At 59.7% G+C, this 55,603-nt stretch carries 58 protein-coding genes and 1 pseudogene (1 of these 59 cut by a window edge); 36 read left to right on the forward strand and 23 right to left on the reverse strand.

The genetic code is table 11. The features are described 5' to 3' along the window. From N6G83_RS54895 to rpiB, 3 genes are all read right to left on the reverse strand, one after another. Positions 1-84 (reverse strand): hypothetical protein (locus N6G83_RS54895; RefSeq protein ID WP_134267863.1); only part of this gene is annotated, 84 nt, incomplete at its 3' end. An 18-nt stretch (positions 85-102) separates the two neighbouring features. Continuing rightward, positions 103-1,053: a transaldolase gene (gene tal / locus N6G83_RS00005; RefSeq protein ID WP_016926754.1), complete on the reverse strand. Its 951-nt coding sequence runs from the start codon at positions 1,051-1,053 to the stop codon at positions 103-105. Between the two features lie 193 nt (positions 1,054-1,246). After that, complete coding sequence (gene rpiB, locus N6G83_RS00010; protein WP_197791250.1) at positions 1,247-1,705, reverse strand: ribose 5-phosphate isomerase B; 459 nt, start codon at positions 1,703-1,705, stop codon at positions 1,247-1,249. A gap of 318 nt (positions 1,706-2,023) precedes the next feature. On the opposite strand from rpiB, the gene N6G83_RS00015 reads away from it, so the two are divergent. From N6G83_RS00015 to N6G83_RS00040, 6 genes are all read left to right on the forward strand, one after another. Further along, a complete protein-coding gene (locus N6G83_RS00015) occupies positions 2,024-3,136 on the forward strand; it encodes an MDR/zinc-dependent alcohol dehydrogenase-like family protein (protein WP_025303811.1) in 1,113 nt (370 codons plus the stop codon). 66 nt (positions 3,137-3,202) lie between these two features. Next, on the forward strand, positions 3,203-4,471 hold the full coding sequence (locus N6G83_RS00020; protein WP_167324503.1) for an MFS transporter: 1,269 nt from the start codon (positions 3,203-3,205) through the stop codon (positions 4,469-4,471). Positions 4,472-4,506: 35 nt separating this feature from the next. Further along, complete coding sequence (locus tag N6G83_RS00025) at positions 4,507-5,277, forward strand: SDR family oxidoreductase (protein ID WP_025303809.1); 771 nt, start codon at positions 4,507-4,509, stop codon at positions 5,275-5,277. Positions 5,278-5,306: 29 nt separating this feature from the next. Further along, positions 5,307-6,308 (forward strand): dihydroxyacetone kinase subunit DhaK, encoded by a 1,002-nt coding sequence (locus N6G83_RS00030; protein ID WP_015378693.1) that lies wholly within the window; start codon positions 5,307-5,309, stop codon positions 6,306-6,308. 3 nt (positions 6,309-6,311) lie between these two features. After that, positions 6,312-6,968, forward strand: coding sequence for a dihydroxyacetone kinase subunit DhaL (gene dhaL / locus N6G83_RS00035; RefSeq protein ID WP_043140390.1), 657 nt, complete (start codon positions 6,312-6,314; stop codon positions 6,966-6,968). 95 nt (positions 6,969-7,063) lie between these two features. Then, on the forward strand, positions 7,064-8,026 hold the full coding sequence (locus N6G83_RS00040; protein WP_025303807.1) for a sugar-binding transcriptional regulator: 963 nt from the start codon (positions 7,064-7,066) through the stop codon (positions 8,024-8,026). Positions 8,027-8,092: 66 nt separating this feature from the next. Here the strand turns inward: N6G83_RS00040 and N6G83_RS00045 are convergent, their stop codons facing one another. Then, positions 8,093-8,686 (reverse strand): lytic polysaccharide monooxygenase, encoded by a 594-nt coding sequence (locus N6G83_RS00045; RefSeq protein WP_004936574.1) that lies wholly within the window; start codon positions 8,684-8,686, stop codon positions 8,093-8,095. A 404-nt stretch (positions 8,687-9,090) separates the two neighbouring features. Between N6G83_RS00045 and N6G83_RS00050 the strand changes: the two genes are divergently transcribed. Then, positions 9,091-10,032, forward strand: a complete 942-nt coding sequence (locus N6G83_RS00050; protein ID WP_025303805.1) for a LysR family transcriptional regulator — start codon at positions 9,091-9,093, stop codon at positions 10,030-10,032. A gap of 85 nt (positions 10,033-10,117) precedes the next feature. Here the strand turns inward: N6G83_RS00050 and N6G83_RS00055 are convergent, their stop codons facing one another. Next, complete coding sequence (locus N6G83_RS00055) at positions 10,118-11,617, reverse strand: glycosyl hydrolase family 18 protein (RefSeq protein ID WP_260516227.1); 1,500 nt, start codon at positions 11,615-11,617, stop codon at positions 10,118-10,120. A gap of 293 nt (positions 11,618-11,910) precedes the next feature. Between N6G83_RS00055 and N6G83_RS00060 the strand changes: the two genes are divergently transcribed. The 7 genes from N6G83_RS00060 to N6G83_RS00090 all read left to right on the forward strand — a co-directional run bounded on the left by N6G83_RS00060 (position 11,911) and on the right by N6G83_RS00090 (position 16,325). Beyond that, positions 11,911-12,237, forward strand: a complete 327-nt coding sequence (locus tag N6G83_RS00060; protein WP_033643982.1) for a phage holin, lambda family — start codon at positions 11,911-11,913, stop codon at positions 12,235-12,237. After that, positions 12,227-12,628 (forward strand): M15 family metallopeptidase, encoded by a 402-nt coding sequence (locus tag N6G83_RS00065; RefSeq protein ID WP_025303803.1) that lies wholly within the window; start codon positions 12,227-12,229, stop codon positions 12,626-12,628. The genes N6G83_RS00060 and N6G83_RS00065 overlap by 11 nt, the downstream gene beginning before the upstream one ends. Then, on the forward strand, positions 12,625-13,005 hold the full coding sequence (locus tag N6G83_RS00070; RefSeq protein WP_049209349.1) for a DUF2570 family protein: 381 nt from the start codon (positions 12,625-12,627) through the stop codon (positions 13,003-13,005). Before N6G83_RS00065 ends, N6G83_RS00070 begins: the two co-directional genes overlap by 4 nt. Continuing rightward, the gene (locus N6G83_RS00075; protein ID WP_049205380.1) at positions 12,986-13,159 is read left to right on the forward strand and encodes a hypothetical protein; all 174 of its coding nucleotides are present in this window, start codon (positions 12,986-12,988) and stop codon (positions 13,157-13,159) included. Before N6G83_RS00070 ends, N6G83_RS00075 begins: the two co-directional genes overlap by 20 nt. A 214-nt stretch (positions 13,160-13,373) precedes the next feature. Further along, on the forward strand, positions 13,374-15,653 hold the full coding sequence (gene maeB, locus N6G83_RS00080) for an NADP-dependent oxaloacetate-decarboxylating malate dehydrogenase (protein WP_016926766.1): 2,280 nt from the start codon (positions 13,374-13,376) through the stop codon (positions 15,651-15,653). A 109-nt stretch (positions 15,654-15,762) separates the two neighbouring features. Further along, the gene (locus N6G83_RS00085) at positions 15,763-15,972 is read left to right on the forward strand and encodes a type II toxin-antitoxin system Phd/YefM family antitoxin (protein WP_004936539.1); all 210 of its coding nucleotides are present in this window, start codon (positions 15,763-15,765) and stop codon (positions 15,970-15,972) included. Continuing rightward, positions 15,969-16,325: a type II toxin-antitoxin system death-on-curing family toxin gene (locus N6G83_RS00090; RefSeq protein WP_025303801.1), complete on the forward strand. Its 357-nt coding sequence runs from the start codon at positions 15,969-15,971 to the stop codon at positions 16,323-16,325. Before N6G83_RS00085 ends, N6G83_RS00090 begins: the two co-directional genes overlap by 4 nt. Before the next feature lie 9 nt (positions 16,326-16,334). On the opposite strand, the gene mmuM is transcribed toward N6G83_RS00090, so the two are convergent. Further along, complete coding sequence (mmuM, locus tag N6G83_RS00095) at positions 16,335-17,273, reverse strand: homocysteine S-methyltransferase (protein ID WP_260516228.1); 939 nt, start codon at positions 17,271-17,273, stop codon at positions 16,335-16,337. Beyond that, a complete protein-coding gene (gene mmuP / locus N6G83_RS00100; RefSeq protein ID WP_025303799.1) occupies positions 17,263-18,672 on the reverse strand; it encodes an S-methylmethionine permease in 1,410 nt (469 codons plus the stop codon). Before mmuP ends, mmuM begins: the two co-directional genes overlap by 11 nt. Before the next feature lie 177 nt (positions 18,673-18,849). Here mmuP and N6G83_RS00105 point away from each other — a divergent pair, with 177 nt between their 5' ends. From N6G83_RS00105 to N6G83_RS00120, 4 genes are all read left to right on the forward strand, one after another. Continuing rightward, on the forward strand, positions 18,850-19,689 hold the full coding sequence (locus N6G83_RS00105) for a ChaN family lipoprotein (protein WP_025303798.1): 840 nt from the start codon (positions 18,850-18,852) through the stop codon (positions 19,687-19,689). 102 nt (positions 19,690-19,791) lie between these two features. Further along, on the forward strand, positions 19,792-20,589 hold the full coding sequence (locus N6G83_RS00110; protein ID WP_025303797.1) for an energy transducer TonB: 798 nt from the start codon (positions 19,792-19,794) through the stop codon (positions 20,587-20,589). A 54-nt stretch (positions 20,590-20,643) separates the two neighbouring features. Beyond that, positions 20,644-22,770: a S9 family peptidase gene (locus N6G83_RS00115; protein WP_260516229.1), complete on the forward strand. Its 2,127-nt coding sequence runs from the start codon at positions 20,644-20,646 to the stop codon at positions 22,768-22,770. A 121-nt stretch (positions 22,771-22,891) separates the two neighbouring features. Then, positions 22,892-25,153 (forward strand): TonB-dependent receptor domain-containing protein, encoded by a 2,262-nt coding sequence (locus N6G83_RS00120; protein WP_089196141.1) that lies wholly within the window; start codon positions 22,892-22,894, stop codon positions 25,151-25,153. Positions 25,154-25,385: 232 nt separating this feature from the next. Here the strand turns inward: N6G83_RS00120 and N6G83_RS00125 are convergent. The 6 genes and pseudogenes from N6G83_RS00125 to amiA all read right to left on the reverse strand — a co-directional run bounded on the left by N6G83_RS00125 (position 25,386) and on the right by amiA (position 29,295). Beyond that, positions 25,386-25,796, reverse strand: a pseudogene (locus N6G83_RS00125) (hypothetical protein). A 252-nt stretch (positions 25,797-26,048) separates the two neighbouring features. Beyond that, complete coding sequence (locus N6G83_RS00130) at positions 26,049-26,345, reverse strand: colicin Z C-terminal domain-related protein (protein WP_072271551.1); 297 nt, start codon at positions 26,343-26,345, stop codon at positions 26,049-26,051. A 64-nt stretch (positions 26,346-26,409) separates the two neighbouring features. Then, positions 26,410-26,613, reverse strand: a complete 204-nt coding sequence (locus N6G83_RS00135; RefSeq protein ID WP_072271550.1) for a hypothetical protein — start codon at positions 26,611-26,613, stop codon at positions 26,410-26,412. Between the two features lie 359 nt (positions 26,614-26,972). Beyond that, positions 26,973-27,428: a YaiI/YqxD family protein gene (locus N6G83_RS00140; protein WP_025303794.1), complete on the reverse strand. Its 456-nt coding sequence runs from the start codon at positions 27,426-27,428 to the stop codon at positions 26,973-26,975. Next, the gene (hemF, locus tag N6G83_RS00145) at positions 27,428-28,348 is read right to left on the reverse strand and encodes an oxygen-dependent coproporphyrinogen oxidase (RefSeq protein ID WP_107227559.1); all 921 of its coding nucleotides are present in this window, start codon (positions 28,346-28,348) and stop codon (positions 27,428-27,430) included. The genes N6G83_RS00140 and hemF overlap by 1 nt, the downstream gene beginning before the upstream one ends. A 65-nt stretch (positions 28,349-28,413) precedes the next feature. After that, on the reverse strand, positions 28,414-29,295 hold the full coding sequence (gene amiA, locus N6G83_RS00150) for an N-acetylmuramoyl-L-alanine amidase AmiA (RefSeq protein WP_016926775.1): 882 nt from the start codon (positions 29,293-29,295) through the stop codon (positions 28,414-28,416). Positions 29,296-29,499: 204 nt separating this feature from the next. Between amiA and N6G83_RS00155 the strand changes: the two genes are divergently transcribed. Then, entirely contained in the window at positions 29,500-29,925 is a 426-nt protein-coding gene (locus tag N6G83_RS00155) for a GNAT family acetyltransferase (protein ID WP_004936504.1), read from the forward strand. 42 nt (positions 29,926-29,967) lie between these two features. On the opposite strand, the gene N6G83_RS00160 is transcribed toward N6G83_RS00155, so the two are convergent. After that, a complete protein-coding gene (locus tag N6G83_RS00160; protein WP_025303791.1) occupies positions 29,968-30,366 on the reverse strand; it encodes a YgiW/YdeI family stress tolerance OB fold protein in 399 nt (132 codons plus the stop codon). A gap of 175 nt (positions 30,367-30,541) precedes the next feature. Between N6G83_RS00160 and N6G83_RS00165 the strand changes: the two genes are divergently transcribed. The 10 genes from N6G83_RS00165 to N6G83_RS00210 all read left to right on the forward strand — a co-directional run bounded on the left by N6G83_RS00165 (position 30,542) and on the right by N6G83_RS00210 (position 40,077). Continuing rightward, positions 30,542-31,006, forward strand: coding sequence for a DUF2919 domain-containing protein (locus N6G83_RS00165; protein ID WP_049294916.1), 465 nt, complete (start codon positions 30,542-30,544; stop codon positions 31,004-31,006). A 156-nt stretch (positions 31,007-31,162) separates the two neighbouring features. After that, entirely contained in the window at positions 31,163-31,750 is a 588-nt protein-coding gene (locus N6G83_RS00170) for an RpoE-regulated lipoprotein (RefSeq protein WP_004936494.1), read from the forward strand. Positions 31,751-31,932: 182 nt separating this feature from the next. Beyond that, entirely contained in the window at positions 31,933-32,832 is a 900-nt protein-coding gene (locus N6G83_RS00175) for a Dyp-type peroxidase (RefSeq protein WP_004936493.1), read from the forward strand. 201 nt (positions 32,833-33,033) lie between these two features. Beyond that, the gene (locus tag N6G83_RS00180; protein ID WP_049205389.1) at positions 33,034-34,056 is read left to right on the forward strand and encodes a sulfate ABC transporter substrate-binding protein; all 1,023 of its coding nucleotides are present in this window, start codon (positions 33,034-33,036) and stop codon (positions 34,054-34,056) included. Next, a complete protein-coding gene (gene cysT, locus N6G83_RS00185; protein WP_025303788.1) occupies positions 34,057-34,896 on the forward strand; it encodes a sulfate/thiosulfate ABC transporter permease CysT in 840 nt (279 codons plus the stop codon). Next, entirely contained in the window at positions 34,896-35,771 is an 876-nt protein-coding gene (cysW, locus tag N6G83_RS00190; protein WP_025303787.1) for a sulfate/thiosulfate ABC transporter permease CysW, read from the forward strand. Before cysT ends, cysW begins: the two co-directional genes overlap by 1 nt. Next, positions 35,761-36,849, forward strand: a complete 1,089-nt coding sequence (gene cysA, locus N6G83_RS00195) for a sulfate/thiosulfate ABC transporter ATP-binding protein CysA (RefSeq protein ID WP_025303786.1) — start codon at positions 35,761-35,763, stop codon at positions 36,847-36,849. Before cysW ends, cysA begins: the two co-directional genes overlap by 11 nt. A gap of 81 nt (positions 36,850-36,930) precedes the next feature. Then, positions 36,931-37,812: a cysteine synthase CysM gene (gene cysM, locus N6G83_RS00200; RefSeq protein ID WP_025303785.1), complete on the forward strand. Its 882-nt coding sequence runs from the start codon at positions 36,931-36,933 to the stop codon at positions 37,810-37,812. Between the two features lie 252 nt (positions 37,813-38,064). Next, positions 38,065-38,745 carry a response regulator transcription factor gene (locus N6G83_RS00205; RefSeq protein WP_025303784.1) on the forward strand — a complete coding sequence of 227 codons (681 nt, stop codon included), beginning with the start codon at positions 38,065-38,067 and terminating at the stop codon, positions 38,743-38,745. Positions 38,746-38,751: 6 nt separating this feature from the next. Further along, complete coding sequence (locus N6G83_RS00210) at positions 38,752-40,077, forward strand: ATP-binding protein (RefSeq protein ID WP_025303783.1); 1,326 nt, start codon at positions 38,752-38,754, stop codon at positions 40,075-40,077. A 75-nt stretch (positions 40,078-40,152) separates the two neighbouring features. Here the strand turns inward: N6G83_RS00210 and crr are convergent, their stop codons facing one another. From crr to cysZ, 5 genes are all read right to left on the reverse strand, one after another. After that, positions 40,153-40,662 carry a PTS glucose transporter subunit IIA gene (gene crr, locus N6G83_RS00215; protein ID WP_004936467.1) on the reverse strand — a complete coding sequence of 170 codons (510 nt, stop codon included), beginning with the start codon at positions 40,660-40,662 and terminating at the stop codon, positions 40,153-40,155. Positions 40,663-40,711: 49 nt separating this feature from the next. Further along, positions 40,712-42,439: a phosphoenolpyruvate-protein phosphotransferase PtsI gene (ptsI, locus tag N6G83_RS00220; RefSeq protein WP_025303782.1), complete on the reverse strand. Its 1,728-nt coding sequence runs from the start codon at positions 42,437-42,439 to the stop codon at positions 40,712-40,714. A 46-nt stretch (positions 42,440-42,485) separates the two neighbouring features. Next, the gene (ptsH, locus tag N6G83_RS00225) at positions 42,486-42,743 is read right to left on the reverse strand and encodes a phosphocarrier protein Hpr (protein ID WP_004936458.1); all 258 of its coding nucleotides are present in this window, start codon (positions 42,741-42,743) and stop codon (positions 42,486-42,488) included. 399 nt (positions 42,744-43,142) lie between these two features. Continuing rightward, positions 43,143-44,111 carry a cysteine synthase A gene (cysK, locus tag N6G83_RS00230; RefSeq protein WP_004936453.1) on the reverse strand — a complete coding sequence of 323 codons (969 nt, stop codon included), beginning with the start codon at positions 44,109-44,111 and terminating at the stop codon, positions 43,143-43,145. Positions 44,112-44,296: 185 nt separating this feature from the next. Continuing rightward, positions 44,297-45,055 carry a sulfate transporter CysZ gene (gene cysZ / locus N6G83_RS00235; RefSeq protein WP_025303781.1) on the reverse strand — a complete coding sequence of 253 codons (759 nt, stop codon included), beginning with the start codon at positions 45,053-45,055 and terminating at the stop codon, positions 44,297-44,299. 221 nt (positions 45,056-45,276) lie between these two features. On the opposite strand from cysZ, the gene zipA reads away from it, so the two are divergent. The 3 genes from zipA (at position 45,277) to N6G83_RS00250 (ending at position 48,609) form a co-directional block, all read left to right on the forward strand. Next, a complete protein-coding gene (zipA, locus tag N6G83_RS00240) occupies positions 45,277-46,293 on the forward strand; it encodes a cell division protein ZipA (protein WP_043140339.1) in 1,017 nt (338 codons plus the stop codon). A gap of 79 nt (positions 46,294-46,372) precedes the next feature. Further along, positions 46,373-48,394 (forward strand): NAD-dependent DNA ligase LigA, encoded by a 2,022-nt coding sequence (ligA, locus tag N6G83_RS00245; protein ID WP_049209341.1) that lies wholly within the window; start codon positions 46,373-46,375, stop codon positions 48,392-48,394. Beyond that, positions 48,394-48,609, forward strand: a complete 216-nt coding sequence (locus N6G83_RS00250) for a DUF3820 family protein (protein WP_004936441.1) — start codon at positions 48,394-48,396, stop codon at positions 48,607-48,609. The genes ligA and N6G83_RS00250 overlap by 1 nt, the downstream gene beginning before the upstream one ends. Positions 48,610-48,636: 27 nt before the next feature. Here N6G83_RS00250 and N6G83_RS00255 read toward each other — a convergent pair whose 3' ends face one another. Next, positions 48,637-49,629: a bile acid:sodium symporter family protein gene (locus N6G83_RS00255; RefSeq protein WP_047574159.1), complete on the reverse strand. Its 993-nt coding sequence runs from the start codon at positions 49,627-49,629 to the stop codon at positions 48,637-48,639. 96 nt (positions 49,630-49,725) lie between these two features. Here N6G83_RS00255 and N6G83_RS00260 point away from each other — a divergent pair, with 96 nt between their 5' ends. Further along, on the forward strand, positions 49,726-50,646 hold the full coding sequence (locus N6G83_RS00260; RefSeq protein WP_049209340.1) for a LysR family transcriptional regulator: 921 nt from the start codon (positions 49,726-49,728) through the stop codon (positions 50,644-50,646). A 1-nt stretch (position 50,647) separates the two neighbouring features. Here N6G83_RS00260 and N6G83_RS00265 read toward each other — a convergent pair whose 3' ends face one another. Together N6G83_RS00265 and N6G83_RS00270 are read right to left on the reverse strand one after the other, a co-directional pair. Beyond that, positions 50,648-51,115, reverse strand: a complete 468-nt coding sequence (locus tag N6G83_RS00265) for a FlxA-like family protein (RefSeq protein ID WP_043140327.1) — start codon at positions 51,113-51,115, stop codon at positions 50,648-50,650. Between the two features lie 52 nt (positions 51,116-51,167). After that, on the reverse strand, positions 51,168-51,716 hold the full coding sequence (locus N6G83_RS00270; RefSeq protein ID WP_043140323.1) for a nucleotidyltransferase family protein: 549 nt from the start codon (positions 51,714-51,716) through the stop codon (positions 51,168-51,170). Between the two features lie 159 nt (positions 51,717-51,875). Here N6G83_RS00270 and N6G83_RS00275 point away from each other — a divergent pair, with 159 nt between their 5' ends. Together N6G83_RS00275 and eutC are read left to right on the forward strand one after the other, a co-directional pair. Then, positions 51,876-53,261, forward strand: coding sequence for an ethanolamine ammonia-lyase subunit EutB (locus N6G83_RS00275; protein ID WP_043140320.1), 1,386 nt, complete (start codon positions 51,876-51,878; stop codon positions 53,259-53,261). Continuing rightward, positions 53,258-54,049, forward strand: coding sequence for an ethanolamine ammonia-lyase subunit EutC (eutC, locus tag N6G83_RS00280; RefSeq protein WP_043140316.1), 792 nt, complete (start codon positions 53,258-53,260; stop codon positions 54,047-54,049). Before N6G83_RS00275 ends, eutC begins: the two co-directional genes overlap by 4 nt. Here the strand turns inward: eutC and N6G83_RS00285 are convergent. Then, positions 54,028-54,930 carry a LysR family transcriptional regulator gene (locus tag N6G83_RS00285; protein ID WP_060447978.1) on the reverse strand — a complete coding sequence of 301 codons (903 nt, stop codon included), beginning with the start codon at positions 54,928-54,930 and terminating at the stop codon, positions 54,028-54,030. The two genes, eutC and N6G83_RS00285, sit on opposite strands and share 22 nt — an antisense overlap. 450 nt (positions 54,931-55,380) lie before the next feature. On the opposite strand from N6G83_RS00285, the gene budA reads away from it, so the two are divergent. After that, positions 55,381-55,603 carry the 5' portion of an acetolactate decarboxylase gene (gene budA / locus N6G83_RS00290; protein WP_060448000.1) on the forward strand. Its footprint extends 557 nt past the window's final position, so only the first 223 of its 780 coding nucleotides appear in the window; the start codon lies at positions 55,381-55,383; its stop codon lies off the right edge, out of view.

The raw sequence follows: 55,603 nt of genomic DNA on the forward strand, positions 1-55,603 counted from the left end.
CCCCGGGTGGCCGGAATTTGCTTTTTGTACGGCGTCCATGCTGAGTGCGCGGATGGCGTTGGCAAGCTCTTTACGAGAAGACATAACGAAACTCCAGTGCGGTTACAGTTGAGCGGCCAACATGTCTTCCAGCTTCTGCTGGTCGACGGCGAACAGGCGGATGCCTTCGGCGAGTTTTTCTACCGCCATGGCGTCCTGATTGTGCAGCCAGCGGAATTCCGCTTCGGCCAGCGGAGCGGGTTGGTGGAAGCCCTCGGTCGACGGGGTCAGCTTGCGCTCGACCGGCTGTTCGCTGTTTTTCAGCTGCTCCAGCAGGTTCGGCGCGATGGTCAGGCGATCGCAGCCGGCCAGCGCCAGGATCTGCTCAACTTTGCGGAAGCTGGCGCCCATGATCACCGTCTGGTAACGATGACGCTTGTAGTATTCATAGATGGTGCGCACCGATTTCACGCCCGGATCCTGATCGGCGTCATAGTCGGCGGCAGGCTGTTTGGCCTGGTACCAGTCATAGATGCGGCCGACGAACGGCGAGATCAGATACACGCCGGCTTCGGCGCAGGCGCGGGCCTGTGCGAAGGAGAACAGCAGCGTCAGGTTGGTGTTGATGCCTTCTTTTTCCAGCTCTTCGGCGGCTTTGATGCCTTCCCAGGTGGAAGCCAGCTTGATCAGGATGCGCGATTTGTCGATGCCCTGTTCCTGATACATGCCGATCAGTTTGCGCGCTTTGGCGACGCACATGCCGCGGTCGAACGACAGGCGGGCGTCCACTTCGGTGGAGATGCGGCCCGGCACGCTTTTGAGGATCTCGACGCCGATGTTGACCGCCAGTTTATCGCTGGCGTTGATCAGCTGGGTTTCCTTGCTGCCGCCCTGGCGGCGGGCATACTCCAGCGCTTCGGTGATCAGCGCTTTGTACTGCGGCAGCGCGGCGGCTTTCAGGATCAGCGAAGGGTTGGTGGTGGCGTCCTGGGGTTCGAACTGGCGGATGGATTCGATATCGCCGCTGTCGGCGACCACCGTGGTCAGCTGCTTGAGTGCGTCTAATTGATTCATTGATAAGCTCCTTGACCAAGCTCAACGTAGGGAAATGAGAACCTTTTTCATCATAGGGGGAACACACTGCATCATCGGGTCGAGAATGAAAATGCGCTTTTTCTGATTGTTGCGATGGATAATAACAATGAATGCCGAGTAAACCCAGGCGGAGCGCGGCTTATGCACGACCGCCATCATGGCTGCAGGCGATTTAACGCCGTCCGACCGCGTTTTCGTAATAGCCGATTCGCTCGACTTTCGGCGCCGAACCTCCCCCTTCAAACTCCGACTCCAGCCAGGCATTGACGATGGTTTTCGCCAGCTCGGCACCGATGACCCGCGCGCCCAGCGTGATGATCTGAGCATCATTGCTTTTGCGCGCCCGTTGGGCGGAGTAGGTATCGTGACATTGCGCCGCGCGAATGCCGGGCACTTTATTGGCCACGATGCTCATACCGATGCCGGTGCCGCACAGCAGGATGCCCCGCCGATGTTTTTCCTCCCGTATCGCCTGTGCGACGCGATAGGCGATATCGGGATAGATCCCCGTTTCTGCGGTGCGATCCGTCGTGTAGTCAATGACGGGAATGTCCCGTTGTTGCAGGTGGGCGACGATCAGATCCTTCAATTCAATGGCGGCATCGTCGGCGCCGATGGCGATAGGCAGCATAGCGGTCTCCTGATTGGTAACGAAAAGGGCGGCGATCCTCGGTGGCGCCACGTTCATTACCGTATCTCTGTTTAATCAAATGTTCAATCTGTGTTCTTTTGTTTTTTCGTCGTGTTTTCTGTTTGCGCCTGTAAAAGGTGACTTTCGTCACTAAAAAAGAGGTTTTAATCGTTATTCATCCTCATGTAGACGGGTTTTTGAGCGATATCACACTTTGATAAGTTCACTGTGGGCAAATTGAACGCGTGGCGTTAGTGTTCATTTGTTCTTTGTGTGTGTTAATGATCAAAATAAGTTCCCCTACCAGAGGAGAGTGCTATGTGTCAGACCTGCATGACAGAGGCGAAAATGGCGGCCGGTATCCCCGAGATCATGAAGGCGGTTGTGGCGTACGCCCCGAAAGATTACCGCCTGGAACAGGTGCCGGTACCGAAGATTGGCCCGAAAGAGATCCTGGTGAAGATCGAGGCCTGCGGCATCTGCGCCGGCGATGTTAAAGCGTTCGAAGGGGCGCCCAGCTTCTGGGGCGATGAAAAACAACCGGCATACATCAAGGCGCCGATGATCCCCGGCCATGAATTTATCGGCCACGTGGTGGGATACGGCGAAGGCGTCGAGGGCTTCAATCTCGGCGATCGCGTGATATCAGAACAAATCGTTCCCTGCTGGCAATGCCGCTTCTGCAACCGCGGTCAGTATTGGATGTGCGAAAAGCATGACCTGTACGGTTTCCAGAAAAACGTCAATGGCGGCATGGCCGAGTACATGAAGTTCACCAAAGAGGCGATTAACTATCACGTGCCGGCCGACTTGCCGATCGAAAAAGCCATTCTGATCGAACCCTATGCTTGCTCCTTCCATGCGGTGCAACGCGCCAATATCAAACTGGGCGATGTCGTGGTGCTGGCCGGCGCCGGCACCCTGGGGCTGGGCATGATCGGGGCGATCAAAAAGTCCGGGCCCTCGAAGCTGGTGGTGCTGGATCTGTCCGACGAGCGTCTGGCGCTGGCGAAGCGCTTCGGCGCGGATGTGACGCTGAACCCGACCCGTGACGACGTGCCCGCGGCGGTTAAAGCGATGACCGACGGCTACGGCTGCGACATCTACATAGAGGCGACCGGCGCCCAAAAGTCCGTGGAACAGGGCCTGACGTTGATCCGCAAACTCGGCACCTTCGTCGAATTTTCCGTGTTCAAGGATCCGGTGACCGTCGACTGGAGCATCATCAGCGACCGCAAGGAGCTGGACGTGCTCGGTTCGCACCTCGGCCCTTACTGCTACCCGCTGGTTATAGAAGGCATCGCCAATGGCGATCTGCCGACCGAAGGCGTGGTGACGCATACGCTGCCGCTGGAACAGTTCGCCGAGGGCTTCGAGCTGATGAAGCGCGGCATCGGTTCAATCAAAGTGGTGCTTAATCCAAACCTCTGAAACCTGCATCGTTCTTCGGGTGCGGGCGAGCCTGCGCCTCCATAATCACATGTGCTGGGGTGTTCTATGTTGCATGGACTGATTCATCGCATTGGTCTGTCACCGAAACTGCTGCTGGGCTATGCCGGCGTGTTGGTGTTCATGATGGGCGAAGGGCTGGAACAAGGATGGCTGTCGCCTTATTTGATTGGCAAAGGGCTGAGCATTCAGGAATCGGCGCTGCTGTTCAGCGTTTATGGCTTTGCGGCCGCGATCGCCGCCTGGTTTTCCGGCGTGCTGGCGGAAATCTTTACCGCCCGGCGGGTGATGTTGGCCGGCCTGCTGCTGTTCTTGTTCGGTTCGGTGTGCTTTTTGACGTTTGGCCTGCCGAGCAACAACCTGGCGATCATGGTGCCGACCTATGCGCTGCGCGGCTTGGGCTATCCGCTATTTGCCTACGGTTTTCTGGTGTGGGTGGCGTATGAGGCGCCGCCGGAAAGGCTGGGGTCGGCGGTGGGGATTTTCTGGTTCGTCTACAGCGGCGGGCTCAGCGTGCTGGGCGTGCTGTATTCCAGCATCATGCTGCCTTATCTCGGCGAGATCCACACGCTGTGGAGCGCGCTGATTTTCGTCGTGCTGGGCGCGGTGATTGCGCTGATGCTCAATCGCGACGACGGCGCGGCACAGAGCGGCAACCGGGAAAAAGCGTCGCTGGGTTACGTCTTGAAAGGCATCACCATCGCGTTTGAAAACCCGAAGATTGGCCTGGGCGGCATCGTGCGCACCATTAATACCTCTGCGGCTTACGGCTTCGTCGTATTCATGCCCATGTACATGATGGATATGGGGTTCACCCGCACGCATTGGCTGCAGATGTACGCCGCGCTGTGGACGGTCAACATCATTTTCAACCTGATTTTCGGCGTGATCAGCGACGGTCTCGGCTGGCGCAATGTGGTGATGTGGTTCGGCTGCGTCGGCTGCGCCTTGACCACGCTGATGTTCTACTACGTGCCGCAATTCTTTGGCGCCAACTACCTGCTGACCGTTTGTGCCGCCGGTTTGTTCGGCGCCTGCCTGGCGGCGTTCGTGCCGCTGTCGGCCATCATGCCGTCGCTGGCGCCGAACAATAAGGGCGCGGCGATGTCGATTCTCAATCTGGGCGCCGGCCTGAGCACCTTTGTCGGCCCGGCGGTGGTGGGGCTGTTTATCGGCAGTCTCGGCACCGTTGGCGTGATCTGGATCTTTACCGGCTTGTACCTGTTCAGCGGCGTGCTGATGAAATTTGTCACGCTGCCGAAGGAAAGCGCGACGGCGTCGGAAGAACGCGGCGCGAGTTTGGCGAAAATATCCTGACCGAGGGTGAAGTTCACAGTTTTAAGGGGAAATATATGATTAATCATCAAACTACGGCGCCGCGCGAGCTCTCGCTGCAGGGCAAGGTGGCGCTGATTACCGGCGGCGCTGCGGGGATCGGCCTCGCTATCGCCGAACGCTATCTGCAAAACGGCGCGTGCGTGGCGCTGCTCGATCGGGCGCCACAGGTTGCGGAAGTGGCGCGACAGCTGGACGCCGAGGCGGCGTTGGGCGTCGTGGCCGACGTCACCGATGCCGCGTCGGTGGAGCGGGCGGTGGCGCAGATTGAGGCGCATTTCGGGCGGCTGGACGTGCTGGTCAACAGCGCCGGCATCGTCGCGCTGCATCCTGCTGAGGAACTGCCGGAAACGGCGTGGGATGCAACCCTGGCGGTCAATCTGAAAGGCGTGTTTCTTACCTGCCAGGCGGTAGGGCGCCGTTTCATTAGTCAGCGCGGCGGCAGCATCATCAATCTCGCCTCGCAGGCGGGGGTGGTGGCATTGCCGAATCACCTGGCCTATTGCGCCAGCAAAGCGGGCGTGATCGGGTTGACTCAGGTGCTGGCGCTGGAGTGGGGGCCGCACAACGTGCGGGTCAACGCCATTTCACCCACCGTCGTTTTGACGGAGCTGGGCCGTAAGGCCTGGTCTGGCGAGGTGGCTGAGCAGATGAAGCAGAAAATCCCGCTGCGGCGCTTTGCTGAGCCGCAAGATATCGCCGCCAGCGCCCTGTTTTTGGCCGGCGACGCGGCGGCGATGATCACCGGCGCCAACCTGGTGGTCGACGGCGGTTACACCATTCAATAATTTCTTATTCAGGCGACAGAGAGGCCGCGATGAACAGAATCATTAACGATCCCGATCACGTAGTGGAAGACGCCATTCAGGGCTATAGGCTGGCCCACCCAGACTATTACGCCGCCACCGACAATGCGCGGGTGTTGAAATATCCGCCGGCGCCGATCGCCGGCAAAGTCGGCATCGTCACCGGCGGCGGTTCCGGCCATGAGCCGGCGTTCCTGGGCTATGTCGGCAAAAACATGCTGGATGCCGTCGCGATTGGCGAGATTTTTTCATCGCCTACGGCGGGGGCTTTTCTCGACGCTTTCAAGGCGGCGGACAGCGGTGCGGGCGTCGCTTGCCTGTACGGCAACTACGCCGGCGACAACATGAACGTCAAGATGGCGATCAAGAAGGCCACGGCGGCCGGCATACGGGTGAAAACCGTGGTGGCCAACGATGATGTCGCCTCGGCGCCAGCCAGTGAGATCGACAAACGGCGCGGCGTGGCCGGCGAAATTCTGATGTGGAAGGTCGGCGCGGCGGCGGCGGCCAAGGGATACGATCTGGACGGCGTGATCGGCGCGGCGCAAAAAGCCATCGACCGGTGTCGTTCGATCGGCGTCGGCCTCAGTTCCTGCACCATTCCCGCGGTCGGCAAACCCAATTTTCATATCGAAGACGGCAAGATGGAGATCGGCATTGGCCATCATGGCGAACCGGGTATTGAGGTGTCGCCGATCCAGTCGGCGTCGGCGATGGCCGGCACCATGCTCGATTTCGTGCTCAACGACATGCCGCTGGAACAGGGGCAGGAGGTGGCGTTGCTGATCTCCGGGCTTGGCGCCACGCCGGTGATGGAGCTGTATATCTATTATGCCGAAATAGAGCGCCGATTGACGGCGAAAGGCGTGCGGGTGCATCGGCGCTACGTCGGCAATTACTTCACGTCGCTGGAAATGATGGGCGTGACGCTGACGCTGATGACGCTGGATGACGAACTGAAAACGCTGCTGGACATGCCGGCGCAATCTTTAGGCTTAACTCAGGTGGAGTGAATCATGACGGAACAAATTTCAACCCGGTACGGCAGTGAGATCGTTACGGGGCTGATAGACACCATTGTCAGCAACCGCGAATACCTGAGCGAAATAGACGGCGCCATCGGCGACGGTGACCACGGCATTAACATGTCGAAGGGATTCGCGATGTGCGGCGATGCCATTCGCGGCCGCACGCTCACGCTGGCGCAGGCGTTCGATGCGGTTTCCGATGCGCTGATGGAGGGCATCGGCGGTTCGATGGGGCCGTTGTACGGCAGCCTGTTCATGGGCATGGCGGAGAGCGTGCGCGAGCGCAGCGTGCTGGATAAGCAGGCATTTTTGGCGATGTTGCACGGCGGATTGCGCGAACTGCAGGACATCAGCAGCGCGAGCGTGGGGGACAAGTGTCTGATGGATACGCTGATACCGGCGGTAGCGGCGTTTGAGCAGGCGGCGGGGCGCGGTGACGACTTCGCCGCTGCGCTGGAACAGATGAGGAGCGCCGCGGCGCGCGGGCGCGATTCCACGCGCGAGCTGGTGGCGAAAATCGGCCGCGCCAGCCGTCTGGGCGAGCGTTCGCGCGGCGTATTGGATGCCGGCGCGGTATCTTGCTGTCTGCTCTTGACCCGATTGGCGGACGAGGTGGAGCAACGACTGAATACCGTTGCCGCCTGATCGCGTTATACTAGCGGGCATTCAGCATTGTCGGAGGGGCGTGTATCGTCCCTCCGACATGATTAACCGGCCTGCCGTGGGGAAACGTCTAACGGATGGAAAAACAAACTGTGTCCCAGGATAACGAACTGCTGACCGAAATCGCCGTTGCTTATTATCAGGATGAGATCACGCAGGAAGAGATCGCCAAAAAATTCGGCATTTCACGGATCAAAGTCGGTCGTTTGCTCAAGCGCGCCAAGGAAGAAGGCATCGTCGAGATCAACGTGCGTTATCACCCGGTATTCAGCACCCGGCTGGAACAGCAGATGATGGAACGTTTTCCCATCAGCCGCGCGCTGATCGCGCTCGACCATCAGGACGAAGAGGAACAGCGTCGGCAAGTGGCGGCGCTGGTGTCCAACTATCTGGCGATGTCGCTGAAAGACGATATGGTGTTGGCGGTTGGCCAGGGACGCAACGTGGCGGCGATTGCCGATCACGTCGGCAACGTGACGGAGCGCAACTGCAAGTTCATCTGCGGCATCGGCGGTACTCACCGTCCGGGCGATGCGATCAATGCCGACCATATCAGCCGGCGCTTGGCGAAGAAGTTCGGCGGCAGCAGCGAGACGCTTTACGCGCCGGCCTACGTTGAAAATCGCGCGCTGAAAGACGCCTTCATGCAGAACGGCACGATCAAGGAAACCCTGGATCGCGCGCGTAAGGCCGATGTGGCGTTAGTCGGCATTGGCGACATGAATGAAAACAGCTATATGGTGAAATTGGGATGGTTCACGCCGCACGAGATTATCGACGCCAGCCTTAATCAGGGCGTGATCGGCGACATCGCCGGCTATGACTTTTTCAATGCCCAGGGGCAGCATGTCGACACGGTAATGAATGACAGAGTGATCGGGCTAAGCATCGATGAGCTGCGCAAAATCCCTTGCGTGATCGCCATTGCTTCCGAGAATACCAAGGCGTTGGCGATTTTGGGCGCTTTGCGTACCGGTGCCATCGACATTATCGCCACCAGCGCGCTCAATGTGCGCACTATCCTCAACATGTCGCAATAGCGGCACCTGCAAAAATAAAGGGTTCAGCGCCAGGCTGAACCCTCAACGATCTCCTCATTTGACCGATTATTTGCTCAGGTTGACGTCGATCGCCTGATAGAAGGCGTTGGCGGTGTCGGCTATGTCCCACACGGCAAGGATCACGTGCGAACCGCTGCGATCTGCCGGTATGTTGCACTGGTGGGTGACCTGCGCGGCAGGGATGGCACCGCCGTCGTTGAACTGGCAGAACGGCGTCAGGTCAAAGGAAGCGCGGGTCAGCGGCTGCGAAGCGTCCCAGTTCGGCTTGGTGATGAAATAGCGCCAGCTGGTGGTGCTGTGACGCGCGGTCAGCTTCCAGGTAAAGGAGTTCGGGCCGGTTTTCAGGTTGAGCTTGTTCCAGCGCGTCGGCGTTTGCTGATCCAGTTCGAAGAAGGTGGACTTGTCGGCGCTGGCGATGTGGCCGTCAGCCGGACCGGCCTGCGGGAAGCCTTTCAGGCCTTCGACGCTCTGCGGTTCGTACTGCACGCTGCCGCACTGCGTGTTGAGCTGCAGTTTGCACTGGTAGGCGCGGCTGGCTGGCGACTCGACATAACCGTGAGCATTCGCCTGTTGCGAAACGCCGAACATGGCCGCGCTCAGCAGGCCCAGAGAGAGCAGGGTACGGGAAGTTTTGTTCATAAGTCACTCCTGACTGAAATAATGTTGTAAGTTGAGCGTATTTCACCGACAAAATGAGAGAGTAATAACGCAATTGGAAATAACCCTTCTTGTCGGCTTGTTTTATTTTTATCATTCTGGTCATGCGATAGAGCGGAATGTTTTAACGGCTATTAACGAAAATTATTATGATGACGATCTTTGATCGTTAGGCTGAATTTATTTAACTGTCGCTGTGTAAAAGTAGGGCGCTATGATGAATTTTATATCAGGTCGTGATGAATAGTATTTAAGATAGCGCTCTCATTTATGAAGTATATTGCTTGTTGCTATGAGTACCCTTGTTCGATTTGATCGATTTTTGTGCGCCACCACCTTGGGAATTTAGTGTCATTTTTCTTATTTTATTTTAAAGAGGAATTTGTATGACTAGATTATCCCTGGACGCGATTAAAATAATCAGCACCATCAAGAGCACCGGATCTTTCTCTATGGCGGCGGAGGCACTGCATAAAACGCCTTCGGCGATTTCTTATCGGGTTTCCAATATTGAAAGCAAACTCTGCGTGAAACTTTTTCATCGCAATGGCCCCATGATTACCCTGACGGATGAAGGGGAGTTTCTCCTGCAGGAGGGCAGCTGGATATTAAATGCGGTGCAGGATCTGGAAAGCCGGGTGCGCAACATCCCCAAGCTGGACAATAATATCCGCTTGGCGGTAGACACCTTCTTCCCGTTGGAAACCCTGACGCAGGATATCCGCGACTATATTCAGCATTGCCCGAACGCCAGTATCTCGGTGCAGCGGGAAGCGTTGAACGGTACCTGGGATGCGCTGAAGAACAACCGGGCGGATCTGATCATCGCCATCGGCCAAATTCCCGACAGTGTACAGGCCAAAACCCTGATGCTCGGCAAGCTCAACTTTGTGCTATGCGTGTCGCCTTCGCACCCGTTCGCGGCGCAGAGAAAACCGGTGTGCAAGAAACAGCGGTTGAACGACATCGTGGTGGTGATCGCCGACAGCAGCCACGAGCTGCCCAAGCGCAATCACGGCACGCTGCCCTTGCAGCGTCAGTTGGTGGTATGCGACGTGGAAAGCAACCTGGCGCTGCTCAAACGCGGCATCGGCCACGCTTTTCTGCCGCCTGCTTTGATCGAAAAGGAATTGGCCAGCGGCGAACTGGTGACGGTGCCGGTGGAAATGCAAAAGGGCGACGAAATGATTTGGCTGGCGTGGCACCCGGCCAGCAAGGGCGCCGGGTTTAACTGGTGGCATGAGCGGCTGACGCGCAAAAGCGATGTCTACAGCCTGATGGGCCGCGAAGTGGTACGGGATGGCGGCTATCCGTGGTGCCACAACTGATGGAATAGACACGAAGGGACGCGAAAATCAAACGGTTAACTCAATGAAAACCCCGCAGCATTCGGCTACGGGGTTTTTTTACGACTTACGCCACGCGGCCCACCTTCAGCCAGGCGCTGTCTGAGCCCGGCGCCGAGGTGATGTAACCCCACTTGGTCTGCCAGACGTAACCCTGATAGGACACCAGTGCACCCTGCGCGTAAGTGGTGCCCGGCACGTAGGCCGGCGCGGTCATGATCGGCAGGTTGCCGGGGCCGACGCCGGTGTAGCGCAGCCCGGTGCCCATATCCAGCTGGCTGTCGTCGTAGTCCGCGGCGTTGAAATAGCGATCCAGTGCGGCCAGCAGATCGCCGTTGCGGTTGTCTTGCCCCAGATGCCAGAACATCACGCCGCCCAACTGCTGCTGCTTGATGTATTTCGCTTTGTATTTGAAGCTCTCGGCATCGTCATAGGTGACGAACAGCCCTTTCTGCGCATGATACAGGTAAGGGGTTTTGGTCTTGTCGTTCCACAGCCGCTGATAGCCGTAGTTGCCCTGCAGCATCTGCTCCAGCTGGCGATAGGAAGCGATACGCGGATCCTTGTCGCGTACGCACTCTTCGCAACCCACCAGCCAGTAATCGGTATTCGGATACGGATCTTCACCCGGCGTGCTGTGGCTGCTGTACTGGCCGCCGTTGCTGCCGCTGACGCCCTTGAAGGCGCGGCCGTAGAAGGGGACGCCCATCACGATTTTGGCGCTCGGCACGCCTTCCATCATCAGGTGTTGCTGCACCGCAGCGTCGACCGTCAGGCTGAACGGGCTGGGGAAGGCGCGGGTCAGCTCTTCCCAGCTCCAGCCCAGATTGGCTTCGCGCAGCGCGTTGTAGAAGGTCGGCCCGGCCGCGTCGCCGAACAGCGCCGCCTGGTGGTTGGTTACCTTCTCCCAAGGGCCGGCCAGATCGTAGGTCATCAGGTTAATGTAATCGAGCGGCGCGACGATCTGCGCCAGCTTGCTGTAATAGCGCGACAGGAAGAAAGCGCCGCCGGCGCCGGCGATGGTCAATTGATACGGCAGCACCTGGCGGCCGTCGGTGACGGTTTGCTGGTTCAGCAGGGTGCGGATCTCCTGCAGCGCGGCGATGAAACCGTCTACTTCCGCCGCCTGCGGATACTCCCAGTCGATGTCCACGCCGTCGAAGCCGTAATCCTTCATGATGCGCACGCAGGATTGGGCAAACTTGGTGCGCGACGCCGGGGTCTTCACCGCGTTGACGTAGTTGGCGTGCGACACACCCAAATCGTTGGAGTAGTACCAGCCGCCGATGGAGAACATGATGCGCAGGCTGGGGTTGTGCGCTTTGAGCGCGGTCAGACGATTGACCACATCGCGCGCCTTGGCGTCGTTGGTGGCCGGATCCCAGGCGCATTCCAGATTGCTGTTGATATCCAGGAACGAGAAGTTGATGTGCGTCAGCTGTTTGGCTTTGGCCGGCGTGATGTTGGAAACCGGGAACGGCACGACAGACGTATCGGTCTCGGTGTAATTATTGATTTGGTTGGTCGGAATAAAATAATACCCAATAACCGCTTTACGTGTGGACATGGCATTTCTCCAGAGTGGATGTTTTTATGATGGGGAAATATTTCCCGTTGCCATTAATGTTTATTTTTAGTGAAAACAAAAGTCGAAATAAATCACAATGACAATGAATTTTTATTCACTGCTGCACAAATTGGCGCTGATGAGTTGTGCCAGCGCTCAGCATGAATGAATTCGACCATAGGGGCTGTATTTATTCATTTGCTTTGTAATAGCATCCTTAATTAGATTCTGAATATCCGATGTCCCACCGGCCGTGATTGGCATTTAATTAAAAATAAAAAAGGAGATGAGCTATGTCCAGCATAGAGCCTGACGCTGTTGGCTTAATAGTCCAGCGAGTATGTGAATATCTTCAGCCGGTATTGAACGCCATTCTGGCCGGCGTGATGGCGCTATTACACGGTGCCTATCGCAACGTGGGTATTCGGCGCCGTTTATTGAATGCGGCGATGTGCGCGTTATTGGCCTGGACGGTGCGCGATGCGCTGGCGTTGATGGGCCTGGAATTAAACTGGGCGAATTTGGCCAGCGTACTGATTGGTTTTATGGGGGCGGATTACATCAACGCCTTAATTAAAAAATTCATCGGCAAAAAGACGGGGTTTAAAAATGTTAAATGACATCGAAGAGATTCGCTTTACTGCCCGCAGCGAAGAAAACCTGCGCGGCGTACACCCGGATCTGGTGCGCGTTATTCGTCTGGCGCTGCGTTATTCCCTGGTGCCGTTTTCCGTCAGCGAGGGGCTGCGCAGTATGGCGCGCCAGCGGGAAATGGTGCGCGCCGGCAGCAGCCAAACGCTGCGCAGCCGCCATCTGACCGGTCACGCGGTGGATGTGGTGGCGATGCCGGCGGGTGTGGTCTCCTGGGAGTGGGATTACTACGCGCAGATTGCGGTGGCGGTGCGGCGCGCGGCGCGTGAATGCGGCATCATCGTCGAATGGGGCGGCGAATGGAAAACCCTCAAGGACGGCCCGCACTTCCAGCTGACGTTCCGGGACTACCCGGCATGAGCGGTTGGCTGCAAAAACTGATGCAGGGCGGGTTGCTGCTGCTGTTGCTGGCGGCCATTTGCCTCGGTGGCTACAGCTCGCTGCTGTCGCACCAGTTGGCGTCTGTGCGCCAGCAGGCGGAGGAACTGCAAAAAAGCCTGGCGCAGCAGGCCGGACTAATCGCCACCCTGCAGACTCAGGATGCGCAAAACCGTGCGTTGATGGCGGCGCAGCAGCGGCAGGAACAGCAGCTGCGCCAACAACACGAGGCTTATCAGAGGAAATACCGTGACGCGATTAAAAACGATCCCTGCGCTGCTCAGCCTCTGCCTGGCGCTGTGCTTGAGCTCCTGCGCCCGGCCGCCGGCGCCGCAGGCCGTGCCGCTGTTGCCCCCTGAGTCGGTATTCGCTCCCTGTGAGCAGCCGCAGTTGCAGGGGAAGACCTGGGGCGATGCGGTAAGCTATGCCCTGGCGTTACAAACCTCGTTACACATTTGCGCCGGCCAGGTGGATACGCTCAACGCCTGGCGCGCCATGCTGCCGCCGCGCTGACGGCGGCGTTTCTTTGCTCGTCCCGCAGACCTTCTTTTTTTACTTTTAAAACGGAATTTCGACCAAGGTTATGGCGCGCTTCAAAGTTTGTGAGGTTTCTCTCACTATACTTCAAGGCTGTGCCCTGTCATTGTACTTGGGCGCCATGGCCCACGGCAGGGCGCAGCCTCAAAGCCTTACCTCAACATAAAAGCAAAAAACAAAGGAATCCATAATGGACGAACAGCTCAAACAGAGTGCCCTTGATTTCCATCAGTTTCCTGTCCCAGGGAAGATCCAGGTTTCCCCTACCAAACCGTTGGCGACCCAGCGCGATCTGGCGCTGGCCTATTCGCCGGGCGTCGCCGCGCCTTGCCTCGAGATCGCCGAAGATCCGCTGGCGGCCTACAAATACACCGCGCGCGGCAACCTGGTGGCGGTGATTTCCAACGGCACGGCGGTACTGGGGCTGGGCAATATCGGCGCGTTGGCCGGTAAGCCGGTGATGGAAGGCAAGGGCGTTTTGTTCAAGAAGTTTTCCGGTATCGACGTATTTGATATCGAAGTGGATGAGCATAACCCTGACAAATTAATCGACATTATTGCCGCGCTGGAACCGACCTTCGGCGGTATCAACCTGGAAGACATCAAGGCGCCGGAGTGTTTCTACATCGAACAGAAACTGCGTGAGCGCATGAAGATCCCGGTGTTCCACGACGACCAGCACGGCACGGCGATCATCACCACTGCGGCGGTGCTCAACGGCCTGCGCGTGGTGAAGAAGAACATCTCCGACGTACGGCTGGTGGTGTCCGGCGCCGGTGCGGCCTCTATCGCCTGTCTGAACCTGCTGGTGGCGCTGGGGCTGCGTCAACAGAACATCACCGTCTGCGATTCCAAAGGCGTCATCTATAAAGGCCGCGACGCCAACATGGAGCAGACCAAAGCCGCCTATGCCATCGAGGATAACGGTCAGCGCACGCTGGGCGACGCCATCCCGAACGCCGACATCTTCCTCGGCTGCTCCGGCCCGGGCGTCCTGACGCAGGATATGGTGAAAACCATGGCGCGCGATCCGCTGATCATGGCGCTGGCCAACCCGGAACCGGAAATTCTGCCGCCGCTGGCCAAAGCGGTGCGCCCGGACGCCATCATCTGTACCGGCCGTTCCGACTACCCGAACCAGGTGAACAACGTCCTGTGCTTCCCGTTCATTTTCCGCGGCGCGCTGGACGTGGGCGCCACCACTATCAACGAAGAGATGAAACTGGCCTGCGTGCATGCCATCGCCGATCTGGCGCTGGCGGAGCAGAGCGACGTGGTGGCTTCCGCCTATGATGACCAGGATCTCTCCTTCGGCCCGGAATACATCATTCCGAAACCGTTCGATCCGCGCCTGATCGTCAAGATCGCGCCGGCGGTGGCCAAGGCGGCGATGGATTCCGGCGTGGCGACGCGCCCGATCGAAGACTTCGACGCCTATGTCGAGAAGCTGGCGGAGTTCGTCTACAAAACCAACCTGTTCATGAAGCCGATCTTCTCGCAGGCGCGCAAAGAGGTGAAGCGGGTGGTGCTGGCGGAAGGCGAGGAAGAGCGCGTGCTGCACGCCACGCAGGAGCTGGTGTCGCAGGGGCTGGCTTTCCCGATCCTGGTCGGCCGCCCGAGCGTGATCGAGATGCGCCTGAAAAAGCTGGGTCTGCAGCTAACGCCGGGCAAAGATTTCGAAGTGGTGAACAACGAGTCGGACCCGCGCTTCAACGAATACTGGGGCGAGTACTACCAGATCATGAAACGCCGCGGCGTTTCGCAGGAACAGGCGCGCCGCGCGGTGATCGGCAACCCGACGCTGATCGCCGCCATCATGCTGCACCGCGGCGAAGCGGATGCGATGATCTGCGGCACCATCGGCAGCTACCACGAGCATTACGACGTGGTGAAGAACGTGTTCGGCTTCCGTGAAGGCGCGCACGTCGCCGGCGCGATGAACGCGCTGCTGCTGCCGAGCGGCAACACTTTCATCGCCGACACCTACGTCAACGACGATCCAACGCCGGAACAGCTGGCGGAGATCACCCTGATGGCGGCGGAAACCGTGCGCCGCTTCGGCATCGAACCTAAGGTGGCGCTGCTGTCTCACTCCAGCTTCGGTTCGTCTGATTGCCCGGCGGCGCGCAAGATGCGTAAAACGTTGGAGCTGGTGAATGAGCTGGCGCCGGAGCTGGAGATCGACGGCGAAATGCACGGCGACGCCGCGCTGGTGGAAAGCATCCGTCACGATTTGATGCCGGACAGCCCGCTGAAAGGCTCAGCCAACCTGCTGATCATGCCGAACATGGAAGCGGCGCGCATCAGCTACAACCTGCTGCGCGTCTCCTGCTCGGAAGGGGTGACCGTCGGGCCGGTGCTGATGGGGGTCGCCAAGCCGGTGCACATCCTGACGCCGATCGCCTCGGTGCGCCGCATCGTCAACATGGTGGCGCTGGCGGTAGTGGAAGCCCAGACCGAACCACTGTAAGCCCGGGTTGAGTGACTGGCCCCCTGCGCCGTTGGCGCCGGGGGCTTTTTTATTTCCAGTGGACGTGGTACAAATAATCGTCAAATATGTACATGTACAGGTAAAGAAAATGACTACGATTAGCTACACGGCGGCGAGAAACAATTTGGCCGAGGTGCTTTTGGAAGCGCAAAAACAGCCGGTGGAAGTGACGCGCCGCGGACACGATGAGGTTTACATCATCAGTAAGGCCGACTATGAGGTTTTGGTCAAAGCCAAAGTGAAAGCGCGCATTCAGGCTAAACACGCGGATACGATTAAGGCGCTGGCGAATAGATGATCTTTTTGACCGCAGAGGATATTGCGGAGTTCAATGCTGAAATTGTGCCTCACGGCCGCCAGGAAGGCAGCAAAGTTGAGGCTGTAGCCAACCGCGTGCTCAATGCTTACCACTACGAGAACGTCACAGACGTTTACCGCTTGGCCGCGCTCTATCTCATCGCCATCAGCCACGGTCACATTTTTCTTGATGGCAACAAACGTACGGCCTTCCAAAGCATGGCGCTATTTCTCGGTATTAATGGCATTGCACTGCGGGAAGACGCAGAACTGGTCGAAATTACGGTTGAAGCAGCTCAAGGCCGCCTCAACGTTGAACAAGCCGCTGAACACTTACGCCGGCTAACCGAATAACCCCCCTGCTCATTTCTTACAGCGCGCGGCGATGGCGCGAATATCCTGCGGCGTAGTGCGACAACAGCCGCCGATCAATTGTGCGCCGAGCGCGCGCCACTCTGTCGCCTGATCGACCAGGCTGCCGTGCTCGCCGCCGCACGCGTGCCAGGTTTTGCTGATCGCATCGTAGTGCTCGCCGGAGTTCGGATAAACCAGCAGCGGTTTGTCGGCCAGCGCGCCCAGTTGGCGCAGCGCCGGGGCGACCTTGTCCAGCGCGATGCAGTTGATGCCGATCGCCAGCACCTGCGGATTGCCGCGCAGCGCGGACAGGACTTCCGTCAGCGGCGTGCCGTCGCTGAGATGTTGGCTGTCGCGCAGGGTGAAGGCGAACCAGGCGCCGAGCGTCGGGAACTCCTGCAGCAGCGTCAGCAGCGCCTGCAGTTCGGTGAACGACGGCAGCGTTTCGCAGGCCAGCAGATCGACGCCGGCGGCGGCCAGGGCTGCGAGGCGCGGCCGGTGGAAGGCAATCATGTCATCCTGCGCCAGCCGGTAGTCGCCGCGGTATTCCGAGCCGTCGGCCAGATAGGCGCCGTACGGGCCCACCGAACCGGCGATCAGCAGCGGCGCCGCCTGCGGGTGCGCGGCCAGATAATCGCGGCGCGCGCGTTGCGCCAGCTGCACGCTTTTGGCGATCAACGCCAGCGATTGATCCTGATCCAGGCCGCGGCGCAAGAAGCCCTGCGGCGTGGCCTGATAACTGGCGGTGATGGCGCACTGGGCGCCGGCGTTGAAATAATCGAGGTGTATCTGATAGATAAGCTCGGGATTTTCAATCAGCACCTTGGCCGACCACAGCGGATCGGTCAGATCGCAGCCGCGCGCTTCCAGCTCGGTGGCCAGCGCGCCGTCCAGGATCAGCGTGGGGTGTTCGGCCAGCAGGCGGGCGACAGGGTTGTTAACCGACATGTTGTTCTCCCAAAGCGTTTTTTTGCCCGGCGCGCCGGGTCAGGAAATAGGTGAGGTAGCACAGGGCGACGAACGGCAGCCCGCAGTAGAGCGCGATGCGCTGCTCCGGATCGAACGCCAGCCCGATGCAGGCCAGCAGGCACAGCGCAAAGCCGAGGATCGGCGTCAGCGGGTAGCCGGGCGCGCGGTATTTCAAGCCGCTTATCGGCTGGCCGCTGCGCAGGTAGGCGCGGCGGAAAGCATAGTGGGCCGCGCAGATGCTCAGCCACACCGCCACCACCGCAAAACCGGAGATCGCCGACAGGGCGACAAACACCGTGTCTGGCGCGATCACGCTGGTCAGCAGCGCCAGCACGCCGCCGAGCATGCTGAAGGTCAGGGCGTTGATCGGAATGCCGCGCGCATTGACGCGCGCAAAGTAGGCCGGCAGGGTGCGCTGGTGGGCCAGCGACCACAGCATGCGCCCTGAAGCGTACAGGCCGGAGTTGGCCGCCGACAGGATGGCGGTCAGGATCACGAAGTTGAAGATATCGGCGGCGTAAGGCACGCCGATGCGTTCAAACACCAGCACGAACGGGCTTTTGACGATCCCCGCCTGATCCATCGGGATCAACGCCGCCAGCACGAAGACCGTGCCGATAAAGAACAGCATCAGGCGGATCACCGTGGTGCGGATCGCCAGCGGTACGACTTTTTCCGGGTTCTCGGTTTCACCGGCGGCAATGCCGATCAGCTCCGTGCCGGAGAAAGCGAAGTTCACCGCCACCATGGTCATCAGGATCGGCAGCGTGCCGTGCGGCAGCCAGCCGGAAGCGGTCAGGTTATGCAGGAACGGCGCCGGCGTGCCGTCTTTCATCGGCAGAAGACCGAACATGGCGGCACCGCCCAGTATGATGAACGCCAGAATGGTCACCACTTTGATCAGCGAAAACCAGAATTCGCTTTCGGCGAAAAAGCGGGTGGTCACCACGTTAAGCAGGAAAATGGCCGCGCAGAAGATCAGGCACCACAGCCACACCGGCGACTGCGGGAACCAGTACTGCATGCAGAATCCGGCGGCGGTGAGGCTGGAGCCGAGCGCCACCGTCCAGGTGAGCCAATACAGCCAGGCGACGGCATAGCCGGTGGCCGGCCCCAGATAGCGCGAAGCATAGACGTGAAAGGCGCCGGTTTCCGGCATCGCCACCGACAGTTCGCCCAGGCACAGCATCACCAGATACACCACCAGCGCGCCGATCAGGTAGGCCAGCAGCGTGCCGAGCGCGCCGGTGGTGGAGATGATGTAGCCGGTGTTGAAAAACAGCCCGGTACCGATCACGCCGCCCAGCGACAGCATCACCAGGTGCCGGGCCTTCATGCTGCGTTTGAACTGTCCTGCGGCGGGTGCCGATGGTTGCATAATAATCTATCCGTATAGACGTCTAAATATCTGAATGGCTATTGGTTATACCCGCAATGCTTTTTCAACGCAATGCGCAGCCGGCGATCGCCGCGTAAAAAAATCGTTAAGCCAAATCTATATGCAAATGATAATTATTATCTATAATGTCGCCATTTTCGATAATGGGGCAACATGATGAGATATCTGATTTTATTGGCGGCGTTGGCGCTTGGCGCCTGCAGCCAAACGCCGGTTAAGACGCCGGCCAGCGACGTCGTGAGTCTGGGTAGCATCACCGATCTGCACAGCGGCGCGACCCTGACGCCGGAGCAGCTGTTGACGCGATTGGCGCAGCAGCCGCGGGTGATCCTGGGGGAGAAGCATGACAATCCTTACCACCATCAGATTGAGCAATGGCTGGTGCAGCAGCTGCCGCAACGGCGGCCGCAGGGCAGCGTGCTGATGGAGATGATCAACCCGAACCAGCAGGCGCAGGTCGACAAGGTCAAACAGTGGCTGCAGAGCGATCCCACGGTGCGTGACGGCCGCGTAGCGGAACTGATCGCCTGGCAGCCGGGCTGGAAGTGGGAGCTGTATGGCGGGGTGACGATGGCGGCGATGCGTGCGCCTTACCCGCTGTGGTCGGCCAACCTGGATCGCAGCGAGATTACGGCGTTCTATCAGCAGCCGCAGTTCCCGGCGGGGCAGCTATCGGCGCAGCCGGCGGTGCGCAAGGCGCTGGAAGAGACCATCCGCACTTCGCACGGCGGCAAGATTGAGGCCGACCAACTGCACGCGATGCTGGCGATCCAGCAGCAGCGCGATCGGCGCATGGCGGAACGTCTGCTGGCGGCACCGACGCCCGCGTTGTTGATCGCCGGTGGCTATCACGCCGCCAAATCGGTGGGCGTGCCGCTGCACGTGCGGGATCTGCAACCGGCGGCGGTGCCGACGGTGCTGATGCTGGCGGAACCGGGCGTACAGGTCGATGCGAACACCGCAGACTACCTGTGGATCACACCATCAGTGAAATGAATACGTTAAGAGAGTGAAAAGGGGTGTTAATTATAGTTGCAAATGATTATCATTAGTAAATGTGATCTGCAATCATTCGCAATTAAGCAAGCTAATGCCCCTATGTTAAGTCAGTCTTACTCCCTCCCGGCCTTTGAACTGCCGCAGCCGCGCTGGGCGCGCGGCCTGCTGCTCGCCCTGGCGGCGCACGCGGCGTTGGTGCTGCTGTTTTACTGGCCGCAGACGGCGCTGGAGCCGGTGGTGTTGCCGCCGCCGGCGGTGATGATGAGCTGGGCGGCGCAGATTGAAGCGCCGGAAAGCAAGCCGCTGCCGCTGGGCGTGCAGCAGGCGGAATCCGCCGCGGCGCAGCCCGCGGAGCAGCAGCAACAGCCGGATCTGCCCAAGCTGGCGCGCGCCGATAAAGCAAAAATCGTGACGGCGCAGAAGAAGCGCGCTGAACACCGTCCCCCGCAAAAAGCGCAGCCGAAGCCGCAAGAACAGGCCAAAGAGACGCGCAATGCCGCCGCGTCCAGCGCCGCCGCGCCGCAGGCGCAGACGATCTCCCACCAGACCGCCGCCCCGATCAACAGCGACGCCAACAGCAATGCGCAGGCCAAACTGTCGTGGGAGAGCCTGGTGAAAGGCAAACTGAACCGCATCAAGGATTACCCTTTGGATGCCCGCAGCCGGCGGCGCAGCGGCATGCCGCAGGTCAGTTTCAGCGTTGACGCGCAGGGACGGGTCTCGAACGTCATGCTGCAGGTGCGTTCCGGCACCGCGTCGCTGGATCGGGAAGCGGTGGCGGTGGTGTCGCGCGCCCAGCCGTTGCCGCCGCCGCCGCCGGAGATGCTGCAACAGGGGGCCGTCAAGGTGACGATGCCGATCGATTTCAATCTGGCGGAGCTGAATGCCCGCCGTTAATGCCCGCAGGCGCCGCATCGCCGTCGTGCGCCTCTTCAAACTTCGTGAGGGATTATGAATCCGCTGTTATTCACCCCGCGCCGTCGCATCGCGGCCGCGCTCTGGCTTTCTTTAGGCCTCGCCGGCGCCGCGCTGGCGCAACCGCAGCCGCCGTTGGCGGAACGCGCGCCGAAAGCGCTGACGGCGCATGGCGAGACGCGCACCGACGATTACTACTGGCTGCGCGACGACAGCCGAAAAGAACCGAAGGTGCTGGACTACCTGAAGGCGGAGAACCGCTATACCGAGCAGATGATGGCGCCGTACCAGAAGCTGCGCGCCACGCTGTATCAGGAGATGCTGGGCCGCATGAACCCTGACGATCGTTCGGTGCCGTATCAGCTCAACGGCTATCGCTATCAGGAAAGCTACGCCGCCGGTAAAGATTTCGTGCTGTATCAACGCCAGGCGCTCACCGCCGACGCGCCATGGCAAACCTTGCTGGACGCCAATCAGCGCGCGGCCGGCCATGCCTATTATCGTCTGGGGGCGATGGACGTCAGCCTGGACAACCGCCACCTGGCGGTGGCCGAAGATCTGCAGGGCCGCCGCCAATACCGCATCTCCCTGCGCCAGATAGACAGTGGGCGTTGGTCGCCGGAAACGCTGGAAAACACCTCCGGCAATATGGTGTGGGCCAACGATAACCAAACCCTGTTCTACGTGCGCAACCACCCGCAAACGCTGTTGCCATACCAGGTTTATCGCCATCAGTACGGCACGCCGACAGCGGAAGATAAGCTGGTGTACCAGGAAAACGACCCGGCGTTCTACCTCAGCCTCGGCCGCTCGTCCTCGCGCGATTACCTGATTCTGACCATCAGCGGCAACACCACCTCCGAGGTGCGCCTGATCGACGCCAACCAGCCGCAGCGCGAGCCGCAGCTGTTCGCCGCCCGGCAGAACGGCCGCGAGTATTATCTCGATCACTACCGCGGCGAGTTCTACCTGCGCTCTAACCATCAGGACCCGAACTTCGGCCTGTACCACACGGCGGCGGCGGGTAAACCCTGGCAGACGCTGATCGCGCCGCAGGCGCAGCACGAGGTGGAGAGCTTCAGCCTGTTCCGCGACTGGCTGGTGGTGCAGGAGCGCGCCAACGGGCTGGTGCAGCTGCGGCAAATCAGCTGGGACGGCAAAACCGAGCGCGCCATCCCGTTCGACGACGCCAGCTACATGGCCTGGCTGGGCTATAACCCGGAGCCGGACAGCGATCGCTTGCGCTACGGCTATTCGGCGATGACCACGCCGACCCGCACCTATGAGTGGGATCTGAACAAGGGCGAGCGCACCTTGCTGAAGCAGCAGGAGGTGAAAGGCGTCGATCCGAGCTTGTATCACAGCGAGCGCATCTGGGTCACGGCGCGCGACGGCGTGAAGGTGCCGGTCTCGCTGGTGTACCGCACATCGCTGTTCAAAAACGGGCATAACCCGCTGCTGGTGTACGGCTATGGCGCTTACGGCATGAGCATGGATCCGGCGTTCAGCGCCAACCGCATCAGCCTGCTGGATCGCGGCTTCGTCTATGCGCTGATCCACGTGCGCGGCGGCGGCGAGCTGGGGCAGAGCTGGTACAAACAGGGCAAGCTGACGCACAAACCGAACAGTTTCAACGACTTCATCGATGCTACCCAGGCGCTGATCAAAGACGGCTACGGCCAACCGGGGCGCATCTACGCCATGGGCGGCAGCGCCGGCGGCTTGCTGATGGGGGCGGTGATCAATCAGGCGCCGCAGCTGTACAACGCAGTGGTGGCGCAGGTGCCGTTCGTCGACGTGGTGACTACCATGCTGGACGACAGCATTCCGCTGACTACCGGCGAGTACGAGGAGTGGGGCAACCCGCACCAGCCGGCCGCCTATGCGCTGATGAAATCCTACAGCCCGTACGACAACGTGCGCCGGCAGCATTACCCGAACCTGCTGGTTACCAGCGGCTTGTACGACTCGCAGGTGCAGTATTGGGAACCGGCCAAATGGGTGGCGAAGCTGCGGCGCTTCAAGCAGGGCGATTCGCTGCTGCTGCTTTCCACCGACATGACCGCCGGCCACGGCGGCAAATCGGGCCGCCTCGCGCGGCTGGAAAACGGCGCGCTGGAGTTCGCCTTTATTCTGGCGGCGGATCGGCAGGCGCAGAAATAACCTTCAGCGCCGCGGCACGCTGCGGCGCAATAAAACAATAACAACCTTTTACCGCGCTTTCGGCGGGCTTTTTGCTGGGCATTGTCGGCCATCAAACCTTATTGGCTATTTCTGGGGATATATGAAAATCAAAATGATAGCGAGCCTGATCGGGGCGGGACTGGCGCTGTACGGGTCGGCTGCGGCCGCGCAGGAACAGGCGGAAAATAATAAAGGCAGCGTGGCGTTCAGCCCGCTCAACGTCTCGGCCGCCGACAGCGGCAAAAGCAGCGAAAAAGAGGCGTTGGCCCGGCCGGGCGCGTTCAGCTCGCGCGACGAAAACAAGAATCTGGAGTCGGTGGACAGCATTCTGCGCAGCATGCCGGGCACCTATACCCAGATCGATCCCAGTCAGGGGGCCGTCAGCGTCAATATTCGCGGCCTGAGCGGTTTCGGCCGGGTCAATACCATGGTCGACGGCATTACCCAGAACTATTACGGTACTTCCACGTCTGGTGTGATGTCACATGGTTCGACCAATAACCAGGCGGGGGTCTTGATAGATCCCAATTTTATCGTCGGAGTGGACGTGGCGCGCGGTGAGAACAGTGGCGGCAGCGGCGTAAATGCGTTGGCAGGCAGTGCTAACTTCCGCACAATCGGTGTCGATGATGTGATCTTTTCTGGCAATCCTTTCGGGGTGAGAACCAAATTCTCGGTCGGCAGCAACGGCATTGGCCGCAGCGGCATGATCGCCGTCGCCGGTAAGGGGCAGGCGTTTACCGATACCGGCAGCATTGGCGCGATGGCCGCGGTCAGTGGGAGCTCCATTTACTCGAACTTCAACAATGGCGACGGTATCAGCAGCGAAGATTTTGGGTACGATGAATTTATGAAGCAAAATCCCAAGTCACAGCTGTTCAAACTGGATATCAAACCGAACGAGTTCAATAGCATTGAGTTTTCCGCCAGAAACTACCAAAACCGCTTTTCTCGGCGCGATATCGATAGCCATGACCTCTACCTCAAATATCACTATGCGCCGTTTTCGGAGCTGGTGGATTTAAACCTCACCGTCAGCACCAGTAAAGGCAATCAAAAATACGACGGCGGTTCGCTGTTCACCTTCTTTAACACCAACGCGGAAAACCGCTCCGATGCGCTGGATATCAATAACACCAGCCGATTCAGCCTGCTGGATACCGATGTAGCCTTCAGCTATGGCGGCAAACTGATGCGCAACCAATACCGCAAGCATGTAGAATCGGCTATAGAGAATTCGCAGACGGCGCAGGAAGCAATAGAAAATAATACCTTTGCGCCATCCGGCGAGCAGCGAATCGGCAGTTTATATACCGGCCTGCAGCTTAACCGGGATATCTATCAGCTCGATCTCAACCTGAACTACACCAGCAACAAGCTGACCGGTTACAAGCCTGAATGCGATTATCGCGTGGAGTGCTTCCCGCAAGGGGCCGCTAGCATCAATTTGAAAGAGCAAGGGTTCAATCCTTCGGTAATGCTATCGGCACAGGTGACGCCGTGGTTGCAGCCATTCGTCAGCTACAGCAAGTCGATGCGTGCGCCGAACATTCAAGAAGTGTTCTATTCCAACTCGGGTGGCGCATCGATGAACCCGTTCCTCAAAGGTGAACGAGCGGAAACCTGGCAGGCCGGCTTCAACGCCAACGGACACGATCTGCTGGTGAAGGAAGACTCTTTACGCCTCAAGGTCGTGGGCTATACCAGTAAAGTGCGCAATTACATCTTCAGTGAATCTTACATGGTGTGCCGCAATGGACGGAAATGCAGCTATCGCGAAAATCTGGAAAACGATTGGGCCGATGCGAGCGAAGATTACTCGGACAATATGTATATCTACGTCAACTCTCTGACGCCGGTGCGTATGCATGGTGTTGAGGTTGAAGCCAACTATGATGCCGGCCGAGCCTTCGCGCGCGTCTCTTTCAGCAAACAGCACACCGAGCAGCCGACCTCCATCGCTAGCACCTATTTCGGCGCCGGGGATATCAATGAACTGCCGGACATGTACTTTACGTTGGATACCGGGGTGCGTTTTCTTGATGAATCGCTAACCGTCGGCAGCATCGTGAAATATACGGGCAAGACGCGTCGCCTGTCGCCGGATTATGAGCAGAGTGAATCGACCGGTGAAATCCTCAAGCAGGAAATGCCGAATATTCCTACCGTTATCGACCTGTACAGCACTTATCAGATCAACCGCAACGTCATGCTGAAATTCAGCGTGCAAAACGTGATGAACAAGAGCTATTCCGAGGCGTTGAACAAACTGAATATGTTGCCGATCCAAGGGGATGACGCGACGGCCGCCAACACTGCCCGTGGACGCACCTATATCTTCGGCGGGGAGGTGCGCTTCTAAACCGCAGCGGAGAAGGGTGCAGTCATGAACTGCACCCCATAAGTTGGACGATGTGAGAGTCGTAATGGGGCCTTCGAACCTCAACTGGTGAAGAAGTACCAGATCACGCAGTCCGACGAGGTTGAGCAGAAGATTATTCGTCTCTTATGCTGAAGGTTAGGGCGTTGCTCGGAATGCCGCGCACGGTGGCGCGCGCAAAGTAGGCTGGCAGGTGGCGCTGGTGGACCAGCGGCTACAGCATGCGCCCAGAAGAATACTGGCCGGAGTTGGTCGCCGACAGGATGTTGGTCAGGATCACGAAGTTGAAGATATCGGCGGCGTAAGGCACGCCGATGTGTTCAAATACCTGCACGAAGACTGTAGAACAGCATCAGGCGGATCATCGTGGTGCGGCTCGCCAGCGCACGACTTTTTCCGGATTCTCGGTTTCACAGGCGACGATGCCGATCAGCTCCGTGCCGGAGAAGGCGAAGTTCACCGCCATCATGGTCATCAGGATAGGCAGCGTGCCGATGGTGGAAATGATGTGGCCGGTGTTGAAAAACAGTCCGATACTGATCATGTCGCCCAGCGACAGCATCGCCAGGTGCCGGGCCTTCATGCTGCGTTTGAATTGTTCAGCAGCGGGTGCCGATGGTTGCATAATAATCTAACCATATAGGCACCTAAATATCTGAATGGCTATTGGTTATACCCGCAATGCTTTTTCAATGGAATGCATAGCCGGCGGTGCTGATGCTGGCGGAGCTAGGCGTACAAGTCGATGCGAACACCGCAGACTACCTGCGGATCACACCATCAGTGAAATGAATACGTATGTAAAAATAAGTTATAAAATTAATTATAATAAAAACCCATCGGGGATTATAGAGCCCCGATGGGTTTCATTAATAAATTAAAATTGTTTTGGCAAACCAGAGTCAACCCTGAGCATTTGCCCTAAAGAGAAACTCTTTGCTTGAACCATATCTGTTCCTGTTCCATAGCATGTAATCGTCGCACTTCCTGGTGGGCCTAAAATCTCAGTGATTCTAGGACCCAACTTAGCCCATTTAACACGAATAACACAGGCCGAGGGGGCATTGGAAACCGTATCAAAGTTTACATTATATGTGATTTCGCCAGTGTGGCCACCTAGTTTCATCCAAGGCCCCCAAAACATTGGTGGTGCCCAGATAACGATTGAGCTCATAAATTCTCCTGTTTGACTTTTATCGATAGAATATAATTTTATGATTTAAAAAATGTTATTTATTTCAATGGTTATGTTCTTCTTTCCAGTTGTCCTCATTTGATATTTCTATAATCTCAATATTTAATCCTTCTACAGCGGATGAAAAATAGCTTAGGGCTTGTTCTTTAGTTGCGATAACTTCTGAAACGCAACTGATGTCACTACCATTATTGTTTTTTAGGATAAACATAAAATAGTGTTTAGAAACCAATGTTTCATTGTTCATATAAACCTCTTATTTCCGAAATAGAACTGTAAAAGAAACTTCATTCAATGGCTGTGTATATAAACATGGTTATTTACACAGTGATTTGACTCTATCGGTTGGGCTTTGATGTGTCAATTGTTGAGAGCTATTCTCATTTGTGTGGTTGAGGAGACAAAACTTTCGGGTAATAAAGTGTCCTGATGGTGAGTCGTGGGCGTTACTGTGGGATGTAGGGAAAGAAGGCGAAATGGACCATTGCTATTTGAACGATGCGGTAACCTCATCCTTTGCCGTGAAATATGTTACGTTGGATTGCGTAGTATAAAGATTGAGGCGCAGTAAGTTTTAAAGTAAAGCGCCTATTCTTGGGGAGACTCTCACTGCGCCCGTTTCGCCTGCAGTAGCCATTTGTCCAGCTCGTTGGCGAACTGCTGGCGGTCGCGCTGGTTCAGGGCGTTCGGGCCGCCGGTCTGAATGCCGCTGGCGCGCAGGGTATCCATAAAATCGCGCATGTTGAGGCGCTCGCGAATGGTGTCCGGCGTATAGCGTTCGCCGCGCGGGTTCAGCGCCACCGCGCCTTTCTCTATCACCTCCGCCGCCAGCGGAATGTCGGCGGTGATCACCAGATCGCCCGCTTCGCAGCGGCGCACGATCTCGTTGTCGGCCACGTCGAAGCCGGCCGCCACCTGCAGCGAACGGATGTACTTCGACGGCGGCGTGCGCAGCGGTTGGTTCGCCACCAGCGTCACGGTGATGGCGGTACGATCGGCGGCGCGGAACAGTACCTCTTTGATTACGTTCGGACAGGCGTCTGCATCGACCCAAACCTGCATCATTTCGCCTCCTGCAGCCAGTCGCGCACCGGCAGGAAATCGCGCGCCAGCGCCGCTTCCGGGCTGTCGCCTTCCGGCTGGTAGTTATACTCCCAACGCACCAGCGGCGGCATCGACATCAGAATGGACTCAGTGCGCCCGCCGGTTTGCAGCCCGAACAGCGTGCCGCGATCCCACACCAGGTTGAACTCCACGTAGCGGCCGCGGCGGTACAGCTGGAACTGGCGCTCGCGCTCGCCCCAGGTCAAGGCCTTACGTTTTTCGACGATCGGCAGGTAGGCGTCGAGGAAGCCCTGGCCCACCGCGCGGGTGAAGGCGAAGCAGTGGTCGAAGTCCGGGGTGTTCAGATCGTCGTAGAACAGGCCGCCGATGCCGCGTGCTTCGTTGCGGTGCTTGATGAAGAAGTAATCGTCGCACCACTGTTTATATTTCGGGTAGACCTCGTCGCCGAACGGCGCGCACAGATCGGCCGCGGTGCGGTGCCAGTGCACGGCATCCTCTTCGAAGCCGTAGAACGGCGTCAGATCAAAGCCGCCGCCGAACCACCACACCGGCGCTTCGCCCGGTTTTTCGGCGATGAAGAAACGCACGTTGGCGTGGCTGGTGGGCACGTAAGGGCTGAGCGGATGGATAACCAACGAGACGCCCATCGCCTGGAAGCTGCGCCCGGCCAGTTCCGGACGGTGCGCGGTCGCCGAGGCCGGCAGGGTGGCGCCGGAGACGTGCGAGAAGTTAACCCCCGCCTGTTCGAACACCGCGCCGTTGGTCAGCACGCGGCTGCGGCCACCGCCGCCTTCTTCACGCGTCCATTGGTCTTCGGTGAACACGGCGCCGCCGTCGGCCTGGGCGAGCTGCGCGCAGATATGATCCTGCAGCGCCAGCAGGAAGGATTTTACTTCAGCGATGTTAGGTAAACTCATGCGGGGTCTTTATAGCGTCTGGCTGAACAAGGCGCTGAGTATACTCTTATTCGCCGCCCGCGGCATCAGCGGGGTTTGCGCTGGTGGGCGTCGAAGTAGTCGAAGAAGTTGACGATGCCGTCCGCGATGGCGCGGGCGATTTTCTCGCGAAACGCGGTGGTGCCCAGCAGCCGCTCTTCGTTCGGGTTGGTGATGAACGAGGTTTCCACCAGCACCGAGGGAATGGACGGGGATTTCAACACCGCGAACGCCGCCTGTTCGGTGCTGTCGCTGTGCAGATGGTGCACCGGGCGAATTTGGCCGAGCACGTGGCGGCCGAGCGTCAGGCTGTTGTTGATGGTGTCGGTTTGCACCAGATCGAACAGCACCTGCTGCAGGTAGTTGTCCTGATCCTTGTACTTGCCGCCCGCCACGTCGTCGGCGGCGTTTTCACGGTTGGACAGGTAGCGCGCCATGGCGCTGCTGGCGCCGCGGTTGGAGAGGGCGAACACCGAAGCGCCGGAGGCCGACGGGCTGGTAAAACCGTCGGCGTGAATCGAAATGAACAGATCGGCCTGGTGCTGGTGGGCGATCTCCACCCGCTGGAACAGCGGAATGAACTCGTCTTCTTCGCGCGTCAGGCGCGCCTCGACGTGGTCATGCTCATGCAGAAAACGGCGCACGTGGTTGGCGATTTCCAGCACGATGTGTTTTTCCTGCGAACCTTCGTGGCCGACCGCGCCCGAGTCAATGCCGCCGTGGCCGGGATCGATCATCACCCGCTTTTTGCCGCCGGCCGGTTTCGCCGCCGGTTTGCTGTGCTGATTGCGCAGCAGGCCTTCCGCCTTGGCGCTGTGGCTTTTCACGCCGAACAGCGCGACCGCCAGGCCGGAAAGCAAAAGTTGGCGTCGCGTCGGGGAAACGGCAAGCGGCTTAAAATTGAGGAATTGTTTACCCTGCTTTTTCATTACGCAACGCTCCATCGACGTTTCTATTTTGCGACGTTATATCGTATTGATAATCATTAATCGACCCGATAACTATTTCCATTTATTACGCCTGTTACCGGCGATTTCCGGGTAAATAGCGCGGTAAATCGCAGTTTGATATTGCGTAAGTGAATAATCACGCGATAATCAGATAAACACCTTAATTAACAGCGGCCAACATCGATGGAAATTCGCGTATTTCGACAAGACGACTTTGAAGAAGTCATTACCCTGTGGGAGCGCTGCGATCTGCTGCGGCCCTGGAACGATCCGGAAATGGACATCGAGCGCAAGCTGAACCACGATCCTGAGCTGTTCCTGGTGGCGGAAGTCGGCGGCGAAGTGGTCGGTTCGGTGATGGGCGGCTATGACGGCCACCGCGGCTCGGCGTATTACCTCGGGGTGCATCCCGACTATCGCGGACGCGGCATCGCCAATGCGTTGATCAATCGTCTGGAGAAGAAGCTGATCGCCCGTGGCTGCCCGAAGATCCAGATTATGGTGCGCGAAGACAACGACACGGTGGTCGAGATGTACGAGAAGCTCGGCTACGAGATCCAGGGCATCACCAGCCTGGGCAAGCGGCTGATCGAAGATCAGGAATATTGATCGCGCGTCGGGCGGCGGTGTTGCACCGCCCGACGCAGTGCATTACGGCAGCTTTTTGACGGTTTTCACGTCCACTTCGAGGCTGTTCCAGTCTTTATCCACTTTGCCTTCCAACTGCACCTTGTCTTTCGGCGTAACGGTTTGGCCGTTCCAGCGTTTGCGATCGATATCGACCGTCAGGGTGCCGGTGGCGTCGCGGAAAGTATAGGTTTCGTCGCCGATGCGCTGCTCGATGTTGCCCTGCAGCATCACCCAGGTGTCGTCGCTCAGCGATTTCACCTTGTCCACGGTGGTCAGCGCTGCGCTGGGGCCGGCGAAACCACCTTGTGCGGTGGTTTGCGTTTGGGCCTGCGGCGCGGCCGGATCGAGGAACCCGCCTTGTTGCGCCAGTACCGGTGCGCTGCACAGCGCGATCAGAGCGGCCAGAGTCAGTTTTTTCATGTTGCGCTTCCTTATTGTTATCGAAAATCACATCCCGCTGATATCGGGTTGCTTGCTTAGTGATAAGCATTAAAACACGCCGATCTTAAGAGCTTCTTAAGCCGACATATTGAAATTCCCATCGCCGGCGCCCATCTGTAGCCATAGTCTTTATTCTGTTGGCAAGGAACGATCGTTGAAGCCATTCTCACCCCGGTTTTCCCCGGACGATTACGACCAGCACGGCGCGCTGCGACTGCCGCTGGGATTTTGGGCCGTGCTGATTCTGCAGGCGCGCACCTGGCTGCTGTTCGTGATGGCCGGCGTTTCGCGTGAACAGGGCGAAAGCTTGCTGGCGCTGTTTTATCCGGATACCCAACGTTTTTGGTACGGCATGTTGCTCGGCTTGCCGGCAGCGCTGGCGTTTTTGCTGAGCGGCCGTCGCCATCAATGGCCGCGGCTGTGGCGCGGCTGGCGCTGGGGGCTGGTTATCTCCGTGCTGGCGTCGCTCTGCGGCGCGTTGTTCAGCCTGTGGCGCCAGGACGGCGATGCGCCGGGGCTGGAACTGACGCTGGCGCTGCTCGATGCGCTCGCGCTGAGCTATCTGCTGTTGAATGCGCGTCTGAAAGCCTGTTTCGCGCCGGTGGAGCACGCCGACTAATTGCCGAGAAGTGCGGCACTTTTCGCATTTTCCGCACTCCAAGCTGGCAACCGTTGGCGTAGTGCGGGCCGTTGTGAGAGGCTGGCACGCAGCAAAACGCCGAGTGCGGCAGGGGCGGGTTACCGCCCCGTGCCATTGATGTTTAAGGAGCTAGAGATGAATATTCGCCCCCTGCTGTTAGGGCTTCCGCTGTTATTGACCGGCTGTTCGAGCATGTCCAATTTCTCCTGGTCCAGTCTGTCGCCGTTCAACTGGTTCGGCAGCAGCCTGGAGGTCGGCGCCAAGGGCGTCGGCAAGCTCAACGCCGGCACGCCGATGTCGGAAAGCGCCATCAACGACGGGCTGGACGGCAACTACCGTCTGCGCGGCGGCATGGCGACCAACAACGGCCAGATCGTCTCTTACTACCAGGCGCTGTCCGGCGACGAGGTGAAGCTGGTGATCACCGGCGAACCGAAGGGGCGCCTGCAGCGGGTGGACGTGCTGGATCCGAAAGTGGCGACGGAGTGGGGCAACAAGCTCGGCACGCCGTTCGGCGACATGTACAGCAAGGCGTTCGGCTCCTGTAAACCGGGCAGCGGCGAAGACGCCGGTAAAGTGGAGTGCGTGGCGGAGCAGAGCAAGTACGTCACCTACATCTTCAGCGGCAAGTGGGCCGGGGCGCAGGATATCATTCCGCCGGACGACACCCTGAAAAGTTGGACGGTCAGCAAAATCATCTGGCACGCCAAGCCGCAGCAGTAATGCGTTCAACGGGCGCCGGTTCACGGCGCCTGCCTTTTCAAGCCATTACCCCTATTTTCTTTGCGCTGCTGCAAGGCAATCGCCCGTGCTTGCGGTATGATAGCGCGCGTTTGTAACAGGGAACCCGCGCGTCAACCGCCATACCTTACCTGTTGCCGGATTCTGGTATCGAGGATAACAACATGACACAGGTTCAGAGCGGCATTTTGCTGGAGCACTGCCGTTTCGCCATTTTTATGGAAGCCAGCGTACAGGGCGAATTCGCCGACTTGCGCCAGGGCTGCAAGCAGTTTTGTCAGACGCTGAGCGAGCTGCAGCAGCAGTTCCCCGATGCGCGCCTTGGCGCGGTGATCGCTTTCGGCTACGACGTTTGGCACGATCTCTCCAGCGGCCAGGGGGCGAAAGAGCTGAAGCCGTTCACGCCGCTCGGCAAAGGGCTGGCGCCGGCCACCCAACGCGATATGCTGATCCACATCCAGTCGCTGCGTCACGACGTCAACTTCACGCTGGCGCAGGCCGCGCTGGCGGCGTTCGGCAACGTCATCAAGATTGAAGAGGAAACCCACGGTTTCCGTTGGGTGGAAGAGCGCGATCTGAGCGGCTTCATCGACGGCACCGAAAACCCGCAGGGCGATCAGCGCCCGGCAGTGGCGACGATCGCCGAAGGCGAAGAGGACGCAGGCGGCAGCTACGTGCTGGTGCAACGTTACGAGCACAACCTGCGCCAGTGGCAGCGCTTTACCACCGAGCAGCAGGAGCAGATCATCGGCCGCACCAAGCACGACAGCGAAGAACTGCCTGCGGATCAGCGCCCGGATACCTCCCATGTCAGCCGCGTCGATCTGAAAGAGAATGGCAAGGGCCTGAAAATTCTGCGCCAGAGCTTGCCTTACGGCACCGCTAGCGGCAAGCACGGCCTGTTCTTCATTGCCTATTGCGCGCGCCTGCACAATATCGAGCAGCAGCTGCTAAGCATGTTCGGCGATCTGGACGGCAAACGCGACGCGATGCTGCGTTTCAGCCGTGCGGTCACCGGCAGCTACTACTTTGCGCCATCGCTGACGCGCCTGTTGTCACTTTGACGCCGTTGCCGAAGCCGGTGCACCTGGCTTCGGCCCGTTTTTCCGTCCCGAAAACGCCTCGCATTCCCTGCCTTATAGCGTTTGATGCTTGTAAATCACCAAACGGTATATAAAAGCGTTACAGCTCCGCACCGAGTTATAAATACACTGGTCGTCAATAAGGCGAAAGCCTGAAGGAATGACTCAGTGATAAGGTGCAGAATGAAACAAAACCGGGTTAAAAATCTCGTGCTGAAAGGTTGGCTGGCGGCTGCGCTGTTGGCGAGCGGCGCCGCGTCGGCGGCGGAATTGCTGAACAGCTCTTATGACGTTTCCCGTGAATTGTTCGTCGCGCTGAATCCCGGCTTTGAACAGCAGTGGAATCAACAGCATCCGAACGACAAGCTGACCATCAAACAATCGCACGCCGGCTCGTCGAAGCAGGCGCTGGCGATCCTGCAGGGCCTGCGTGCTGACGTGGTGACTTACAACCAGGTCACCGACGTACAGATCCTGCACGATCGCGGGCAGCTGATCCCGGCGGACTGGCAGTCGCGCCTGCCGAACAACAGCTCGCCGTTCTATTCCACCATGGCGTTTCTGGTGCGCAAGGACAACCCGAAGGGCATCCACACCTGGAACGATCTGGTGCGTGACGACGTGAAACTGGTGTTCCCGAACCCGAAAACCTCCGGCAACGGCCGTTACACCTATCTGGCCGCCTGGGGCGCCGCCAGCCAGGCCGACGGCAATGATGCGGCCAAGACCCGTGCCTTCATGACCCGTTTCCTGAAGAACGTGCTGGTGTTCGATACCGGCGGCCGCGGCGCGACCACCACCTTCGTCGAGCGCGGTTTGGGCGACGTGCTGATCAGCTTCGAGTCCGAAGTGAACAACATCCGCAAGCAATACGGTGAAGACAAGTACGAAGTGATCGTGCCGCCGGTCGATATTCTGGCGGAGTTCCCGGTGGCCTGGGTCGACAAAAACGTCGAGCGCAACGGCACCGAACAGGCGGCCAAAGCCTATCTGAACTATCTCTACAGCCCGGCGGCGCAGCAGGTGATCACCAGCTTCTACTACCGCGTGTATGACCAGAAAGCGATGGCGGCGGCCAAGGGGCAATTCCCGGACACCCAACTGTTCCGGGTGGAAGATCAATTTGGCGGCTGGCCGCAGGTGATGAAAACCCATTTCGCCACCGGCGGCGAGCTGGATCAGCTGTTAGCGGCAGGGCGCAAGTAAATGTTGGCGTTGTCGTCCAGTAAGCGGGTGCTGCCCGGATTTGGCCTCAGCCTCGGCAGCAGCCTGTTTTATACCTGTTTGATCCTGCTGCTGCCGCTCAGTGCGTTGGTGATGCAGCTGGCGCAGATGAGCCTGGCGCAATATTGGGAAGTGATAGCCAACCCGCAGGTGGTGGCGGCGTATAAAGTGACGCTGCTGGCGGCCGGCGTTGCCAGCCTGTTCAATGCGGTGTTCGGCATGCTGATGGCCTGGATCCTGACGCGCTACCGTTTTCCCGGCCGTTCGCTGCTGGATGGCCTGATCGATCTGCCGTTCGCGCTGCCGACGGCGGTGGCCGGCCTGACGCTGGCGGGGCTGTTTTCTACCACCGGCTGGTACGGTCAGTGGCTGGCGCACTTCGACATCAAGGTTACCTTTACCTGGCTCGGGATCGCGGTAGCGATGGCGTTCACCAGCCTGCCGTTTGTGGTGCGCACCGTGCAGCCGGTGCTGGAAGAGCTGGGGCCGGAATACGAAGAGGCGGCCGAGACGCTGGGCGCCACGCGCTGGCAGAGTTTTCGCCGCGTGGTGCTGCCCGAGGTGGCGCCGGCACTGCTGGCCGGCACCGCCATCTCCTTTACCCGTAGCCTGGGCGAGTTCGGCGCGGTGATTTTCATCGCCGGCAACATCGCCTGGAAGACGGAAGTGACCTCGCTGATGATTTTTGTGCGTTTGCAGGAGTTCGATTACCCGGCGGCCAGCGCCATCGCCTCGGTGATCCTGGCGGCGTCGCTGCTGCTGCTGTTCAGCATTAACGTATTGCAAAGCCGCTTCGGCAGACGTTTGGGAGGAGGGCACTGATGGCTGATGTTTCCGCCTTCAACGGCGCCGAGCGCCCACGCGTTAACTGGGGCAAGTGGACGCTGATCGCCATCGGAACGCTGTTCTCGGTGCTGCTGCTGGTGGTGCCGATGATGTCGATTTTCGCCGAGGCCTTTTCCAAAGGATTCGGCGCGATGTGGAGCAACTTGCTCGATCCGGACATGCTGCACGCCATTTGGCTGACGGTCTTGATCGCGCTGATTACCGTGCCGTTTAACCTGGTGTTCGGCACGTTGCTGGCGTGGCTGGTGACGCGTTTCACCTTCCCCGGCCGCCAGCTGCTGCTGACGCTGATCGATATCCCGTTCGCCGTTTCACCGGTGGTGGCGGGGCTGATTTACCTGCTGTTTTACGGCAGCAACGGCCTGCTGGGCGGCTGGCTGGATGCGCATAACATCCAGATCATGTTCTCCTGGCCGGGCATGGTGTTGGTGACTATTTTCGTCACCTGTCCCTTCGTGGTGCGCGAGCTGGTGCCGATGATGCTCAGCCAGGGCAGCCAGGAAGACGAGGCCGCCATTCTGCTGGGGGCGTCCGGCTGGCAGATGTTCCGCCGCGTGACGCTGCCCAATATTCGCTGGGCGCTGCTGTATGGCGTGGTGCTGACCAACGCACGCGCCATCGGCGAGTTCGGCGCGGTGTCGGTGGTGTCCGGTTCGATTCGCGGAGAAACCTACAGTCTGCCGCTGCAGGTCGAGCTGTTGCAGCAGGATTACAACACCGTCGGTTCCTTTACCGCTGCCGCGCTGTTGACCCTGATGGCGATCGTTACCCTATTTTTGAAGAGTGCGCTGCAGTGGCGTCTGGAACGTCAAAACGCGCGTCTCGAGCGGGAGGAAAATCATGAGCATTGAGATTAACGGCATCAACAAGTACTTCGGTCGCACCAAGGTATTGAACGATATCTCGCTCGATATTGCTTCCGGCGAGATGGTGGCGCTGCTCGGGCCGTCCGGTTCCGGCAAGACCACGCTGCTGCGCATCATCGCCGGGCTGGAAAGCCAGAGCGGCGGCAAGCTGGGCTTCCACGGCACCGACGTCAGCCACATGCATGCACGCGACAGGCGCGTGGGTTTCGTGTTTCAGCACTATGCGCTGTTCCGCCACATGACGGTGTTCGACAACATCGCCTTCGGCCTGACCGTGCTGCCACGCCGCGAGCGGCCGAACGCCGCGGCGATCAAACAGAAAGTCACTCAGTTGCTGGACATGGTGCAGCTTGGCCATTTGGCCAATCGCTACCCGTCGCAGCTGTCCGGCGGCCAGAAACAGCGCGTGGCGCTGGCGCGCGCCCTGGCGGTGGAACCGCAAATTCTGCTGCTGGACGAGCCGTTTGGCGCGCTGGATGCGCAGGTGCGTAAAGAGCTGCGTCGCTGGCTGCGCCAACTGCACGAAGAGCTGAAGTTCACCAGCGTATTCGTCACCCACGATCAGGAAGAGGCGATGGAAGTGGCCGACCGCATCGTGGTGATGAGCCAGGGTAATATCGAACAGGTTGGCTCGCCGGAGGAGATTATGCGCGAGCCGGCCAGCCGCTTCGTGCTGGAATTCATGGGGGAAGTGAACCGCCTGAACGGCGAAATTCGCGGCTCCCAGCTGTTCGTCGGCGCGCATCAGTGGCCGCTGTCGTTCCAGCCGATGCACCAGGGCAGCGTCGATCTGTTCCTGCGCCCGTGGGAAATGGAAGTGGCGACCGAAAGCAGCGAACGTTGCCCGCTGCCGGTTCAGGTGCTGGAAGTCAGCCCGCGCGGCCATTTCTGGCAGCTGACGGTGCAGCCGATCGGCTGGCATCAGGAACCGATAAGCATAGTGCTGCCGGAAGGCAACGCCACGCCGGTGCGCGGCGGCCGTTATTACGTCGGCAGCCTCAATGCGCGGCTGTATGCCGGCGATCAACTGCTGCAACCTGTTGCGTTAGCCAAAAGCGCCTGATAGGTTTTAACAGCCCTTTTTTTCAAGGCAACCCCAGGGTTGCCTTTTTACTTTACGCACACCAACACACAGGCAAAGATCGTGACAACGCTCGAACAATGCATCGGGAATACCCCGCTGGTAAAACTGCAACGGCTGGCCGCCCAGGCGGGCAGCGAAGTATGGGTCAAACTGGAAGGCAATAACCCGGCGGGATCGGTGAAGGATCGCGCCGCGTTGGCGATGATCCAGCAGGCGGAGCTGCGCGGGGAGATCAAGCCCGGCGACGTGCTGATCGAGGCTACCAGCGGCAACACCGGCATTGCACTGGCGATGATCGCTGCATTGAAAGGCTATACGCTGAAGCTGCTGATGCCGGAGAACATGAGCCTGGAACGGCAGGCGGCGATGCGCGCCTACGGTGCGGAACTGATCCTGGTCAGCCGTGAGCAGGGGATGGAAGGGGCGCGCGATCTGGCGTTGGAGATGCAGCGCCAGGGGCAGGGCAAGGTGCTGGATCAGTTTAACAATCTCGACAATCCTTATGCCCACTTCACCACCACTGGCCCGGAGATCTGGCGCCAGACCGAAGGGCGCATCACGCACTTCGTTTCCAGCATGGGCACCACCGGCACCATTACCGGCGTGGGCGGTTACCTGAAGAGCCAGAATCCGCAGGTGCAGATCGTCGGCCTGCAGCCGGCGGAGGGCAGCAGCATCCCCGGCATTCGCCGTTGGTCGCCTGCTTACCTGCCGGGGATTTTCCGCCCGGAGCTGGTGGATCAGGTGTTGGATATCGAACAGGGCGATGCCGAGCAGACCATGCGCCAGTTGGCGCAGCGTGAAGGCATTTTCTGCGGCGTCAGCTCCGGCGGTGCGGTAGCCGGCGCCTTGCGCATCGCGGCGGCCCACCCTGGCAGCGTCGTGGTGGCGATCGTTTGCGATCGCGGCGACCGTTACCTCTCTACCGGCGTGTTCGACTGATCGCTCCTTCCCGGCGGTGTGTTCCGTCGGGAGAATCTTTCCCCCTTTCCTTTCGACAGACGGCAGCCCCGCTTGCGTGGTAGCTGCCGCTTGCTCGTGCGCCAATGCCATGACTGAAGTAGAGAAATTGCGCGGCAGCGGCCACAATAACGGTGGCGAGACGCAAAGAGCGATGTGTAAGGATTGAGTAAAACCGGCTGCGGGCCGGCGGAATTGGCGGGAAAATAACGAAAATCGGTGAAGGAGCAAGGCATGAAAATTTTACTGGTCGACGATGACCTGGAGCTTGGCACCATGCTGAGCGAATACCTGACCGGCGAAGGCTTCGATGCCACGCTAGTGCTGACGGGCAAGGCGGGGGTAGAGGGCGCGCTGTCGGGCGACTATACCGCGATGATCCTCGACATCATGCTGCCGGACATGAGCGGCATTGACGTGCTGCGGGACGTACGTAAAAAGAGCCGGCTGCCGATCATCATGCTGACCGCCAAAGGCGACAACATCGATCGGGTGATTGGCCTGGAGATGGGCGCTGACGATTACATGCCCAAACCGTGCTACCCGCGCGAATTGGTGGCGCGTCTGCGCGCGGTGCTGCGCCGTTTCGAAGAGCGGCCGCAAGAGGCGGACGACGAAGCCGCCATCAGCTTCGGCGAGCTGACGCTGAACCCTTCAACCCGCAGCAGCGAATGGCGCGGTAAGGCGTTTGATCTGACCGCTTCGGAATTCAATCTGTTGGAGCTGTTGCTGCGCGCGCCGGATCGCGTGGTGTCGAAGGACGAGCTGTCCGAGAAGGGGCTGGGGCGCCCGCGTGAGGCCTATGACCGCAGCGTGGACGTGCACATCAGCAATATTCGCCAGAAGCTGAGCGCGTTGGCCGGCAGTAAGCTCAGCATCGAGACGGTGCGCAGCATCGGCTATCGCATCCGGTAACCTGATATGCGCGGAAGACTGTTCTGGAAAATTTTACTCGGCTTTTGGTTGACCTTCCTCATCATGACGCAGGCGCTGTGGGTGGCGTTTTCTCTTTATGGCGATCGTTATGTGCCGCCGGAGAACGCCATGGCGCGGCGGGTCATTGGCCTGCAACTGACCTCCGCCGCCACCCAGTTGCGCAGCGGCGGTATGCCGGCGCTGGAAGCCCTGATGCGCGACTGGCCCGAGGACGACAGGCGTCTGCTGTCGGTTACGCCGATGACCCAACCGCCGCCGCCCGCGCCGGAAGAACCGGTGTTTGAAGGGCGTCGTATGCCGAAAGCGATTTCCGCCTGGGTGCAGACCGGAGAAGGGCAAGGTTACTGGCTGAGCTATGACGTGCGCGGGCTGCGGGAAGAGTATCGGCCGGAGCGGCGTTCCCACTTCTTCAACATTCCTGCGCCGATGCTGTGGGTCGGCGGGCTGGGCGGTTTGCTGTTCAGCGCCGTGCTGGCCTGGAACCTGACCCGGCCGATGCGTCAGCTGCGCGGCGGCCTGGATCGGGTGGCGCAGGGCGATCTGTCGGTGCGGCTGTTCCCGAACATGCGGCGCCGCCATGACGAGCTGTCCGACGTGGCGCGCGATTTCGACACCATGGCCGAGCGGCTGGAACTGCTGGTTAGCGCCCGCGAGCAGTTACTTCATGACGTTTCGCACGAGCTGCGTTCACCGCTGGCGCGCCTGCAGCTGGCGATTGGCCTGGCGCGGCAGAATGCCGGTAACGTCGAAGCCTCGCTCAAACGTATCGAACACGAGTCGGGGCGGCTGGACAAAATGATCGGCGAGCTGCTGGCGTTGTCGCGTACCGAACACAGTAGCCTGCCGGACGAGGAGTACTTCGATCTGTACGGCCTGGTGGATGCGGTGGTGAGCGATGCACGCTACGAGGCGCAGGTGCCCGGCGTGGATATCGTGCTGCAGGCCGAGTCGGACGTGGAGTACACCGTCAAGGGCAATGCGGAACTGATGCGGCGAGCGGTGGACAACATCGTGCGCAATGCGCTGCGCTTTTCCAGCCACGGCCAGCGGGTGACGGTGGCGCTGTCGCGCGTCGATAACCAGTTCCAGATCGCGGTCAGCGATCAGGGGCCGGGGGTCGAAGAGGCGAAGCTGTCGAGCATCTTCGATCCGTTCGTACGCGTGAAGTCGGCGCAGTCGGGCAAGGGCTACGGCCTGGGGCTGGCGATCACCCGCAAGGTGGTATTGGCGCACGGCGGCCAGGTTGAGGCGCGCAACGGCGACAGAGAGGGGCTGGTCATTACCCTGCGTATCCCGCGCTGGTCGTCATAACGTAGCGAGATTGGGATACGACGAAGGGGATAAAAAAACGGCGCCGAGGGCGCCGTTTTTCTTGCTCATCCGCGCTTACTTCTTGATGCGGATGATCGGGGTTTCGCCAACGGTCACGCTGCCGGACAGTTTGATCAGCTCTTTGATCTCGTCCATGTTGGAGATAACGACCGGCGTCAGGGTAGACTTGGCTTTCTCTTCCAGCAGTGGCAGGTTGAACTCGATAACCACGTCACCTTTCTTGACGCGCTGACCTTCTTCGGCGATGCGTTTGAAGCCTTCGCCTTTCAGTTCTACGGTATCGATGCCGAAGTGGACGAACAGCTCAATGCCGCTGTCGGATTCGATAGAGAATGCATGGTTGGTTTCGAAAATCTTACCGATGGTGCCGTCAACCGGAGCAACCATTTTGTTACCGGCCGGTTTGATGGCGATACCGTCGCCAACGATTTTTTCAGCGAACACTACGTCCGGCACATCTTCGATATTGACGATTTCGCCAGAAAGGGGAGCGACGATCTCGATAGTGCCCGTGTCTTTCTTGTCATCAGAAACCAGAGATTTCAGTTTATCGAACAAACCCATGATCTTCTCCTAAGCATTAAATTGGGCGGCGTTCCAGTGTCGTGGAAGTTTAGCAGAGCGTTTTTTCTTCGATGAATTTATTGACGCAATTCATCAGGTCTTGTGCCGTTGGCTGTGCCAAGGCCTGCGCTGCCAACGCCTTCACATCTTCGAAATTCGTGTTACGAATAATTTTCTTGATGCGCGGGATTGAAATCGCACTCATGCTGAACTCATCCAGCCCCATGCCCAATAACAACAGTGTAGCACGCTCATCGCCAGCCAGTTCGCCGCACATGCCGGTCCACTTGCCTTCTGCGTGAGATGCATCAATAACCTGTTTGATCAGGCTAAGTACTGATGGGGACATCGGGTTATAGAGATGAGAAATCAGCTCGTTGCCGCGATCTACCGCCAGAGTATACTGGGTTAGATCGTTTGTCCCAATACTAAAGAAGTCGACTTCTTTCGCCAGGTGGTGAGCGATGACCGCCGCAGCCGGTGTTTCCACCATCACGCCCACCTCGATGCTCTCGTCAAACGCCTTGCCTTCTTCGCGCAGCTGCGCCTTCAGCGTCTCGATTTCGCCTTTCAGATCGCGCACTTCTTCCACGGAGATGATCATCGGGAACATGATGCGCAGTTTGCCGAACGCCGAGGCGCGCAGGATGGCGCGCAGCTGGGCGTGAAGGATTTCACGGCGGTCCATCGCGATGCGGATGGCGCGCCAGCCGAGGAACGGGTTCTCTTCCTTCGGCAGGTTCATGTACGGCAGGTCTTTGTCGCCGCCGATGTCCATGGTGCGGACGATCACGGCCTGCGAGCCCATGGCTTCCGCCACGGCTTTATAAGCCTGGAACTGCTCGTCTTCGGTCGGCAGCGAGTCACGGTCCATGAACAGGAATTCGGTACGATACAGGCCGACGCCTTCCGCGCCGTTGCGCTCTGCACCCGCGACGTCGCGCACGGTGCCGATGTTGGCGCAGACTTCAACCTGATGGCCGTCCAGCGTAATCGCCGGCAGGTCCTTCAGCTTGGCCAGATCGTTTTTCTCGGTGATGTATTGGTTCTGGGCGGCTTTCAGCTGATCGATAACGTCAGCGGTCGGGTTAACGTAAATTTTGTTGTTAACCGCATCCAGAATCAGGTAGTCGTCGTTTTTCACCTGCTTGGTCACGTCGCTGGTACCGACGATCGCCGGCAGCTCCAGGGAGCGCGCCATGATAGAGGTGTGGGAGGTGCGGCCGCCGAGATCGGTAATGAAGCCCAGCACTTTGTCCAGGTTCAGCTGCGCGGTCTCGGACGGGGTCAGATCGGTGGCCACCAGGATCACTTCGTCCTGAATGGAGCCCAGATCGACGATCGGCATGCCCAGAATGTTTTGCAGCAGGCGTTTGCCGATGTCGCGCACGTCGGCGGCGCGTTCTTTCAGGTATTCGTCGTCCAGCTCTTCCAACGCTTTTGCCTGACCTTCGATCACGGTGTAGGCGGCGGCGTCTGCGGAGGCCAGATCGTCTTTGATTAGGGCTATGATTTCCTGCTCAAGCTCTTCGTCTTCCAGCAACATGATGTGGCCTTCGAAGATAGCTTCCTTCTCTTCGCCGAAGGTTTCGCCAGCTTTGGTCTTGATCGCTTCCAGCTGTTCGGACGCTTTTGCGCGGCCGGCCAGAAAACGCGAGACTTCCTGCTCTACTTGATCAGCAGAGATTTTTTTCCGGTTGATGACGATGTCGTCTTCTTTCAGCAAGAGAGCCTTACCAAAAGCGATGCCCGGTGATACTAAAATGCCTGAAATCATAACCCTACCTTACTCTTGACTGGTGTTAACTAAAAAGACGGGCCGATTACTCAAGCTCTGCCATCAGTTTTACCAAGTGCTCAACGGCTTTCTGCTCGTCTTCACCTTCAGCTGAGATGGTCACTACGGTCCCTTGAGTCAGCCCCAGAGTTTGCAGTTTGAACAGGCTTTTAGCGCTGGCGCTTTTGCCGTTGGAGGTCACGGTGATGTCAGACGTGAAGCCTTTGGCTTCTTTAACGAACTGAGCGGCAGGGCGAGTATGCAGACCATTCGGAGCGGTAATAGTAACTTCTTGCTGGAACATTGATGTTTCCCCAACTTATTGGATTAATGTTGTGGAGTTAAAGTTTAGCCCAGGGGCCTGACTTTAACTTGTCTGGTTATAGCGCCTGACTATGGACAGGGGCGAACGTTGATGCAACAGAAAACGACGCGTTAGGCACTTCAGATCAAAAAACTCGGCTTTAGACGTCGTTCCAATCCGCTCCCCATTATGCCCGATTCGCCGCGTCGGCGACAGATGAGTAAATCGATTCAGCCTTGACCGTGCTCGGAGAGTGATTAATTTTGCGCATCGAAATAATGCAACGTTAAATACTAAAGGCGACGGGCAAAAGCAATCTTGGACTGCTATAAAGTTTGATCCAGTCCACAAAAAAGCACCCCGCAGGGTGCTTTTTTAGCGATTTGTGCAGTTGCGGAATTACTGCTGCAATTCCTGCTCGGTGAACAGATCGGCGAACAGCGCGGTGCTGAGATAACGTTCGCCGGAAGAGGGCAGGATGACCACGATAGTCTTGTCGGCGAACGCCGGTTCTTCGGCCAGTTTCACCGCCGCCGCGACCGCTGCGCCGGAGGAGATGCCCGCCAGGATGCCTTCTTCGTCCATCAGACGACGCGCCATGCTGATGGCTTCGTCGTTGGAGACTTTCTCGACGCGATCCACCAGGTCAAGATCGAGGTTGCCCGGAATGAAGCCGGCGCCGATGCCCTGGATCTTGTGCGGGCCCGGTTTCAGCTCTTCACCGGCCAGCGCCTGGCTGATGACCGGCGAGTCGGTCGGCTCGACCGCCACGGTGGTGATGGCCTTGCCTTTGGTGTTCTTGATGTAGCGGCTGACGCCGGTCAATGTGCCGCCGGTGCCGACGCCGGAGATGAACACGTCGACTTCCCCATCGGTGTCTTCCCAGATTTCTGGGCCGGTGGTTTTTTCATGGATGGCCGGGTTGGCCGGGTTGCTGAACTGCTGCAGGATCAGGTAGCGGTTCGGATCGGTCGCGACGATCTCTTCGGCTTTGGCGATGGCGCCTTTCATGCCTTTCGCCCCTTCGGTCAGCACCAGATTGGCGCCCAGCGCCTTGAGCAGCTTGCGGCGCTCGATGCTCATGGTTTCCGGCATGGTCAGCGTCAGCTTGTAACCGCGCGCAGCGGCGACGAAGGCCAGCGCGATGCCGGTGTTGCCGCTGGTCGGCTCCACCAGTTCCTTGCCGGCGGTCAGCACGCCGCGTTGTTCCGCATCCCAAATCATATTGGCACCGATGCGGCATTTGACGCTGAAGCTCGGGTTGCGTGATTCAACCTTGGCCAGAATGCGTCCGTTGCCGATACGGTTCAGACGAACCAGCGGCGTATGGCCGATTGTTAATGAGTTGTCTTCATATATCTTGCTCATAGCCCGTCCTTTAACTCTATGAAAATGTGGGGAACATCGAAAGCATACGCTAACAGTACCGGCAGGGAAGTAAAGAATTGGTATATCTATATGTTATTAGGAAATAAGTTTTAAGCACAATGATAAGGGCGCGAAATGCGCGCCCTGTCGAAAATTCCCGCGCTGTCGGCGGTAAAAAACAGCGATTATCGGACGAATTGCGTGCGATAACGATCGACCCACATCGCGGTGGCGCCGCAGACGGCGACCGGCAGGATCACCAGGTTGAGGATCGGGATCATGGTAAAGAGGCTGACCAGCGCGCCGAACTGCAGATTGTCGGTTTTGTGCTGGCGCAAAGCGCGGCGCATGTCGGCAAAGCTCACCTTGTGGTTGTCGAACGGGTAGTCGCAATACTGGATCGCCAGCATCCAGGCGCTGAACAGGAACCACAGCACCGGCGCCACCGTCTGGCCGATGCCGGGCACGAAGTACAGCGCCAGCAGCAGCAGCGCGCGCGGCAGGTAATACATTAGCTTGCGCCATTCGCGCGCCATGATGCGCGGCAGATCTTTGGCGATGCCGAGCAGGCCGGTGTCCGGCAGCGGTTTGCCGGTCAGGCTGCCTTCGAGCTGCTCGGCCAGCAGGCCGCAGAACGGCGCGGCGATCAGATTGGTGATAGTGCTGAATAGATAGCTGAACACCAGCAGCACCGAAATGACCGCCAGCGGCCACAGCAGGTAGCTCAACCATTGCAGCCAGTCGGGAACGTGGCTCATCATCGCCGGGATCCAATCGCCAAGCCGGCTGAACAGCCACCAGAAAGCGGAGCCCATCAGCAGCACGTTGACCAGCAACGGCAGGACCACATAGCGTTTAATCCCCGGGCGCGAAATCAGGCGCCAGCCTTCGGCGAAATAGTGAATGCCGCTGGTCGAGCGGGAAGGGAGCTGCGTATAGGACATATCTTAAGTTATCTCGTTGTCTGAACAGGCATCATTATCATATAGGGATGATTTTCCACTGGCTAGGGTAGGGTTGGCTGAAAAACCAGCAGAAAAAGGCAGTATAATCATCTTTATTGGCATAAAGTTCAGCACGGACTTGCACTTGTGTGCGCGGGCAAATAGAGTTAAAGAGTGAATGTTTGCCGCGGTGGCAATGTATTGGAACAACAGAGATAGCAATGATGCAGGATTTGCGTCTGATATTAATCGTTGTTGGCGCGATCGCCATAATAGCGCTGTTATTGCACGGTCTGTGGACCAGTCGCAAAGAACGGTCAGCGCTCTTCCGCGATCGCCCAGCCAAACGTTCCCAAAAGGAACGTGAACAAACTCCGATCGACGATCTCGAAGAAGGCGTCGGTGAGGTGCGCGTACGCGCCGCTCACCCGCAAGACGAGCCGTCATTCGGCCATTTCGATGCCGCACGCGAAGAACCCGTGGCCGCGCCGAAGCCCGCTCCGGCGGCTGCGCCAGCGCCCCACGCCGTTCAGCCGGCTGCCCATCAGACGCCGCCTCCGCTGTCTCAGCGGCCGGAATATGATGATATCCTGCTGAACAACTACGCGCCGGACGAAGAACAGGCCGAACCGCAGCAACCGCAACCGGCCGTGCGCCGTGAGCCGCGCGTCGACGATCTGCCGCATGAACATGAGGCGCCGCAGGGGGCAGAACCGGCATTCCACGCCGAACCGGCTCCTGTGCAGCAAGCGCCGGAAGTGAAGCCTGCGCCGGAACCTGCACCGCAGCCTGCGGCTGCGCCAATTCAGGCTAAGCTGAAAGAGACCGTGCTGGTGCTGCACGTCGCGGCCCATCAGGGCGGCGTGATCGGCGGCGAAGTGCTGCTGCAGAGCGTGTTGCAGGCGGGCTTCCAGTTTGGCGAGATGGGCATCTTCCACCGCCATATCAGCCCGGCCGGCAGCGGCCCGGTACTGTTCAGCCTGGCGAACATGGTCAAGCCGGGGTCGTTCGATCCTGACATGATGTCCGATTTCTCCACGCCGGGCGTGTCGATGTTCATGATGGTGCCGTCTTACGGCGACGCCAATCAGAACTTCAAGCTGATGCTGCAGTCGGCGCAGCGCATCGCCGACGACGTGGGCGGCGTGGTGCTGGACGACGAGCGCCGCATGATGACGCCGCAGAAGCTGGAAACCTACAAAGCGCGTATCCGTGAAGTGTTGGAAAACAACGCCTGACCGGGTTGCCGCGCGCACTGAACATCCGTAACAACAAAGCCCCCGCTAGCCGGGGGTTTTTTATCTTTGATGGTGAGCCATGGAATCGATAATCCAACAAATCAATCAACTACGAGCCACATTGCGCCATCATGAATACCAGTATCATGTGCTGGATGCGCCCGAAGTGCCGGATGCGGAATATGACCGCCTGATGCGTGAGCTGCGCGAGCTCGAGAGCGCGCATCCGGAGCTGATCACCGCCGATTCGCCGACCCAGCGCGTGGGCGCGGCGCCGCTTGCGGCGTTCGACCAGGTGCGTCACGAAGTGCCGATGCTGTCGCTGGACAACGTGTTCGACGAAGAAAGTTTCCTGGCGTTTTACAAGCGCGTGCAGGACAGGCTCAAAAGCAGCGATCCGCTGACCTTCTGCTGCGAACTGAAGCTGGATGGCCTGGCGGTCAGCCTGCTGTATGAAGACGGCGAACTGGTGCGCGCGGCGACGCGCGGCGATGGCACCACCGGGGAGAACATCACCACCAACGTGCGCACTATTCGCGCCATCCCGCTGCGCCTGACCGGCGACAACATCCCGCGCCGGCTGGAAGTGCGCGGCGAAGTGTTCATGCCGCAGGCCGGTTTTGAACAGATGAACGAAGAGGCGCGGCGCAAAGACGGCAAGGTGTTTGCCAATCCGCGCAACGCCGCCGCCGGTTCGCTGCGCCAGCTCGATCCGCGCATTACCGCTAAACGGCCGCTGACCTTCTTCTGCTACGGCGTCGGCCTGCTGGAAGGCGGCGAGCTGCCGCGCAGCCACTTTGAGCGCCTGATGCAGTTCAAGGCCTGGGGCCTGCCGGTTAGCGATCGCGCCCAGCGCCGCACCGGCAGCGAGGAAGTGCTGGCGTTTTATCGTCAGGTCGAGCAGGAACGCGCACAGCTCGGTTTCGACATCGACGGCGTGGTGATCAAGATTGACGACATCGATCTGCAGGAAACGCTGGGCTTTGTGGCGCGAGCACCGCGTTGGGCAACGGCGTTCAAATTCCCGGCCCAGGAGCAGATCACCGTGGTGCGCGAAGTGGAGTTTCAGGTTGGCCGCACCGGCGCGATTACGCCGGTGGCCCGCCTTGAGCCGGTGTTGGTGGCCGGGGTGACCGTCAGCAATGCCACCTTGCACAATGCCGATGAAATTGAGCGGTTGGGGCTGCGCATCGGCGATACGGTGATCGTGCGCCGCGCCGGCGACGTGATCCCGCAGGTGGTGGGGGTGCTGGAAGACCGCCGGCCGCAGGATGCGCGCGAAGTGGTGTTCCCGCTGCACTGCCCGGTGTGCGGCTCCGACGTTGAGCGCGTGGAAGGCGAAGCCGTGGCGCGCTGCACCGGCGGTCTTATCTGCGGCGCGCAGCGCAAAGAGGCGTTGAAGCATTTCGTTTCCCGCCGCGCGCTGGACGTTGAAGGCATGGGCGACAAGATCATCGAGCAACTGGTGGACAAGGAGTACGTGAAGAACCCGGCCGATCTGTTCCGGCTGTCCGCCGGCATTCTGACCGGTCTGGATCGCATGGGGCCGAAATCGGCGCAGAACCTGGTCAATGCGCTGGAGAAATCTAAACAGACCACCTTCGCCCGCTTCCTGTATGCGCTCGGCATTCGCGAGGTCGGCGAAGCGACCGCCGCCAACCTGGCGGCGCATTTCGGATCGCTCGAGAAGTTGTTCGCCGCTGACATCGAGGCGCTGAAAGAGGTGCCGGACGTCGGCGAAGTGGTGGCCAAACACACTCGCAACTTCCTCGATGAAGCGCTCAATCAGCAGGTGATCAACGAGCTGGTGGGCGCCGAGATCGGCATTCACTGGCCGGCGCCGGTGGTGGTGGCGGCGGAAGAGATAGACAGCCCGTTCGCCGGCAAAACCGTGGTGCTGACCGGCTCGCTGAGCCAGCTGTCGCGCGACGAGGCCAAAGATCGCCTGACGGCGCTGGGCGCCAAGGTCAGCGGCAGCGTGTCGAAGAAAACCGATCTGGTGATCGCCGGTGAGGCGGCCGGTTCCAAGCTGGCGAAGGCGCAGGAGCTGGGTATCGCCGTGATCGACGAAGCGGAGATGATCCGCTTGCTGGGTGAGTGATGGAAAAAGAAAACCTGCTGGAGATCGCCAATACCGTGATGCCGTTCGGCAAGTACCAAGGGCGGGTGCTGATCGATCTGCCCGAAGAGTACCTGCTGTGGTTCGCCCGCAAGGGCGAATTCCCCAAAGGCAAGCTCGGCATGCTGATGGAGATGACGCTGGCGATTAAAATCGAAGGGCTTGACCACCTGGTCAAGCCGCTGAAGAAAAGCTGAACTGACGGGCCTTGGCCCGTCTTTTTTTTACCCGCGCGACGCCTGCGCGTTGGGCACCGCCTGTTGCGCCTGCTGCTTGCGCTGATACCTTTTCGCCAATACCGCACAGGTCATCAGTTGCACCTGATGGAACACCATCAGCGGCAGCACCATGATCCCCACCGTCGCCGCCGGGAACAGGATATTGGCCATCGGAATGCCGTTCGCAAGGCTCTTCTTCGAACCGCAGAATACGATGGTGATCTCGTCTGCTTTGCTGAACCCCAGCCAGCGCGCCATGTAAGTGTTCACCACCAGCACGATCGCCAGCAGCACGATGCTGCCACCGACGATAAACGCCAGTGAGCCCATCCCTACCTGATGCCAGATGCCGTGCGTCACCGCCTCGCTGAAGGCGGCGTACACCACCAGCAGAATTGAAGTCTGATCGGTTTTACCGATAAGTGGCCGATGGCGTTCGATCCAGCCGCCGATCAGCGGCCGCAGCAGGTGACCGGCGACGAACGGCACCAGCAGCTGCAGCACGATCGAACCGACCTGCCGCAGGCCGCCGGTATCGCCGTGTACATTCATCAACAAGCCGACCAGCAGTGGCGACACGAAGATCCCGAGCAGGCTGGAGGCGGAAGCGCTGCATACCGCCGCCGCGACGTTGCCGCCCGCCAGCGAGGTGAAGGCGATGGCCGATTGCACGGTGGCCGGCAGGATGCACAGGTAGATGAAACCGGCGTACAGCTCGGGGCTGACGTCGATCGGCGCCCACCAGGCAAACAGCACGCCCAGCGCCGGAAAAATGATGAAGGTGCTGCACATCACCCACAGATGCAGCCGCCAGTTGTTGCTGCCGGCCAGGATGGCCTCGCGCGACAGCTTGGCGCCGTGCATGAAAAACAGCAGGGCGATGGCGGCGATGGTCAGGGCGTTGAGCCAGCCGACGAACTCGCCGCGCGCCGGCAGGAACGACGCCAGCAGCACGGTGGCGATCAGCGTCAGGGTAAAACGATCGGGCAGGAATCTCATGGCGATGCGCTCGGGTAGAAAATCGATGGGGCTATTCTCCCGCGCGGGCATATAATAATAAAATTGATTTATTTAATTCATCCATGAATAAAACACATGAATTACTCACTCAAACAGCTGCGGGTGTTCGTCGCCATCGCCCGCCACGGCAGCTTCAGCCGCGCCGGTGAGGCGATCGGCCTGACGCAATCGGCGGTCAGCCACAGCGTGAAAGAGCTGGAAGCGGAGGTCGGCGTGCGGCTGCTGGATCGCACCACGCGTGAAGTGGTGTTGACCGACGCCGGTCTGCGGTTGGCCAACCGGGTCGAGCGGCTGCTGGACGAGCTGCAGGCCGCGTTGCTGGATGCGCGCAGCTTTGGCGTACAGCGCAGCGGCACGGTGCGGGTGGCGACGAGCCAAACCATTTCCGCCCATCTGATGCCGCAGTGCATCGCCGCCGGCGAGCGTGAATATCCGGAGATCCGCATCATGCTGCGCGATCAGGCGCAGCAGCAGGTGCTGCACAGCGTGCGCAACGCCGAGGTGGATTTCGGCATCGTGGTCGATCCGGTACAGGCGGTGGATCTGGAGTGCGAAGCGGTGCTGCATGAACCTTTCCTGTTGCTGTGCCGCGACGATCATCCGTTCGCTGCGCAGCCGGCGGTGCGTTGGTCGGCGTTGAACGGTTGCCGCCTGGTGTTGCAGGATTATGCGTCGGGCAGCCGGCCGCTGATCGACAGTGCGCTGAGACAGCAGGGCGTGGAGGCGCAGGTGGTGCAGGAAATCGGCCATCCGGCCACGCTGTTCCCGATGGTGGCGGAGGGGATTGGCATCAGCATTTTCCCGGCGTTGGCGCTGCCGTTGCCGGAAGGGGGGCGGCTCCGGGTGCGGCGGCTGGTGCCGGAAATTAACCGCGCGCTGATGCTGGTGCGGCGCAAGAACCGCTCACTGACGCCGGCGGCGGAGGCCATCTGGCAGGTGGCGCGTCAGCAGGCGGCGCTGCTGCAACAGCGCCGGCGGGAAAACGCGGCATATTGACTCAGATATAGACGTCCACCGCGTTGAGCGGCGTTGGGCGGTTTACGCCGTCGCCGGATTGCGCCGCGGCTTTTTCCATTTGCTCCTGCTGCTGCTTTTCCATTTCTTCTTTCTGGATGCGCGCGATCTCGGCTTGCAACATCTTGATCTGCGCTTCGATCAGCTGTTTCTGCTTTTCGATCTCTTTGGGATCGGCGTCGGAATCCTTCAGTTCCACCAGCTTTTGCTGCAGCGCCTGAATCTGCCGGTTCAGCGCCTTGATGCGCGCCGAAGCGCGGCTTTCATTGAGGTTAACCGGTTCGTCATTGCCGTTGGCGCGTTCGTTTTTCTCCATCTTGCCGCCTTGCGGCTGGTTGTTGACCGGTTTGGCCATCAGCAATTCGCCCTGATGGCCCGGCGCGCTAAAGACGTTGCTGACGCCGGGAACGGTATTCTTGATCGGTACGATCATGGTGATGGTGGTCGACATGGTTGCTCTCCCTGAGTCTGGATCTCGCTGTTCAGGGTATCGGCAGCGGCGGCTAAATCTTTACCTGCTGCAAACGCGGCCAGCGCAGCAGCCAGCCTTTGTCGACCACGCGCTGGGCATAGGCCGTGTGATCGCCATTTTTCACGTTGAAGGTAATGGTGTCGTTGAACAGCGCCGCGAGCCCGAAAGGGGCGACCAGCGTGATGCTGTCGTCGGCGTTCAGGCGCGCGCCGATCGCCGTTTCCACTTCGGTCCAGAAGCTGATGGCCTCTTCGCTGTTGCGGTAGGGCGCCCGGCCGCCGCGCAGGTGCATGCGCGCCTGGTTCTTGACCGACCACGGCTGCGGCAGCCACTGTTGCAGCCGCGCCTCCAGCATGCGATCGCGTTCGGCGTCCGCACGCTGCGCATCGAAGTGGATCACGTCGATATCGTTGAGCGGCGTGGGCTCCCTATAGCCGTGGCGCCGATCCCACACCAGGTTGCGTACGAAGCCGGCGCCGAGGCACCAGTCATTCAGGCCGAGCCGGCGCACGGTGCGCAGGGCGGCCATGCGCGCGTTATCTTGTTGCAGCCAGTCGATAATTTGCCGTTGCGGATCCATCACCCCTCCTGTTTTCGCGGCTACTGTAACCCGAAGCGGCGGCGGGTGAAATGGGGGGACGCGTGGTGGCGGCGATCGCGTGCAAAATAATTTTCTTTTCCCACTGACTACACTTGGTGCAGGGCTGTTATCTCGTCACTCGGGGCAAGGGAGGGGGTTATGTATCAGGCAACGGTGGGCCAACGCGGCTATCGCTTTGGCGATCTGCGTCAGCTGATGGCGAAAGCTTCGCCTGCGCGTTCCGGCGATTATCTGGCGGAGGTGGCGGCGCAAAGCGCCGAAGAGCGTATGGCGGCGCGTATCGCGCTGGCGGATTTGCCGCTCAAGGCGTTCCTGCAGCAGACGCTGGTGCCGTACGAGCAGGACGAGGTGACGCGCCTGATTATCGATAATCACGATGCCGCCGCTTTTGAGCCCATCTCGCACCTCACGGTCGGCGATTTTCGCGACTGGCTGCTGAGCGAGCAGGCCGACAGCGCCATGCTGGCGCAGGTGGCCGCCGGCATTACGCCGGAGATGGCAGCGGCGGTGAGCAAGATCATGCGCAATCAGGATCTGATCCTGGTGGCGAAGAAGTGCCGGGTAGTGACGCGCTTTCGCAATACGATTGGTCTTCCGGGCCACCTCAGCGTGCGGCTGCAGCCCAATCACCCGACCGACAGCCTGCAGGGCATCGCCGCCAGCATGCTGGACGGCCTGCTGTACGGCAGCGGCGACGCGGTGGTTGGCATCAATCCGGCCAGCGACAGCCTGCCGCTGCTGGAAAAGCTCAACTACATGCTGGACGACGTGATCCAGCGCTTCGCCATTCCCACCCAATCCTGTGTGCTGACCCACGTGACCAACACGCTGCGGCTGATGGAGCGCGGCGCACCGGTGGATCTGGTGTTTCAGTCGATCGCCGGTACCGAAGCGGCCAATCGCGGTTTCGGCATCAGTCTGGCGCTGCTGGCGGAGGCGCAGCAGGCGGCGCTGAGCCTCAAGCGCGGCACGTTGGGCGATAACGTGATGTACTTCGAAACCGGGCAGGGCAGTTGCCTGTCGGCTAACGCGCATCACGGCGTCGATCAGCAGACCTGTGAGGCGCGTGCCTATGCGGTGGCGCGCCATTTCTCACCGCTGCTGATCAACACCGTGGTGGGGTTTATCGGCCCCGAATACCTGTATGACGGCAAACAAATTATCCGCGCCGGGCTGGAGGACCACTTTTGCGGCAAGCTGCTCGGCCTGCCGCTGGGTTGCGACGTCTGCTACACCAACCATGCCGAAGCCGATCAGGACGACATGGACACGCTGCTGACGCTATTGGCCGCCGCCGGGTTGACGTTCCTGATCGGCGTGCCGGGCGCGGATGACATCATGCTCAACTACCAAAGCACCTCGTTCCACGACGCGCTCTATATCCGAGAGCTGCTGGGGCTGAAGCACGCGCCGGAGTTCGCCGCCTGGCTGGCGGCGATGAACATCACCGACGAACGCGGGCGGCTGCGCGACGCCGCCGCCAATCACCCGCTGTTGCTGGCGCTGCAGGGAGAACGGACATGAGCAAACCGGTTCACGTCAACAGTTGGGATGCGCTGCGCGCCTTTACCGACGCGCGCATCGCGCTGGGGCGCACCGGCGCCAGTCTGCCGACCGACGAGCTGCTGCGCTTCGGCCTGGCCCATGCCCAGGCGCGCGACGCGGTGCATCAGCCTTTCGACAGCGAGCGGCTGGCGGCGGATCTGCACGATGCCGGTTGGCCCACGCTGGCGGTGCACAGCCAGGCTGGCGACCGCGCCGCCTACCTGCGCCGTCCGGATCTGGGGCGGCGATTGGCGCCGGACAGCCGCAGCCTGCTGCTTGGTTTACCGCCGCGCCGCGTCGATCTGCTGCTGGCGGTGGCGGACGGCCTCTCCTCCAAGGCGGTGCACCGCCAGGCGCTGCCGTTGCTGCAAGCGCTGCGGCCCTATCTCGATACGCTGGGGCTGACCGTGGCACCGGTGGTGCTGGCGCATCAGGCGCGGGTGGCGCTGGGGGATGAGATCGGTGAATGCCTGCAGGCTCGGGCGGTGGCGATGCTGATCGGCGAACGGCCGGGGCTGTCGTCGCCGGACAGTCTGGGCATCTATTTGACCTGGGGACCGAGCGCGCGCAGAACGGACGCCGAGCGCAACTGTATTTCCAACGTACGGCCCGAGGGGCTGGATTACCCGCAGGCGGCGTTCCGCCTGGCCTGGCTGCTGGAGCAGGCGTTCCAGCGGCGGCTGAGCGGCATCGAGCTGAAGGACGAGAGCGACAACCCGGCCCTGCATGGACGAGTGACGCCGCTTTACCCCCAGCTGGGCGGCTGACCGATGGTTTGCTGCAGCAGGGCAGTGAAGGCAGCCAGCCGGGCGGACACCTTCGCCATCGGGCGCAGCAGATAGATGCCTTGCTGCTCATGGCGCGGATCTTCCAGCATTTGCACCAGTTGCCCGTGCTGCACGTCCGGCCCCACCACCCAGTTGGGCAGAAAGGCGATGCCGAGCCCGAGCAGTGCGGCCTGACGCTGCGCGGTGAAGTCGTCGCAGCGCAGCGCCATGGTGCAGCGGCTCATCAGCGCCGCGTCGAGGATCTGCGCCCAGCAGGCCGGCTGCTGCTTGTGGTAGCGGGCGATCAGCCGGTGCTGCGGCAGCGCCTCCAGATCGCTCGGCAGGCCATAGCGGGCGACGTAGCCGGGGCTGGCGCACATCACCCAGCGTTGGGTGGCGATGCGGCTGGCGTACAGCGCGCTGTCCTTCTGCTCGCCGATGCGGATGGCGGCGTCCAGCCGTTCCTGGGTCGGATCGGTCTGGCGTTCGGTCAGATCGAGATCGACCCACAGCTGAGGGTACCGTTCCGCCAGCGTCGGCAGCAGCGGTAGCACATAGGTTTTGCCGAAGGTCGGCAGGCAACTGATGCGCAGCGTGCCCTGCGGCGTTTCGTTCAGCGCGTTCAGCTCGGCGCGAAGGCCGGTAATGTCCGTCATCAGAGCGGCGGCGCGTGTCAGCAGCAGCTCGCCGGCGTCGGTCAGCAACAGGCCGCGGGTGGAGCGCACGAACAGCGTCGCGCCGAGCGCGCTTTCCAGCGCATCGATATGGCGCACCAGCGAAGAAGGCACCATACCCAGCTGGCGCGCGGCGGCGGAAAAGCTGCCCAGGTGGGCCACGTCGAGAAAAATTGGCAGATGTTCTACATAGCGGGCGTCATTCATTTTTGCATTATATGCAAAAGCGTTTCTTATGAATACCCGCTTCTCTGCCGGCGGCGCGGCGGCTACTCTGGCTGCGGGTTGACGACGGGCTTCAACGCCGCCTTATCCCGGCCGTATAGAGAGAAAACGCATAAACCTCGCGGCGCTTAGCACTAAATAACAGATGTTTTTCCCAGGCTGCGCGAGCCGCCTGCGGAGTTGATAGTCGCTCCAACACCAGATTAACCGTTCAATTTGATATCCGATCCAGCATTAATGATTAGTGAGCCTTTACTTTCACTCATCATGCTGTTGACTCTGGATATCGGCCGGCCAGCCGTGCCGGTTTTTTTGTCGCCTCAGGCTGAATCGTTCCAACTGATGAACGTGCCTGAGAGGCATCTTGGCCCGCCGTCGGTGGGTCTTTTGAACGCGCGGAACCGCGATCCCGCGCTGGTGGAGGAGTTAGTCATGAACGAAAAACACGGGTGTTCCTGTGCGCGCCATTTGGCGCAGGGTTTTGCCAGGCAGTCAATCAACGCCGGGGAGGGCGAAATCTATCAAATCTCGCTGATGAGCGCGCTCATCGACGGGGTCTACGAGGGCGAAACCACCATTGCCGAGTTGCTCAAACACGGCAACTTCGGCCTCGGCACCTTCAATCATCTGGACGGTGAACTGATCGCTTTCGATC

It is taken from the genome of Serratia sp. PL7, assembly GCF_945957435.1.

Bases quoted from the DNA above. Each gene is read 5' to 3' on its own strand.
- N6G83_RS00275 (WP_043140320.1), top strand. From the start codon at position 51,876: ATGTATCAGGCAACGGTGGGCCAACGCGGCTATCGCTTTGGCGATCTG.
- N6G83_RS00090 (WP_025303801.1), top strand. From the start codon at position 15,969: ATGATCTTTTTGACCGCAGAGGATATTGCGGAGTTCAATGCTGAAATT.
- N6G83_RS00135 (WP_072271550.1), bottom strand. From the start codon at position 26,613: ATGAACAATGAAACATTGGTTTCTAAACACTATTTTATGTTTATCCTA.
- eutC (WP_043140316.1), top strand. From the start codon at position 53,258: ATGAGCAAACCGGTTCACGTCAACAGTTGGGATGCGCTGCGCGCCTTT.
- cysZ (WP_025303781.1), bottom strand. From the start codon at position 45,055: ATGTCCTATACGCAGCTCCCTTCCCGCTCGACCAGCGGCATTCACTAT.
- dhaL (WP_043140390.1), top strand. From the start codon at position 6,312: ATGACGGAACAAATTTCAACCCGGTACGGCAGTGAGATCGTTACGGGG.
- N6G83_RS00025 (WP_025303809.1), top strand. From the start codon at position 4,507: ATGATTAATCATCAAACTACGGCGCCGCGCGAGCTCTCGCTGCAGGGC.
- ptsI (WP_025303782.1), bottom strand. From the start codon at position 42,439: ATGATTTCAGGCATTTTAGTATCACCGGGCATCGCTTTTGGTAAGGCT.
- N6G83_RS00070 (WP_049209349.1), top strand. From the start codon at position 12,625: ATGAGCGGTTGGCTGCAAAAACTGATGCAGGGCGGGTTGCTGCTGCTG.
- N6G83_RS00155 (WP_004936504.1), top strand. From the start codon at position 29,500: ATGGAAATTCGCGTATTTCGACAAGACGACTTTGAAGAAGTCATTACC.
- rpiB (WP_197791250.1), bottom strand. From the start codon at position 1,705: ATGCTGCCTATCGCCATCGGCGCCGACGATGCCGCCATTGAATTGAAG.
- N6G83_RS00030 (WP_015378693.1), top strand. From the start codon at position 5,307: ATGAACAGAATCATTAACGATCCCGATCACGTAGTGGAAGACGCCATT.
- N6G83_RS00130 (WP_072271551.1), bottom strand. From the start codon at position 26,345: ATGAGCTCAATCGTTATCTGGGCACCACCAATGTTTTGGGGGCCTTGG.
- cysK (WP_004936453.1), bottom strand. From the start codon at position 44,111: ATGAGCAAGATATATGAAGACAACTCATTAACAATCGGCCATACGCCG.
- N6G83_RS00205 (WP_025303784.1), top strand. From the start codon at position 38,065: ATGAAAATTTTACTGGTCGACGATGACCTGGAGCTTGGCACCATGCTG.
- cysW (WP_025303787.1), top strand. From the start codon at position 34,896: ATGGCTGATGTTTCCGCCTTCAACGGCGCCGAGCGCCCACGCGTTAAC.
- N6G83_RS00265 (WP_043140327.1), bottom strand. From the start codon at position 51,115: ATGTCGACCACCATCACCATGATCGTACCGATCAAGAATACCGTTCCC.
- N6G83_RS00175 (WP_004936493.1), top strand. From the start codon at position 31,933: ATGACACAGGTTCAGAGCGGCATTTTGCTGGAGCACTGCCGTTTCGCC.
- ptsH (WP_004936458.1), bottom strand. From the start codon at position 42,743: ATGTTCCAGCAAGAAGTTACTATTACCGCTCCGAATGGTCTGCATACT.
- N6G83_RS00045 (WP_004936574.1), bottom strand. From the start codon at position 8,686: ATGAACAAAACTTCCCGTACCCTGCTCTCTCTGGGCCTGCTGAGCGCG.
- N6G83_RS00210 (WP_025303783.1), top strand. From the start codon at position 38,752: ATGCGCGGAAGACTGTTCTGGAAAATTTTACTCGGCTTTTGGTTGACC.
- N6G83_RS00140 (WP_025303794.1), bottom strand. From the start codon at position 27,428: ATGCAGGTTTGGGTCGATGCAGACGCCTGTCCGAACGTAATCAAAGAG.
- amiA (WP_016926775.1), bottom strand. From the start codon at position 29,295: ATGAAAAAGCAGGGTAAACAATTCCTCAATTTTAAGCCGCTTGCCGTT.
- N6G83_RS00040 (WP_025303807.1), top strand. From the start codon at position 7,064: ATGGAAAAACAAACTGTGTCCCAGGATAACGAACTGCTGACCGAAATC.
- ligA (WP_049209341.1), top strand. From the start codon at position 46,373: ATGGAATCGATAATCCAACAAATCAATCAACTACGAGCCACATTGCGC.
- N6G83_RS00015 (WP_025303811.1), top strand. From the start codon at position 2,024: ATGTGTCAGACCTGCATGACAGAGGCGAAAATGGCGGCCGGTATCCCC.
- maeB (WP_016926766.1), top strand. From the start codon at position 13,374: ATGGACGAACAGCTCAAACAGAGTGCCCTTGATTTCCATCAGTTTCCT.
- crr (WP_004936467.1), bottom strand. From the start codon at position 40,662: ATGGGTTTGTTCGATAAACTGAAATCTCTGGTTTCTGATGACAAGAAA.
- N6G83_RS00285 (WP_060447978.1), bottom strand. From the start codon at position 54,930: ATGAATGACGCCCGCTATGTAGAACATCTGCCAATTTTTCTCGACGTG.
- N6G83_RS00110 (WP_025303797.1), top strand. From the start codon at position 19,792: ATGTTAAGTCAGTCTTACTCCCTCCCGGCCTTTGAACTGCCGCAGCCG.
- mmuM (WP_260516228.1), bottom strand. From the start codon at position 17,273: ATGTCGGTTAACAACCCTGTCGCCCGCCTGCTGGCCGAACACCCCACG.
- N6G83_RS00250 (WP_004936441.1), top strand. From the start codon at position 48,394: ATGGAAAAAGAAAACCTGCTGGAGATCGCCAATACCGTGATGCCGTTC.
- N6G83_RS00160 (WP_025303791.1), bottom strand. From the start codon at position 30,366: ATGAAAAAACTGACTCTGGCCGCTCTGATCGCGCTGTGCAGCGCACCG.
- cysA (WP_025303786.1), top strand. From the start codon at position 35,761: ATGAGCATTGAGATTAACGGCATCAACAAGTACTTCGGTCGCACCAAG.
- N6G83_RS00050 (WP_025303805.1), top strand. From the start codon at position 9,091: ATGACTAGATTATCCCTGGACGCGATTAAAATAATCAGCACCATCAAG.
- N6G83_RS00260 (WP_049209340.1), top strand. From the start codon at position 49,726: ATGAATTACTCACTCAAACAGCTGCGGGTGTTCGTCGCCATCGCCCGC.
- cysT (WP_025303788.1), top strand. From the start codon at position 34,057: ATGTTGGCGTTGTCGTCCAGTAAGCGGGTGCTGCCCGGATTTGGCCTC.
- N6G83_RS00060 (WP_033643982.1), top strand. From the start codon at position 11,911: ATGTCCAGCATAGAGCCTGACGCTGTTGGCTTAATAGTCCAGCGAGTA.
- mmuP (WP_025303799.1), bottom strand. From the start codon at position 18,672: ATGCAACCATCGGCACCCGCCGCAGGACAGTTCAAACGCAGCATGAAG.
- N6G83_RS00255 (WP_047574159.1), bottom strand. From the start codon at position 49,629: ATGAGATTCCTGCCCGATCGTTTTACCCTGACGCTGATCGCCACCGTG.
- N6G83_RS00115 (WP_260516229.1), top strand. From the start codon at position 20,644: ATGAATCCGCTGTTATTCACCCCGCGCCGTCGCATCGCGGCCGCGCTC.
- N6G83_RS00270 (WP_043140323.1), bottom strand. From the start codon at position 51,716: ATGGATCCGCAACGGCAAATTATCGACTGGCTGCAACAAGATAACGCG.
- tal (WP_016926754.1), bottom strand. From the start codon at position 1,053: ATGAATCAATTAGACGCACTCAAGCAGCTGACCACGGTGGTCGCCGAC.
- N6G83_RS00170 (WP_004936494.1), top strand. From the start codon at position 31,163: ATGAATATTCGCCCCCTGCTGTTAGGGCTTCCGCTGTTATTGACCGGC.
- N6G83_RS00020 (WP_167324503.1), top strand. From the start codon at position 3,203: ATGTTGCATGGACTGATTCATCGCATTGGTCTGTCACCGAAACTGCTG.
- N6G83_RS00120 (WP_089196141.1), top strand. From the start codon at position 22,892: ATGAAAATCAAAATGATAGCGAGCCTGATCGGGGCGGGACTGGCGCTG.
- N6G83_RS00105 (WP_025303798.1), top strand. From the start codon at position 18,850: ATGAGATATCTGATTTTATTGGCGGCGTTGGCGCTTGGCGCCTGCAGC.
- N6G83_RS00065 (WP_025303803.1), top strand. From the start codon at position 12,227: ATGTTAAATGACATCGAAGAGATTCGCTTTACTGCCCGCAGCGAAGAA.
- N6G83_RS00180 (WP_049205389.1), top strand. From the start codon at position 33,034: ATGAAACAAAACCGGGTTAAAAATCTCGTGCTGAAAGGTTGGCTGGCG.
- N6G83_RS00055 (WP_260516227.1), bottom strand. From the start codon at position 11,617: ATGTCCACACGTAAAGCGGTTATTGGGTATTATTTTATTCCGACCAAC.
- N6G83_RS00085 (WP_004936539.1), top strand. From the start codon at position 15,763: ATGACTACGATTAGCTACACGGCGGCGAGAAACAATTTGGCCGAGGTG.
- hemF (WP_107227559.1), bottom strand. From the start codon at position 28,348: ATGAGTTTACCTAACATCGCTGAAGTAAAATCCTTCCTGCTGGCGCTG.
- zipA (WP_043140339.1), top strand. From the start codon at position 45,277: ATGATGCAGGATTTGCGTCTGATATTAATCGTTGTTGGCGCGATCGCC.